The sequence below is a fragment of the Pantoea sp. IMH genome (assembly GCF_000599885.1).
Lineage (GTDB): Bacteria > Pseudomonadota > Gammaproteobacteria > Enterobacterales > Enterobacteriaceae > Erwinia.
In genome coordinates this window covers 921,224-978,894 of record NZ_JFGT01000002.1, presented here as the reverse complement: position 1 = coordinate 978,894, position 57,671 = coordinate 921,224, and the positions used below count along the sequence as shown (strand labels likewise).

Here is a 57,671-nt window from a genome sequence, read left to right as displayed (position 1 = left end):
GGCAAGAAAGCGCTTATAGCGCTTAACCAGCGTCGCCGGGCGCAGTGCGGGGTAATAATCCATAAACGTCCTAAGTTAGCGCCCATCCGGCAATTTCATCGTAGCGGGTACGCCCTCGCGCGGTCACCGACTGGTAAAGCGCGAAGCGTTCGACGGGAAACTGCCAGCAAAAATTACGCGGCGGTAACGGGACCGGCTGCATAACATGGCGCAGTAATGTGACATGGGGATGAAAGGGGAGCGGGCTTTGATAACATCCGCTGCGGGCGGCCTGAGAGCGGAGCAGCTGCGCCAGCTGAAGCAGCCCCCGAGGTGCCTGCTTCGGCCCCAGCCAGACCACGCCCGAACGGGGCCAGTGACCCGCATCGTCCAGCGTCAGCGTAAAGGCAGGCTGTCGGATACGGGCGGCAAGCTGCTGCAGCGCAGCGGCTTTCTCCCCGCTGACATCCCCGAGAAAAGCCAGCGTCAGATGCAGATTCGCGGCGGCAACAGGACGACCGACATCCGCACTGAAGGTTTCGGCACGCCACTGAATCAGACTTTGCCGGCACGTTTCCGGCACGCTGATGCCAAAAAATAGCCTTTTACGATCGCGCATAGTGCTCCCCGGTATTCCAGAAACAGGGATGCTACAATGCCTGGCAAATTAAGACCATATTGTTATGGAGCAGAGACGTGAGTTCATTACCGGTCAGTGCCGTGTTACCCGAGCTGCTGCTGGCGTTGCGCAATCATTCCCAGGTGCTGCTGGCGGCACCGACAGGCGCAGGCAAATCCACCTGGCTGCCGCTGCAGTTGCTGACGCAGGCCGGTTTCAGCGGGCGCATTCTGCTGCTGGAGCCCCGGCGGCTGGCAGCGCGTAACGTGGCGCAGCGGCTGGCGGAGCAGCTGAATGAAGAACCGGGTGAAACTATCGGCTACCGGATGCGCTCAGAGCGCCGCACGGGCCCAAATACGCGCCTCGAAGTGGTTACCGAAGGCATTCTGACCCGCATGCTGCAGCAGGATCCGATGCTGGAAGGCGTTTCGTTAGTGATTCTGGATGAGTTTCACGAGCGCAGTCTGCAGGCGGATTTAGCGCTGGCGCTCTTGCTGGATGTCCAGCAGGGGCTGCGTGACGATCTGAAAATCCTGCTGATGTCTGCCACGCTCGACAACGCAAGTCTGCAGGCACTGCTGCCGGAAGCGCCGCTGCTCTGTTCGGAGGGGCGCGCCTTTCCGGTGGTGCGGCGCTATGCTTCCCTGGCTGCCGGTCTTCGTTTTGAAGAGGCTGTCGCGCGGCAGGTCAGCCAGTTACTGCGGGAGGAGAGCGGCTCGCTGCTGCTGTTCCTGCCCGGCGTGGGGGAGATCCAGCGTGTTCAGACGCAGCTTGCCTCAATGGTTGCCAGCGATGTCGATCTTTGCCCGCTCTACGGTGCGCTTCCGCTTGCCAGCCAGCGTAAAGCGATCCTTCCTGCCCAGCATGGACGGCGCAAAGTGGTGCTGGCGACCAATATTGCTGAAACCAGCCTGACTATTGAAGGTATCCGGCTGGTGGTGGACAGCGCGCTGGAGCGCACGGCGGTATTTGATACGCGTACCGGGTTGAGCCGCCTGCAAACGCAGCGCGTCAGCCAGGCCTCAATGACCCAGCGGGCCGGGCGCGCCGGACGCCTTGAGCCGGGCATCTGTCTGCATCTGATCGATCGCGAGCAGGCTGGCAGGGCGGCCAGCCACAGCGAGGCGGAAATAGTGCATGCGGATCTCGCGTCGCTCTGGCTCGATCTGTTGCAGTGGGGCTGCCGTGACGTTTCTCAGCTTACCTGGCTGGATACGCCGCCGGAAAACGGCATTTTGCAGGCCAGGAAACTGCTGCTGCAGCTTGGCGCTGTCGATGCTGCCGGCCAGCTCACGGCGAAAGGGCGCAGCATGGCCCGCCTCGGCAGTGAGCCCCGCTTTGCCGCCATGCTGACGGAAGCGGGTAACGATGCCGATCGCGTTGCCACAGCGTGCCGGCTGGTGGCGATGCTGGAGGAACCCTCCCGCGATACGCCCGATCTGCGCGACAGTTTTCACCGTACCCAGCCGAACTGGCAGAGCAGAGCCAGACAGTTGCAGTCACGCCTCAGGATCAACGGTGGCAGGGCGGACAGCGATCTGATCGCGCCGCTGCTGGCGACCGCCTTTCCCGACAGGATTGCGCGGCGGCGCGGCGGTGAAGGACGCTATCAGCTGGCTAACGGTAGCGGCGCTTCGCTTGAAAGCAGTGATGCGCTGAACCGCTATGAATGGCTGATTACGCCTGGCCTGCTGCAAAACAGCACGCAGCCCGATGCCCGTATATTGCAGGCGATGCCGCTGGATATTGAATCGCTTGTCGCGAGGATGCCTGCACTGGTTGAGGTGCGCACCGAGGTGGAGTGGGACGATGAACGGGGAACGCTGCGCGCCTGGCGCCGGGATCAGATTGGTGAACTGGTGCTGAAAGTCCAGCCGCTCAGCAAGCCCGATGAGGAGACGCTGCATCCGGCGATGCTGCGCTGGATCCAGCGTCGCGGTCTGTCAGTGCTTAACTGGACGCCGCAGGCTGAGCAGCTTCGCCTCCGTCTGGTCTGTGCGGCCCGCTGGCTACCCGAAGAGTCGTGGCCGGATGCCAGCGTAACAGGACTGCTCGCTTCCCTGGAACGCTGGCTGCTGCCGGTCATGAGCGGCGTCCGGGATGCGAAAGGGCTGAAGCAGATTGACGCGGCTGGGGCATTATTACAATTGCTCACATGGTCACAGCGCCAGCAACTGGATACTCTTCTGCCAACTCATTACACTGTGCCCACCGGAAGCCGGCTTCCCATTCGCTACGACGAAGAAAAGCCGCCTGCGCTGGCCGTTCGCCTGCAGGAAATGTTTGGCGAGGCGCAGAATCCCTGCGTGGCGGCAGGGCGGATCCCGCTGGTGCTGGAGCTGCTTTCTCCCGCGCAGCGTCCGCTGCAAATTACACGTGATTTAGCGGCCTTCTGGCAGGGCGCCTGGCGGGAAGTGCAGAAAGAGATGAAAGGGCGCTACCCCAAACACGTCTGGCCGGACGATCCGGCGAACGCACAGCCTACCCGGCGCACAAAAAAATATTCAGCGCCCTCCTGAACGGCGGCGCGGTGAAATGTATTTCGGAAGGTTCCCGTTCCGAAGCGGAATAAGTACGAACAGAGTAGTCGGCCCTGCCGACAGCTGGTGCTGGAGAAGAGAAACGCATGTCAGACGATCGCGAACCCATTGGGCGCAAAGGCAAACAGCCCAAACCCCCGCGTAAAACGGCGGGCCGGGGGCGCCGCAGGGAAGACAACGAAGATAATTTTCAGCCTGTTCAGGAAGATGAGCACGACAACGAGGAGATAACACCGGTGCCACGTAAAGGAAAAGGGCGTTCGCCACGTAAAAAAAGAGGCTGGCTGAGCCTGCTGCTCAAGCTATTGCTGATCTTCATCGTGGTGATGGCCGCGTACGGGGTTTACCTCGATTCACAGATCCGCAGCCGCATTGATGGCAAAGTCTGGCAGCTGCCAGCGACCGTTTATGGCCGTATGGTCAATCTTGAACCAGGAATGTCCTGGAACAAGAAAGAGATGATCGCGTTGCTGGAAGGGACGCAGTACCGTGAAGTTACGCGGATGACCCGCCCTGGCGAGTTCACCGTCAAGGGTAACAGCATCGAAATGATCCGCCGTCCGTTCGATTTCCCGGACAGCAAAGAAGGGCAGATTCGCGCCCGCCTGAGCTTCAGTAACGATACGCTCTCAGAGATCAAGAATCTGGATAGCGGCCGTGACTTTGGCTTCTTCCGTCTCGATCCGCGGCTGATCACCATGCTGCAATCGCCTAACGGCGAGCAGCGCCTGTTCGTGCCGCGCGCGGGCTTCCCGGACCTGCTGGTAGACACGCTCATTGCTACCGAGGATCGGCACTTTTACACCCACGATGGCGTCAGCCTTTACTCTATTGGCCGCGCTTTCCTCGCTAACATTACCGCAGGACGGGCGGTGCAGGGTGGCAGTACGCTGACGCAGCAGCTGGTAAAAAACCTGTTTCTGACCAACGAGCGTTCGCTGTGGCGTAAGGCCAATGAAGCCTATATGGCACTGATCATGGACGCCCGCTACAGCAAAGATCGCATTCTGGAGCTCTACCTGAACGAGGTTTATCTCGGCCAGGCGGGCAATGACCAGATCCGTGGTTTTCCGCTGGCAAGCCTCTACTACTTTGGTCGTCCGGTTGATGAGCTGAGTCTCGACCAACAGGCGCTGCTGGTAGGTATGGTAAAAGGCGCCTCGCTCTACAATCCGTGGCGTAATCCTAAGCTTGCGCTGGAGCGACGTAACCTGGTGTTACGCCTGCTGCAACAGCAGAAGGTTATCGATCAGGAGCTGTATGACATGCTCAGCGCCCGGCCACTGGGCGTGCAACCGAAAGGCGGCGTCATTACACCACAGCCTGCGTTTATGGATATGGTGCGCAACGAGCTTAAGACCAAGCTGGGAGACAAGGTTAAGGATCTCTCCGGCGTGAAGATCTTCACCACTCTGGATCCTGTCTCTCAGGATGCGGCGGAAAAATCCGTGATGGAAGGCATTCCGGCGCTGCGTAAACAGCGTGGCCTGAAAGATCTGGAAACCGCCATGGTGATCGTCGATCGCTTCAGCGGTGAAGTGCGGGCGATGGTCGGCGGCTCCGATCCCCAGTATGCAGGCTATAACCGTGCTCTGCAGGCGCGTCGCTCGATAGGTTCTCTTGCCAAACCGGCCACCTATCTGACCGCGCTCAGCCAGCCGGACACTTACCGCCTCAATAGCTGGATAGCGGATAAGCCGATTGCGCTGAAACAGCCAAACGGCCAGGTGTGGAAGCCGCAGAACGATGACCGTCGCTTTAGTGGTCAGGTCATGCTGGTGGATGCGCTGACGCATTCGATGAACGTCCCGACGGTGAATCTGGGCATGACGCTGGGTCTGCCGCAAATCGTGGATACCTGGAGCAAGCTTGGCGTGCCGAAAGCGCAGATCCAGCCGGTGCCCGCGATGCTGCTGGGTGCGCTGAACCTGACGCCGGTCGAAGTGGCGCAGGCTTTCCAGACCATTGCCAGCGGCGGTAACCGCGCCACGCTTTCCGCGCTGCGCTCGGTGATTGCTGAAGATGGCACCGTGCTCTACCAGAGCTTCCCTCAGGCTGAGCGTGCCGTACCGGCTCAGGCCGCCTATCTGACGCTCTACACCATGCAGCAGGTGGCGAAACAGGGCACGGCGCACTCGCTCGGTGCCCGTTTCCCTGCCGCGCATCTGGCAGGCAAAACCGGGACCACCAATAATCTGGTGGACAGCTGGTTTGCGGGGATCGACGGTAAAGAAGTGGCAATCACCTGGGTGGGCCGCGACAATAACCAGCCGAGCAAACTTTACGGCTCCAGCGGTGCGATGCAGCTTTATCGCCGCTATCTGGACACCCAGTCGCCGATGCCGCTGATGCCGACACCGCCGGAGGATATCGCCTCCATGAGCGTCGATTCCGCCGGGAATTTCGTCTGCGGTACGGACAGCAGCAGCTGGCGCACTTTGCCTGTCTGGACGCTGGATGCCAATGCGCTTTGCCAGCAGCAGGCTCAACAGCAGCAGCAACAACTGGATCAGCTGCTTGAACAGCAACAGCCGCAGAGCGAACAGCCGCAACAGCAGCAAGGTGAGCAGAAGGAGAGTGACGGCGTGGCGGGCTGGATTAAGGATATGTTCGGTAAATAAGTACGCTAAGTTTGAAAGCCGGCTCATTGCGAGCCGGTTTTTTTTTGCCCGCCCCAGACCGGATTAACGTCGCAAATTCCTGAAAAAAACCCCTTTAGTGCAACAAGCCGATCACCGGCCAATTTCTTTGCATTTACATCCGGTTATTCCAGCGTAAAAGCGGATGAATGCCCGGATTTCCGCTTGCGGAGCTTCCGCCGTTTCGCATATTATCGCTGCGTTATAATAATAATTCTCGTTTACATCTCATCAATTTTATTCAGAGAAATGCAAATGGCTACTGAGTCCCTGAACCGCTTCTCCTTACCAGTGAATACCGCCAGACGCCGGCTGGCCGTCCTTGTGGCAATGGCGTTTTCCACCTCTGCCTTCGCCGCCGAAGAGACCATTGTCGTTGATGCCAACGCCGTCGCACCTGCGCAGGAGAGCGCCTGGGGGCCTGCGCCGACCATCGCCGCTAAACAGAGCGCGACCGGGACCAAAACGGATACCCCAATCGAAAAGAATCCGCAGTCGGTATCGGTAGTGACCCAGGAAGAGATGGCGCTGCATCAGGTTAATTCAGTGAAAAGCGCCTTTAACTATACGCCTGGCGTGCTGACCGGAAACCGGGGCAGCTCAGACGTCATCGATGCGCTTTCTATTCGTGGCTTCAGTGAAACCAACACCAACCAGTACCTTGATGGCCTGAAACTGCAGGGGGATAACTACTCCGAATTCGCCATCGATCCTTATTTTCTGGAACGCGCTGAGCTGCTGCGCGGTCCGGCATCCGTCCTTTATGGCAAAAGCAACCCGGGCGGCGTGGTGTCGCTCGTCAGTAAGCGCCCAACAACCGAAACGCTACGCGAAGTCCAGTTCCAGATGGGAACGGACAACCTCTTTTCGACCGGTTTTGACTTTGGCGGCGCGCTGGATGATGACGGCGTTTACAGCTACCGGTTAACCGGTCAGGCGCGCAGTCAGGATGCGCAGCAGGCGATGAATAAAGAGAAGCGTTACACCATTGCACCGGCATTCAGCTGGCGCCCGGATGATCGCACCCGTATTGATCTGTTGACCTATTTCCAGAACGAACCTGAAACGGGCTATTACGGCTGGTTGCCGCGTCAGGGCACGGTGGTACCGATCACACGTGCCGACGGCAGCGAGTACAAATTGCCGACGAATTTTGATGAAGGCGAACAGAGCAATAAAATTTCGCGCAACACCAAAATGGTCGGCTACAGTGCCGAGCACAGCTTCAATGATACCTGGACGGTGCGCCAGAACCTACGCTATGCCGACCTGCGTACCGATTATCGCACTATTTATGGTAACGGTTTCCTGCCGGAGACCCAGCAAATCACGCGCGGTTCGGCGGTTTCAGATGAGCGGCTTAGCCAGTTTGCAGTCGATACCCAGGCGCAGGCGAAATTTGCCACCGGCCAGCTGGAACACACCCTGTTGCTGGGTGTCGATTTCCAGCGCACCCGTAACGATATTGATGCCCAGTTCGGGACGGCTTCCAGCCTGAATGCGGTCAATCCGCAATATGGCAACGACAGCGTGACGCCGTTTGCCGATCCCTATCAACACCTGAACAAGCAGCGTCAGACCGGCTTATATCTGCAGGATCAGATGGAGTGGGATCGCTGGGTGCTGACACTCGGTGGCCGCTACGACTACGCCATGAACTCCGTTTATGATCGGGTGGCGGATTCCGTTGATCGGCAAAACGACCAGGCCTTTACCTGGCGTGGCGGCCTGAACTATGTATTTGATAACGGCGTCGCACCCTATTTCAGCTACAGCGAAGCCTTTATTCCAAACGCCGGTGCGACCTTCACCGGCGAAGCTTTTGATCCGTCGCGCGCCAAACAGTATGAAGCTGGCGTGAAATATGTACCTCAAGATCGTCCGGTAGTGATCACTGCTGCGGTTTATCAGCTGACCAAAACCAAAAATCTGACCGCCGATCCTGACACGCAAAATCATCCGTTTGCCAGTGTACAGGGCGGTGAAATCCGCTCCCGAGGCGTGGAACTGGAAGCGAAGACGGCGCTGAATGCCAACGTTAACCTGACCGCGTCTTACACCTATACCGATGCGGAATATACCCAAGATACGCTGCTGAAAGACAAAACGCCGGTACAGGTGCCCAAACATATGGCTTCATTGTGGGGAGATTACACCTTCAATGAGACGGCGCTGTCTGGTCTGACGCTGGGAGCGGGTGTCCGCTATGTTGGCGAGAGCAAGGGCCTTTACAGCACCGGTGACGATAGTAATCAGAACTTTGACGTGGCTGGCTACACCACGGTCGATGCGCTGGTGAAATACGATCTGACCCGTTTTGGTCTGCCAGGCTCCTCTGTCGGGGTGAACGTCAATAACCTGCTTGACCGTGAGTATGTGGCCAGCTGCTACCGCGAGTATGCCTGCTACTGGGGGGCAGAACGTCAGGTTGTCGCCACCGCCACTTTCCGTTTCTAATCTTTACATCCGGGCGCGGTTCGCCGCGCCCACCAATCAGAAGACCGCTATGTCTCATCTGCACGCTACCGAAACGACTTTCACGCTCGATAAGACAGCTTTTACCGTTCCCGGCAGAACGCTTCTGCAACCGCTGTCGCTCACTTTTCCTGCCGGAAAAATTTGTGGGCTGATCGGGCATAACGGCTCGGGTAAATCAACGCTGCTTAAGCTGCTGGGACGGCACCAGCCCGCCTCGGCCGGACGGGTGTTGCTGAACGGGACGGAAGTCTCCGCCTGGAAAAGCAAAGCTTTTGCCCGCGAAGTTGCCTATCTGCCGCAGCAGCTGCCGCCCGCCGAAGGGATGACGGTACGCGAGCTGGTGGCGATGGGCCGCTATCCCTGGCATGGCGCGCTGGGCCGCTATGGCGTCGCCGATCGTGAGTTGGTAGAAGAAGCCATCGCGCTGGTCGGGCTCAAGTCTTTAGCGCGACGTCTGGTCGACAGCCTCTCCGGCGGCGAACGTCAGCGCGCCTGGATAGCGATGCTGGTGGCACAAGACAGCCGCTGCCTGCTGCTGGATGAACCGACCTCGGCGCTGGACATCGCCCATCAGGTTGAAGTGCTGGCACTGATCCAGCGACTCAGCCGCGAGCGTGGCCTGACGGTAATCGCCATTTTGCACGACATCAATATCGCTGCCCGCTACTGCGACAGCCTTGTGGCCCTTCGTGAAGGCGCCATGATCGCCCAGGGCGATGCGCAGGCCATCATGCAGCCTGACGTGCTCGATCGCATCTACGGTATCCCGATGGGGATTTTACCTCACCCTAACGGCGGTGCGCCGGTGAGCTTTGTTTACTGAAGGATTGACCTTTCCATGCCGGATTATCTCCGCCGCCGCCTGTTAATGGCAATGGCTCTCTCTCCGCTGCTGCCCGTGCTGCGCAGCCAGGCTGCCCAGAGCGTGGATATCAGCCGCATCATTACGCTGGAGTGGCTGCCTACCGAACTGCTGATGGCCCTAGGCGTTGCGCCGATGGGCGCTGCGGAACTCCATAACTATCAGTTGTGGGTCGGTGAGCCGAAGCTGCCCGCCTCGACGGTAGATGTCGGGCTGCGTACCGAACCTAATCTGGAGTTGATGATCCAGATGAAACCCTCGCTGATCCTTTACTCCTCAGGCTACGGTCCTTCCCGCGATAAAATTGCCAGTATCGCGCCGTCCCATGGCTTTCCTTTCAGCGATGAAAACGGCAAACCGCTAACAATGGCCCGCAAGTCGTTGATGCAGCTGGGAGAGCTGATTGGACGAGAGCCTCAGGCCGAAGCGCACCTTGCCGGTTATGATGCCTATGTGGCGGCAGCAAAGACGCGCCTGGCCTCGCGGGTTAACAGGCCGCTGCTGCTGATGACGCTCCTCGACACACGTCACGCCCTGGTATTTGGCAAGGGAAGTCTGTTTCTGGAAGTGATGGAAACGCTGGGGATTGAAAATGCCTGGCAGGGAGAAACTAACTTCTGGGGAAGCGCGGTGATTGGCATTGAACGGTTGATAACGATGGATGACGTGGATGTCCTTTGTTTCGATCACGGTGATTCAGGGATCACGCAGCAGGTAACGTCGTCGGCGCTCTGGCTGGCGATGCCCTTTGTGCGCAAAAACCGTTTTCAACGCGTTCCTCAGGTCTGGTTCTATGGGGGAACGCTGTCGGCGATGCGCTTCTGCCGCATGCTGGACAGCGCGCTGGGGGCAAAATGAAAACATCTTATCGCTTTTCAGCGGGCTTGCTGAGCCTGCTTTTTTTGCTGACGCTGAGCCTGACCTTCTGGAATTTCAGCCAGCATCTTCCGCGCGGTCAGTGGTTTTCATCGATGATGTCGCCAGACATCAATAATATCGATCAGATGGTTTTTCATTACAGCCTGCTGCCACGGCTGATGTTGTCTCTGCTTGTCGGGGCCGGACTGGGACTGGCCGGGCTGCTTTTTCAGCAGGTTCTGCGCAATCCGCTGGCGGAACCCTCCACGCTGGGCGTGGCGACCGGCGCACAGCTGGGGCTGACGGTAGTTACGCTCTGGAGCCTGCCGGGCGGCGTGATTACCCAGCAAATCGCGGCAATGAGTGGGGCGATGATCGTCGGCCTGATCGTCTTCGGCATCGCCTGGGGCAAGCGCCTTTCGCCGGTCACGCTGATTCTGGCAGGACTGGTACTGTCACTCTACTGCGGTGCGGTTAATCAGCTGCTGGGGCTGTTTAACCACGAACGGCTGCAAAGCATGTTCCTGTGGAGCACCGGCACCCTGAACCAGATGGACTGGAGCAACGTCAGTTTTCTCTGGCCGAAGCTTCTGCTCTGTCTGGCGCTGGCGCTGCTGCTGCTGCGTCCCATGACGCTGATGGGGCTGGACGACGGCGTGGCAAAAAACCTTGGGCTGGCGCTGTCGGTGGCGCGCCTGGGCGTGCTGGTACTGGCGATCTTTCTCAGCGCACAACTGGTTAACGCAGCGGGTATTATCGGTTTTATCGGCCTGTTTGCGCCGCTGCTGGCGAAAATGCTGGGCGCGCGAAGGCTGCTGAGCCGCCTGCTGCTGGCACCGTTTATCGGTATGCTGCTGCTCTGGCTGGCGGACCAGGTAGTGATCTGGCTGACGGACAACTGGCGTGAAATCTCCACCGGAACAGCGACGGCGATTATTGGCGCACCGCTGCTGCTCTGGCTGCTGCCGCGCCTGCGCACTGGCGGTACACCGCCTGCGATGAATGCCGGAGATAAGGTGCCCGCAGAGCGCCATCGCGTCCTGCTGTGGGGGATCACGGGCGGTGCGCTGTTGCTGATTCTGAGCGTTGTGGCGCTGAGCCTGGGGCGTGATGCGCAGGGCTGGCAGTGGGCGACCGGGGAAATGTGGCATCAGCTTCTGCCATGGCGCATGCCGCGCCTGGTGGCGGCGGTAATGACCGGCATGATGCTTGGCGTGGCGGGCTGTATTATTCAGCGCCTCACCGGCAACCCGATGGCCAGCCCGGAAGTGCTGGGTATCAGTTCCGGCGCGGCTTTTGGCATCGTGATCATGCTGTTTCTTGTGCCGGGCGACGCCTTTGGCTGGCTGCTGCCAGCCGGTAGCCTCGGCGCGGCAGTCACGCTGTTGATCATTACCGTGGTGGGAGGCCGGGGCGGCTTTTCACCGGAGCGGATGCTGCTGGCTGGGATGGCGCTGAGCACCGCCTTCACCACGCTGCTACTGCTTTTCCTCGCCAGTGGCGATCCGCGGATGGCGAATCTGATGACGTGGATTTCCGGCTCGACCTATAACGTTGATGCGGCGCAGGCCTGGCGCACAGTTATCATCGCGGCGGTGCTGATCGCGCTGGTGCCGTTCTGCCGCCGCTGGCTGACCGTGCTACCGCTCGGCGGTGAAACGGCCCGCTCGCTGGGGATGGCGCTGAAACCCTCCCGGATGACGCTGCTGCTGCTGGCCGCGACGCTGACGGCAGCCGCCACGCTGACAATTGGCCCGCTGAGCTTTATTGGTCTGATGGCACCGCATATTGCCCGGATGACCGGCTTTCGTCGCACCCTTCCTCAGTTGCTGATGGCGGCGCTGATGGGCGGCGGGTTGATGGCGGTGGCGGACTGGTGTGGCCGGATGGTGGTCTTCCCGAATCAGATCCCGGCAGGACTGCTGGCAACCTTTATCGGCGCGCCCTACTTCGTTTATTTACTACGCAAAGTGTGACCGATTAGGGAATTTCGTGGGAGAAGAGGGCAGGTCTGAAAAGACCTGCCCTCATTGCTTCAGGCCAGTTTCGCGAAGCTGCGGCGTGCCGCATCAACGGTATGCTGAATATTTTCAGCAGTGTGCGCCAGTGACATAAAGCCCGCTTCAAAAGCGGAAGGCGCCAGGTAGACGCCTTCTTCCAGCATCAGATGGAAGAATTGACGGAAGCGTTCAACATCACACGCCTGCACGTCCTGATAGCTGGTAACCGTTTCAGCATCGGTAAAGAACAGGCCGAACATGCCGCCAACATGGTTCACCACCAGCGGAATATTTTCTTCTTTCGCCGCATGAAGCAGACCTTCAGCCAGCTGGTCCGTTAACGCTGTCAGGGTCGCATGCGTGCCGGGTTTGGCGATTTCGCTCAGGCAGGCAAAGCCCGCCGCCATCGCAATCGGGTTACCGGAAAGCGTCCCCGCCTGGTAGACAGGTCCGGTGGGCGCCAGCGCCTCCATCACCTCACGACGCCCGCCAAAGGCGCCGACTGGCATACCGCCGCCAATGATTTTACCCAGGCAGGTCAGGTCAGGCACCACGCCGTAGTGCGCCTGCGCACCGGCCAGCGCCACACGGAAACCGGTCATCACCTCATCAATAATGAACAGCGCGCCGAATTCATCGCACAGCGCCCGCAGGCCCGGCAGGAAATCGGGCTGAGGAGGGATGCAGTTCATGTTCCCGGCAACGGGTTCAACGATAATGCAGGCGATTTCATGCGGATACTGTTCAAAAGCGGCACGGACGGAAGCAAGATCGTTATAGGTACAGGTCAGCGTATGTTTGGCGAAGTCCGCCGGTACGCCCGGTGAATTTGGCTGGCCGAGCGTAAGCGCGCCCGAGCCCGCTTTTACCAGCAGACAGTCGGCGTGACCGTGATAGCAGCCTTCAAACTTGATGATTTTATCCCGTCCGGTAAAACCACGCGCCAGACGGATAGCGCTCATGGTCGCTTCGGTGCCGGAATTCACCATGCGCACCATATCCATCGTTGGCACCAGTTCGGTAACCAGTTCCGCCATCTTCACTTCCATTTCGGTTGGCGCGCCAAAGCTCAGGCCGCGCTCAACGGCCTCAATCACCGCATTACGAATGGCAGGATGGTTATGACCCAGCACCATCGGGCCCCAGGATCCGACATAATCGACATAAGCTTTGCCATCAGCGTCATACAGCCAGGCGCCGTTCGCCCGTTCAATAAAGAGCGGCACACCGCCAACGCCGGTAAAAGCGCGTACCGGCGAGTTCACGCCACCGGGAATTAGTTGTTGCGCCTGAGTGTAGAGATTTTCAGACTTGCTCATGGTTCCGCTCCTGAGGATGCATTAAAAAATCCTCACTATTCTATGTGAACATGCCGTCCGGTTGAAAGGTAAGTCGCGCCTTTGGCGCAGGGACGGGTGATTTTTAACAAGACATGAGTGACGTTGAGAGTAATATACGGGCCTGACTTTTTTCTGATGCTGAAAGAACTATGAGCGGAAACGAGGCTTCTTCGGAACAATTAAAGGTTGTGCCAGCGCGGCGTGGGGATTTCCTTCGCCTGCTCTTACGGCGCGATAAAACGCCGGTTGCGGTATTGGTCATGGCAGGGATCGTCGGTGCCCTGGCCGGGCTGGTCGGCGTGGCGTTTGAGAAGGCCGTGAATCTGATCGGTAGCCAGCGGCTGACGATACTCTCTGCGGTTGACGATTACTGGATCCTGGCCTTTCCTCTGGCTTTTCTCCTCTCCGCCATGCTGGCGGTGGTGGGCTATTATCTGGTTCAGCGCTTTGCGCCTGAGGCTTCAGGGTCGGGCATACCTGAAATCGAAGGTGCGCTGGAGGAGCTGCGGCCGGTACGCTGGTGGCGGGTGATCCCGGTGAAATTTATCGGCGGAATGGGCACGCTGGGGGCAGGGATGGTGCTGGGGCGTGAAGGGCCTACGGTACAGCTCGGTGGGAACATTGGCCGGATGGTGCTGGATATCTTCCGCATGAAAAGCGCGGAAGCCCGCCATTCACTGCTGGCAACCGGCGCTGCCGCAGGTCTTTCTGCCGCCTTTAACGCGCCGCTTGCCGGCATTCTGTTTATTATTGAAGAGATGCGGTTACAGTTTCGCTATACCGTTATCTCCATTAAAGCCGTATTTATCGGCGTTATCATGTCGAGTATCGTCTTTCGTATCTTTAATGGTGAAGGCGCGGTCATTAACGTTGGTAAGCTGGCCAATGCGCCCGTTGAAACGCTCTGGCTTTACCTGCTGTTGGGAATGCTATTTGGCGTCGTCGGCGTGCTGTTTAACTCGCTGATCTTCAAAACGCAGGATCTTTTTCAGCGTCTTCACGGCGGCCAGATGAAAAAAATCCTTATCACCGGCGCCGTGTTAGGCGGCGTATGTGGCGTTCTGGGACTGATTGAACCTGAGGCGGCAGGCGGCGGTTTCAGCCTGATCCCTATCGCGGCGGCGGGCCACTATACGGTCGGGATGCTGCTGTTTATCTTTATCACCCGCATCATTACCACGCTGCTCTGTTTTGCCTCAGGCGCACCGGGCGGCATTTTTGCGCCTATGCTGGCGCTCGGGACGCTGTTAGGCACCGCGTTTGGCATGGCCAGCGCCTCATTTTTTCCGGAATATCATCTCCAGGCCGGCACCTTTGCTATCGCAGGGATGGGGGCGCTTTTTGCCGCGTCGGTCAGGGCGCCGCTGACGGGCATCGTACTGGTGCTGGAGATGACCGATAATTATCAGCTGATTTTGCCGATGATCATTACCTGCCTGGGCGCAACGCTGCTGGCCCAGTTTCTGGGCGGAACGCCGCTCTACTCAACGCTGCTTTCCCGCGTGCTGGCGAAGCAGCAAAAGCAGGAAGATGAGGCGCTGGCCGCACAGAGTGCCACGCAGGCTGCAGCAAAACCGACGGATACTTGATTGCTATACTGGTGTATTGGATAATGGTGCAAATGATGGTCGAATTATGACCTGTATGGCGATCGGCCTGAATGCATACTGAGGTGTTAAATGAGTGACGATATAGCTCTGCCCCTGCAATTTACTGAAGCAGCGGCCAGTAAAGTCAAAAATCTGATTTCCGACGAGGAAAATCCAGACCTGAAACTGCGCGTTTATATCACTGGCGGCGGCTGTAGCGGCTTCCAGTACGGCTTTACCTTTGATGATAAGATAAACGACGGCGATATGACGATTGAGAAAGCGGGCGTGGCGCTGGTCGTGGACCCGATGAGCCTGCAATATCTGGTGGGCGGTTCGGTGGACTACACTGAAGGGCTGGAGGGATCGCGCTTTATTGTGACGAACCCGAATGCGAAAACTACCTGCGGTTGCGGCTCGTCTTTCAGCATCTGAGTAGTTGCCCCGGCGCGTTCGCTGCCGGGGTTTCTTTTACCACTCGACCGTCACTAATTTTATCCCCTTCCTTAAGCCCTCAGCGGGCGAGACAAGCGTACGTGTTATTCGGGGCTGGGCGGCGCGCTGTTTGCCGCAGTCAGCGGTGGGTAACGATGCTGGTGTGGTACTTTGCCCGTCAATATGACATTGCGAGTAAATGGTCAGTTTGACCCTGATGCTGCCCGTTGTGGTAGCGGCACAGGCATGACCTGCCATCACCAGGCCCATGGCCAGATAAACGGCTTTCATTCTTAATCTTCCCGGTATGCAAAAGGGTTGCCCCAAAGCGGGCAGCGTGAGTAACTGAATCGCTGCCTCGTTATTTTATTAACGTCATTTTCCGCCGAAACTTTAACCGTATTATCGGGCTTCTTGCCTTAGCGTTAGCGGTCAGGATGAAGTTCACGGCATAGCTGCTCTGCAGCCAGAATAATCCGCGGACCCGCACGGCTCAGCCAGTCCTCATTAAGGGCGATAACCGGAATTTTCAGCTGGGGCTGCCAGAAGGCCTTCACCGCAGAAATTCGTGCCGCATCGCCACCCGTGACTATAATCGCCGGATGACGCAGCAAAACCTGTTCGCGGCTTACCTGCGGCCAGGGCACCCGGCTGTCGGAAAAGATATTTTCACCGCCACACAGACGGAGGATTTGATCCTGTAACGTGTTACCTGATGTGGTGAACAGAGGGCGCTGGCCAAACTGCAGGAAAACGGCCTTGTGCGGCGCGCCATCATAGCGCTTATGCAGAGCGGCCAGCTGCTGCTCAAGTCTGGTTGCGGCCCGTTCGGCCTGCAAGGGGGCTGGGCTCCAGGCTTTCAGCTGGCGTAATGCGGCAATTACCTGCTCCACGGTGGTAGGATCTATCCAGACTATCTGGATACCGAAAGCCCGCAGCTGTTCGACCTGACGCTGCGGGTTGCCATCGCGCCAGGCGAGCACGAGGTCAGGTTTCAGCGCGATGATGCGTTCAACATTGATGCCCTGCCAGTTTGCCACCTGCTCAATAGCGACGGCAGCGGGAGGATAATCAGAGTAAGCGCTGACGCCAACCGGCGTGATGCCGGCCGCAAACGCCAGTTCAGTCAGGCCCGGCGCCAGGGCAACCACCCGTGGCGCGCTAAAAGCGGCTGTGCCGATGCACAGCAGCAGCAGGAATAAAAAACGTTTAGCCACGCTTTGCAAGCTGTGCCAGCAGTGCTTCCACCATCAGCGAGGACTGAGTTGCCGCAACGGTAAGAAATTCATCAAAGCTCAGATGAGATTCCCGATCGGCCACGTCTGAAATCGCGCGAACAACCACAAATGGCGTGCCGAACTGATGACAGACGTGAGCGATGGCGGTGGCTTCCATCTCCACACCGATAGCCTGTGGGAACGTTGAGCGAATGCGGGCCAGCGGTTCTGCACCATTAATAAAAGCATCCCCGCTGACTACCAGTCCACGCACCGCGTTCAGGCCCAGCTGGCTGATGCAGTTTTCCGCCGCGTCGATAAGCGCCGCGTCCGCGGTGAAAGCAGCCGGGCAGCCCGCCATCTGTCCAGGTTCATAGCCGAATGCGGTAACGTCGGCGTCGTGATAACGAACTTCATCCGAAACGACGATATCGCCCACGTTCAGGGTCGGTGCCAGACCACCCGCTGAGCCGGTATTGATGATAAAATCAGGTTTGCACAACTCAAGCAGCAGCGTGGTCCCCATCGCCGCAGAAACTTTACCGATCCCGGATTTCAGCAGCGCAACCTCCACGCCGTTCAGGGTGCCGGTATAGATTTCGCAGCCCGCCAGCGTCAGTGTCTGGCGGTTTTCAATTTTGTCACGCAGCAGTGTGACTTCCTGTTCCATCGCCCCAATAATGCCTGCTTTCATAGAGATACTCGCTAATGTTGTGGAATTTATCTGGCCTTCTGGCGCATAGTCTAGCATGGCAGCATCAGGGACATAATCGGCAAAACGAGCAGGGACGGCAATCTGGCCGGAAAATGGGAATCAGGCATGAACGACATCGACTTCAGGAAAAAGATCAATTATCAGCGCCGTTTTAACCCGCAGCAGGGGCAGAAAGACGAGCATGAAATTCTGCGCATCTTTGAAAGCGATCGCGGGCGCATTATCAATTCAGCGGCGATAAGGCGACTGCAGCAAAAAACGCAGGTTTTCCCGCTTGAACGCAACGCCGCAGTGCGTTCCCGCCTGACGCACTCTCTGGAAGTGCAGCAGGTTGGGCGTTATATCGCCAAGGAAGTGCTAACCAGGCTCAAAGAGCAGGGATTGCTGGAGGCTTATGGACTGACGCAGCTGACCGGCCCGTTCGAGAGTATCGTTGAAATGGCCTGCCTGATGCACGATATCGGTAATCCTCCCTTCGGGCATTTCGGCGAGTCGGCGATTAACGACTGGTTTACGCAGCGGCTGGATGCCAGCCACACACCTTCGTCCACGCGCGCCGACCGCTGCCAGCCGCCAGCGCTGCAGTATCAGGAAGATGGTCTCGATCCGCTACGCGAAAAAATCCGTCAGGATCTCTCTCACTTCGAAGGCAATGCTCAGGCGATCCGCATGGTGCACAGCCTGTTGAAAATGAACCTGACCTGGGCGCAGGTTGGCTGCATCCTGAAATATACCCGTCCGGCCTGGTTTAGCGGAAAGATTCCGGAAACGCACAATTATCTGATGAAAAAGCCAGGCTATTATCTCGCGGAAGAAGAGTATGTAGGGCGCCTGCGTAAAGCGTTAGATCTCCAGCCCCACTGTCGTTTTCCGCTCACCTATATTATGGAAGCGGCAGATGATATTTCTTATTGCGTGGCGGATTTAGAAGATGCCGTCGAGAAAAAGATATTCAGCGTCGAACAGTTGTACGAGCATTTATATACGTTTTGGGCTGATCACCGTCCTGGTGATTTATTTAGCCTCGTTGTTACCAATGCGTTAGAGAAGTCCCGCAGTCAGCAATTAAGCCGCAGCAGTGAAGACCAGTTCTTTATGTATCTGCGTGTTAATACGGTTGCCAGACTGGTGCCTCATGCGGCGGCCCGCTTTATTGATAATCTGCCTGTGGTGTATTGTGGGGAATTCAATGAGGCGCTGCTGGAGGATGGCAGTCCGCAAAACAAGTTGCTGGAAGTCTTCAAAAAAGTGGCGTTCAGCCATGTTTTTAATCATCCCGATGTTGAGCAGCTGGAGCTGCAGGGATACCGGGTTATCAGCGGGCTGCTCGATATTTATCAGCCGCTACTGGCGCTGACCCGGCAGGAATTTAGCGAGCTGTCAGAAAAGGATTATTTGAAAGGCTATCCTATTGAAACGCGGCTTTTTCATAAACTTTCCACGCGCTTTCGTCTGGCTTATAGTGAAGCCGTGGGACGACTGGATGGTCGTTCCGCAGATGTCTCAGTCTGGGAGTATTATTATCGGGCCCGTATGTTACAGGATTATGTGAGCGGTATGACCGACCTGTACGCATGGGATGAGTACCGGCGTCTGATGGCAGTGGAATAACGCGTTAGGGAAATTGGTTTTGTAAAGGCAGCCAATAATTTTTTACCTTTAACTGAAACTATTTCATGAACTTCGCGATAAAACACCACTCTCACCATCACGACCACAGCAATGGTTGCATACTTGGATAAATAGAGAAACAGACGCATGAAAAAAACACTTTTAGCAAGCGCGTTGGCTCTGGGCCTGGGAATGGCTATGAACCCGCTTATCGCCACCGCCGCAGAAACGGCTTCTTCTTCCACTCAGCAGCTGCCAAGCCTGGCACCTATGCTGGAAAAAGTGATGCCTTCGGTCGTCAGTATTAACGTTGAAGGAAGCACCACGGTGAGCACGCCGCGCTTACCGCAGCAGTTCCAGCAGTTTTTTGGCGATAATTCCCCTTTCTGCCAAGAGGGATCGCCTTTCCTTAATTCGCCAATGTGCTCCGCCATTCCTGGCGACGGCAAGGGCGGCCAGCAGGAAAAATTCCGTGCGCTGGGCTCGGGCGTGGTGATTGACGCCGCTAAAGGCTACGTTGTGACCAATAATCATGTGGTCGATAACGCCACCAAAATTCAGGTCCAGCTGAGCGATGGCCGTAAATATGAGGCGAAGGTGATTGGCAAAGATCCGCGCTCTGATATCGCCCTTATTCAGTTGAATGACGCGAAAAACCTGACGGCGATTAAAATGGCTGATTCTGATGAAATCAGGGTAGGGGATTATACCGTTGCCATTGGTAACCCATATGGCCTTGGCGAGACGGTGACCTCCGGCATCGTTTCCGCGCTGGGACGCAGCGGGCTGAACGTGGAAAATTACGAAAACTTTATCCAGACCGATGCCGCCATTAACCGGGGCAACTCGGGCGGGGCGCTGGTAAATCTGAACGGTGAGCTTATCGGGATTAATACCGCGATCCTGGCGCCGGATGGGGGGAATATCGGTATCGGCTTTGCTATTCCGGCCAATATGGTCAAAAACCTGACCGCCCAGATGGTGGAGTTTGGCCAGGTGAAACGCGGTGAGCTGGGTATCATGGGCACCGAGCTTAACTCGGAACTGGCGAAGGCGATGAAGGTGGATGCCCAGCGTGGTGCCTTTGTCAGCCAGGTACTGCCTAAGTCATCCGCAGCGAAAGCGGGCGTGAAAGCAGGGGACGTTGTGGTTTCCATCAATGGTAAAGCCATCTCCAGCTTCGCCGCGCTGCGCGCTCAGGTCGGCTCTCTGCCGGTGGGCACCAAGATGACGCTGGGGCTGATCCGCGATGGCAAGCCGCTGACGGTCAATATTGAGCTGCAGCAGAGCAGCCAGAGTAAAGTTGACTCCGGTACGATTTATACCGGCATCGAAGGCGCTGACCTGAGCAACTACGCCGCGAAAGAGGTTAAAGGTGTGAAGGTTGACAACATTAAGCCGGGTTCCGCCGCGGCAAGAATAGGGCTGAAAAAGGATGACGTTATCCTTGGCGTGAACCAGCAACCGGTGGCGAACCTGGGTGAGTTACGCAAAATACTTGATGGGAAACCGTCAGTGCTGGCGCTGAATATCCTGCGCGGTGACACCACAATTTATCTGTTGATGCAATAAGCCTGAGGGAAGCCGGTCACCGCCGGCTTCCTCTTCCCCTTCAGTACCGCACGTTTTTCCTTACTCCCTGTTTTATTGACTGACGCTTCCTGATCTCGTAAGAAGGCCAGCCTGGCGGTTTCAGCTTCTCTTTCCGCTACAGCGCTGACTGGCTAAACCTGCACCAAAACAGGGAGATAGTTTGCGCTTTATGAAACACAATCTCTTCAGACCCGTCCCGGGGTGACGGAGAGAAGGTTTGTGAACCTTCCCGCAAATTTCATACTTCAGCTCCGCCTTAGGGCAAATGCACAATGTCACACCCTCCTCTGCACGATATGCTGGCCCGATACCGTTTTTCAGGAGTTGTGCATGGCCAGTTATCATCTTGAAGCCCATCTGGCGCAGGAAATTGTCGCCCGCACCATGCAAATTATTGACAGCAATGTCAACGTGATGGACGCGCGGGGCCGGATTATCGGTAGCGGCGATCGTGAACGTATTGGTGAATTGCACGAGGGCGCTCTGCTGGCGCTGTCACAGGCCCGCGTGGTCGATATTGATGAAGCGGTAGCGAAGCATCTGCACGGCGTGCGGCCCGGTATTAATCTCCCGATGCGTATTGATGGGAATATCGTTGGCGTCATCGGTCTGACCGGAGAACCTGAGGCCCTGCGCCAGTACGGGGAGCTGGTCTGTATGACCGCGGAAATGATGCTGGAACAGGCGCGGTTACTGAATATGCTGGCGCAGGATAGCCGCCTTCGCGAAGAACTGGTGCTGAACCTGATCCGCAGCGATACCCTCTCTCCGGCGCTGATTGAATGGGCGCAGCGTCTGCGCATCGATCTCAATCAGCCACGCGTTGTGGCGGTCGTGGAGGTGGACAGCGGTCAGTTGGGCGTGGAGAGCGCGATGTCAGAACTGCAACAGCTGCAAACTCTGCTGCTGACCCCCGACAGGGATAACCTGATCGCGATTGTCTCGCTGACTGAAATGGTGGTGCTGAAACCGGCGTTGAATGCCCAGGGACGGTTTGACGCGGAAGATCACCGCAAGCGGGTCGATCTGCTGCAGTCCAGAATGAAAGAGAGCGGCCATCTGCGTATGCGCATCGCCCTCGGCAACTATTTTACCGGGCCGGGCAGCATTGCGCGCTCTTACCGGACGGCCCGCACCACGATGGATGTGGGCAAACAGCGTATGCCGGAGCAGCGCAGCTATTTTTATCAGGATCTGGTCCTTCCGGTGCTGCTGGACAGCTTACGGGGAGGCTGGCAGGCAAATGAGCTGGCGAGGCCGCTGCTGAAGCTGAGGGCCATGGACAGCAATGGTCTGCTGCGGCGTACACTGATCGCCTGGTTCAGCCACAATGTGCAGCCTTCCGCTACCGCCAAAGCGCTCTATATTCATCGCAACACGCTGGAGTATCGGCTGAACCGCATTTCCGAACTGACCGGGTTAAATTTGAGTAACTTCGACGATCGGCTGCTGCTTTACGTCGCGCTGCAGCTGGATGAAGAGCCATAACGGACCGGCGCCACACTGGCGGGCTGATGATGAGGTTTCATGAGGTCAGCGTCTCAACGGCCCCAGAGAACCGTTGAGACGAGAAGAAAAGAGGATTAGCGGCTGTTGCGGGTCAGTTTTTCCAGATCGGACTCGATCTCGGTAATTTTGTTCGATACCACGCTTTCCAGATGACGCAGATCTTCCAGAATCTTACGCTTAAGATCGACTTCCACCCGATCGCGCTGGCAGATTTGATCAAGCTCGTCGATCACATAGCGCAGGTTGGGGCTGATTTCCTGAATTTCTTTATAGCCCTGGCCGATATTATCGGCGACCACGGTTTTCCGCTGACGGGGATATTTAAACTTCACGCTCTTGGCGAAGAACTCGCCTTTATCTTTGCGGAAGTAAATTTTCAGAATGTCATTATTGGCTTCCTGACGCAGGCTGTAACGGTCGATATCGTCGGGATTACTGATGCCAAGGCCTTTCAGATTGTCATACATAGCGCGTGTTCCTGATTGAAGTTAAAAAACGCTCCGGCTGCGCGTCGTGAATACTGCGTTGTGCAGTGCCAGCATGTTAACAGAGGAGTTCTGTTACGCAGGCTGCGCGCTTACGCCTTATCTTCACTCGGCTCGCTTGTATCGGGCTCCTGCGCTAAATGTAGACGCAAAAGCCACAGCGCGGATTGGTTAGGAGGAATTGCTTAAATTGATGGCGCGGATTATCGCCTGGTTAATAGGCAATAGCATCTGTTATTTCGCGTCGTAAAACAGGATGGGCAGGACTGCTTTGTAAAGGAAACTTTACGGGCCACGCAGGGGTGGCCCGCTGGGATTAGTCGATGGTGCGCAGCAGTTCGTTAATGCCCACTTTGCCACGCGTTTTGGCGTCGACTTTTTTCACGATAACTGCACAGTAGAGGCTGTAGCTGCCATCTTTAGAAGGCAGGTTGCCTGAAACCACTACAGATCCGGCGGGAACCCGTCCGTAATGGACTTCACCCGTTTCACGATCGTAGATCTTGGTGCTCTGACCGATGTAAACGCCCATAGAGATAACCGCGCCTTCTTCCACGATCACGCCTTCAACGATCTCGGAACGTGCGCCGATAAAGCAGTTATCTTCAATGATGGTCGGATTGGCCTGCAGCGGTTCCAGCACGCCGCCGATGCCCACGCCGCCGGACAGGTGAACGTTTTTGCCGATTTGAGCACAAGAGCCAACAGTAGCCCAGGTATCGACCATAGAACCTTCATCCACATAGGCACCGATGTTGACATAAGAAGGCATCAGCACGGTATTACGCGCAATATAAGCGCCCTGACGGACGGCGGCAGGCGGCACAACGCGGAAGCCTTCCTGCTTAAAACGGGCCTCGTCATAGTCGGCAAATTTCATTGGCACTTTGTCGTAGAAGCGGCTTTCAGCCCCCTCAATTACCTGATTGTCATTGATGCGGAAAGAGAGCAGCACTGCCTTTTTCAGCCACTGATGGGTGACCCACTGACCATCGACCTTTTCCGACACGCGCAGGGCGCCGCTGTCGAGCAGGGCAATAACCTGACTGACGGCTTCCCGCGTGATGGTGTCAGCGTTAGCCGGAGTGATCTCGGCGCGGCGCTCGAAGGCGCTCTCAATAACATTCTGTAATTGTTGCATTAATTAAGCTTTCCTGTATTCAGTCATCGTTCAGGAGCGGACGCCGTGAGCGCCCGTTCGTGCCAGCGGGGATCCTGTCAGGCTCCCCGACGGGCGTGGCAAAAATTCTATCCGGGTCACACTTTATCGTTTGGATTAAGGGCTTCTGTCAACCGTTGTTGTAACTGTTGACGCAATTCCGGACTCAATGCCCGGCGGTCACTGTCGGCGAGAATAAACAAATCTTCGACCCGTTCCCCGATCGTACTGATCCGTGCGCCATGCAGGGAGATACTCAGATCGGCAAAAACTTCGCCCACTCTGGCCAGCAGGCCAGGCTGATCCAGCGCGATAAGTTCCATGTAGGTGCGGCGATCAGTGTGGGTTGGGAGAAATTTCGCCTCCGTCTCCACGCTGAAGTGCTTAAGCCGGGCAGAGGCACGACGCATTCGCGGCGGTTGCCAGGTTGTCTGGCCAATCGCCTGCTCCAGCGCCTGTCTGATCATCTCATGACGGTCTGCCGCCAGCGGACTGCCATCGGGTTCCAGGACGATAAAAGTATCCATCGCCATTCCGTCCCGGCTGGTAAAAATCTGCGCATCATGCACGCTGAGGTTTCGTCGATCCAGTTCACCTGCGACAGTGGCAAAAAGATAGGGGCGATCCGGGCTCCAGATAAAGATTTCTGTCCCGCCGCGGGTCGCCTGTGGGCTGACCAGTACCAGCGGCTGGCGCAGGTCGTGGTTCATCAGATGGCGGGCATGCCAGGCCAGCTGGTTCGGGGTGTGCCGCAGGAAGTAATCTGCGCGGCAGCGTCCCCAGATATTATGCAGCGCCTGTTCATCAATGTTATCCATCCGCAGCAGCGCCAGCGCCTGGAGACGATGATGACGCACCCGTTCTCTCAGATCCGGGCTGTTCTCCATGCCCCGGCGCAGCTGCTTCTCTGTGGCAAAAAAGAGTTCGCGCAGCAGGCTCTGTTTCCAGCTGTTCCAGAGGTTTTCATTGGTGGCGCAGATATCCGCGACCGTCAGGCAGACCAGATAGCGCAACCGGTTTTCATTCTGCATAACTTCAGAAAAGTGTTGTATCTCCGCCGGATCCTGAATATCGCGGCGCTGAGCGGTGACCGACATCAGCAGGTGATGGCGGACCAGCCAGGTAATTAACTGGGTTTCGCGTGAGTTCAGACCGTGCAGTTCAGCAAATGCCTGCGCATCCTGAGCGCCCAGTATCGAATGGTCGCCGCCACGCCCTTTGGCAATATCGTGGAATAATGCCGCAATCAGCAGCAGTTCCCGCTGAGGCAGACGGGGCCAGATTTCCACGCAGAGCGGATGCCGCGGACGGGTTGTTTCATCCGCGAAGCTCTCCAGTTTTTGCAGGACGCGGATAGTGTGCTCATCCACGGTGTAAGCATGGAACAGGTCAAACTGCATCTGCCCGACGATATTTCCCCACTGCGGCATATAGGCCCAGAGCACGCTGTGGCGGTGCATTGGGACCAGCGCGCGGCTGACCGCGCCAGGATGGCGCAGAATAGAGAGAAACAGGGCGCGGGCTTCCGGTATCTGACACAACGGCTGTTTGAGGCGACGGCGTGCATGCCGCAGCTGGCGAAGCGTGGTGGAATAGATGCCGGTAATTTTTGGCGTACGCACCATGGTGTAAAACAGACGCATAATCGCTTCAGGCTGACGGGTAAACAGCTCTTCATCAATCAGATCGATCAGCGTCCCACGCAGTTGGAACTCATGGTCGATCGGCCGCGGTTTCTCATCCTCACCCAGCGCCAGAATCGCTTCATCGAAAAGCTGTAGCAGCATCTGATTGAGTTCGCTGATGCGCCGGGTTACGCGATAAAAATCCTTCATCATGCGTTCGACCGGTTCGTTACCTTCCCCTTCGTAGTCCAGTCGCTGTGCCACATTAAGCTGGCGATCAAACAGCAGACGATTATCGTAGCGTGGCAGGGAAAGATGCAGCGCGAACCGGATGCGCCAGAGAAAGCTCTGGCACTCATTCAGTTCATTGCGCTCCGCCTGAGTCAGGAAGCCAAAGCCGACCATTTCATCCAGTGAGGTGGCACCGAAATGCCGTCGCGCCACCCACAGCAGCGTATGAATGTCGCGCAGCCCGCCCGGGCTGCTTTTAATATCCGGCTCCAGGTTGTAGCTGGTGCCATGATAGCGCTGATGACGGGCCTGTTGTTCCTCGATCTTTGCCGCGAAGAAACGGTCTGATGGCCAGAATCCATCACTGAAAATATTCTTTTGCAGTTCCAGAAACAGCGCCACGTCACCGGTCAGCATGCGTGATTCAATCAAATTGGTGGCGATCGTCAGATCGGAAAGGCCCTCCAGCAGACACTCCTCCAACGTTCTGACGCTGTGACCTACCTCCAGCTTCAGATCCCACATCAGGGTCAGTAATTCACTGGTTCGCTGGGCGTTTTCTTCTGAAAGCGGGGTGCGGCTGAGGATCAGAACATCAATGTCAGAGAGGGGATGCAGTTCGCCGCGGCCATAGCCGCCGACGGCGACCAGCGCGATGTCCTGCTGGCGGGGGAAACCGAAAAATCGCCAGAGGCGGCGCAGGAGACGGTCGATAAACAGTGTTCTGGCGTCAATCAGCGACTCGGCGTCCACGCCTTCATCAAATGCGGCTGCCATGCCCTGCTGGAACTGCTCCAGATGCTGTTTCAGCACGTCGCGCGTCAGCTCATCGTTACCCCAGCCAGCGGGCGAATTTGCCAGCCCATACTCCTTCAGTGATTTGGTCACGCAGTGCTCCCGGTTCTCTCCACAAAGGGACAAAATAGCAATCGACTGCTGCGACAATAGCGCTCTCAGGCCTCTGAGATCAAAAAAAACCGGCCTGAGCCGGTTTTTTCGTTTCTTCCGTACTTATGATTCGTGCGCCAGGATGGCCGGAATGGTGTCATCTTTACGCAGCGTCATAATTTCGCAGCCGTTTTCAGTGACGACGATGGTGTGTTCGTACTGCGCAGAAAGGCTGCGATCCTTGGTTTTTACCGTCCAGCCATCTTTCATACTGCGAATACGATAATCACCGGCATTGACCATAGGTTCGATAGTAAACGCCATACCGGCCTGAAGAACCACACCGCCGTCGTCGGCGTCGTAGTGCAGTACCTGAGGTTCCTCATGGAATCCTTTGCCGATGCCGTGGCCGCAGTATTCACGTACAACGGAGAAATCCTGCGCTTCCACGAATTTCTGGATCTCGCGGCCAATAGTCCGCAGGCGGATACCCGGTTTTACCATCCGCAACGCCAGGTAGAGGCTCTCCTGAGTAATACGGCACAGGCGCTCGCCCAGAATAGTCGGCTTGCCGGCAATGAACATTTTTGAGGTGTCGCCATGGTATTCATCTTTGATAACCGTGACGTCAATATTGACGATATCGCCATCCTTGAGGATCTTATCGTCGCTCGGAATCCCGTGGCAGACGACTTCATTGACTGAAATACAGACTGACTTCGGAAAGCCGTGGTAGCCGAGGCTGGCGGAAATCGCCTGCTGGGTATTCACGATATAGTCGTGGCACAGGCGGTCAAGCTCACCCGTGCTGACGCCCGGCTTAACGTGCTCTTCGATCATTTCAAGCACTTCTGCTGCGAGGCGACCGGCCACGCGCATCTTTTCAATTTCTTCGGGGGTTTTGATTGTAATTGCCATTAATTTTGTCCGCAGGTGCCGATAATTTCGGCAATAATAGAGGAAGTGCAGCAATGTTAGCAGCCCGCCCTGGCTCTGCCAATTGCAGTTTGTCCTTCGCGGCCGTCAGGCAACAAACATTGGCTTCGCCGGGCGCTTTGTGATATAAAGCGCGCCGACGATTCTCTGTGAGCAGGTTTACAGGGAAACGCATAAATCTCACTATGTGTAAATAACACACATGTATCGACACGTACTCCGGGGTGCCTTCACGCCTGCGTAAGCAGCGAAGAGGTCGGTGGTATGGGATACATGGAGGCTTAACCCCAAACATTTTATAGAGGTAATCATGGCAACTGTTTCCATGCGCGACATGCTCAAGGCCGGTGTACACTTCGGTCACCAGACCCGTTACTGGAACCCGAAAATGAAGCCATTCATCTTCGGCGCACGTAACAAAGTTCACATCATCAACCTTGAAAAAACCGTACCAATGTTCAACGACGCCCTGGCTGAGCTGAGCAAAATCTCTTCCCGTAAAGGTAAGATCCTGTTCGTTGGTACCAAGCGCGCTGCAAGCGAAGCGGTAAAAGAGTCTGCGCTGAGCTGTGACCAGTTCTTCGTAAACCATCGCTGGTTGGGTGGTATGCTGACTAACTGGAAAACCGTTCGTCAGTCCATCAAACGTCTGAAAGATCTGGAAACTCAGTCTCAGGACGGCACCTTCGATAAGCTGACCAAAAAAGAAGCGCTGATGCGCAATCGTGAACTGGCCAAGCTGGAAAACAGCCTGGGCGGGATCAAGGACATGGGCGGTCTGCCAGACGCACTGTTTGTTGTTGACGCCGATCACGAACACATCGCAATCAAAGAAGCAAACAACCTGGGCATCCCGGTATTTGCTATCGTTGATACCAACTCTGATCCAGACGGCGTTGATTACATCATCCCAGGTAACGATGATGCAATCCGTGCTGTAAGCCTGTACCTGACCGCCGTAGCAACTACCGTACGCGAAGGTCGCTCTCAGGATCTGGCTCAGCAGGCTGAAGAAAACCTCGCCGAAGCTGAGTAATAAGGATTGCTCTGAACCGGAGCCCTTATATCCGACACGCTTTCCATAACGGAAAGAAGGTGAAGGATAAAATCAGATATTAATCTGTAAGGGGCCTTTGTTGGCCCCTTTATTTTTTTCGAATTCGCTTTGCCGGCTGTCACAATCGGCGGGGCAGAATGTTTCTCCCGAGAACAGGCACAGGTGAGGGGGCGTGTTAATGCGACCTGCCGCCGTGCTGAGCTAACCGAGGATTAGAGAATGGCTGATATTACTGCTGCTCTGGTAAAAGAACTGCGCGAGCGCACTGGCGCTGGCATGATGGATTGTAAAAAAGCGCTGACCGAAGCCAACGGCGACATCGAGCTGGCAATCGAGAACATGCGTAAATCTGGCGCGATCAAAGCGGCCAAAAAAGCAGGTAACGTAGCTGCTGACGGCGTGATCAAAACCAAAATCGACGGCAACTACGGTGTGATTCTGGAAGTCAACTGCCAGACTGACTTCGTTGCTAAAGACAGCGGTTTCCAGGCCTTCGCTGACAAAGTACTGGAAGCGGCCGTTACCGGCAAAATCTCCGACGTTGAAGTGCTGAAAGCACAGTTCGAAGATGAGCGCGTTGCGCTGGTTGCCAAAATTGGTGAGAACATCAACATCCGTCGCATCGCCATTCTGGAAGGCGACGTGCTGGGCAGCTACCTGCACGGCGCGCGTATCGGCGTGCTGATTGCCGCTAAAAGCGCTGACGAAGAGCTGGTTAAGCAGCTGGCGATGCACGTCGCAGCAAGCAAGCCAGAATTCGTTAAGCCTGAAGATGTTTCTGCCGACGTGGTAGAGAAAGAGTACCAGGTTCAGCTGGACATCGCGATGCAGTCCGGCAAGCCGAAAGAGATCGCTGAGAAAATGGTTGAAGGCCGCATGAAGAAATTCACCGGCGAAGTTTCTCTGACCGGTCAGCCTTTCGTCATCGACCCAAGCAAAACCGTTGGTCAGCTGCTGAAAGAGAAAAATGCAGACGTGACTAACTTCATCCGCTTCGAAGTGGGTGAAGGCATCGAGAAAGCGACCACCGATTTCGCAGCCGAAGTGGCGGCGATGTCCAAGCAGTCTTAATGCTTGATAAGAACCGCCAATCGGCGGTTCTTTTTTGTCTGCGCTTTGCGCCCGCGATTTTCAGTCTCATCCCAATAGCATTTTACTGACGCTAAGAGGATGATAGATCAGATTTAACTCCTCATATCGTATCAACCATCCAGGAAAAAACACCATGGCGACCAATGCAAAACCTGTTTATCAACGTATCCTGCTGAAACTGAGCGGCGAAGCTCTGCAAGGTGCCGAAGGCTTCGGTATCGATGCAAGCGTGCTGGATCGTATGGCACAGGAGATCAAGGAGCTGGTAGAGCTGGGCATTCAGGTGGGGGTGGTTATCGGTGGTGGTAATCTGTTCCGTGGTGCCGGTCTGGCGCAGGCTGGCATGAATCGCGTCGTTGGCGACCATATGGGCATGCTGGCGACCGTGATGAACGGTCTGGCGATGCGCGATGCGCTGCACCGTGCCTATGTGAACGCCCGCCTGATGTCTGCGATCCCGCTTAACGGTGTCTGTGACAACTACAGCTGGGCAGAGGCGATCAGCCTGCTGCGTAATAACCGCGTGGTGATTTTCTCTGCCGGTACCGGTAACCCGTTCTTTACGACCGATTCAGCTGCCTGCCTGCGCGGGATCGAAATTGAAGCGGATGTGGTGCTGAAAGCCACCAAGGTTGACGGCGTCTACTCAGCGGATCCAGTGAAAAATCCCGACGCCACGCTTTACGATCAGATCAGCTACACAGACGTGCTGGATAAAGAGCTGAAGGTGATGGATCTTGCCGCGTTCACGCTGGCCCGTGACCATAAACTGCCTATCCGCGTGTTTAATATGAATAAGCCAGGCGCGTTGCGCCGCGTGGTAATGGGCGAAAAAGAAGGCACTCTGATTACGCAATAATATCTGTTGCGGCGTAAAATAGAGTATATTCTGCCTTCGCAGCGCATTAACGCGCTACACTCAGAAACAACGACGATTATTTGAAACCGGCCCTGCTGCACAGGGCTGGCTATTTCAATCAGAATCCAAGGGTTCCAACGTGATTAACGAAATCAGAAAAGATGCTGAAACGCGCATGGAAAAATGCGTGGAAGCATTCAAAAACCACATCAGCAAAATCCGTACCGGTCGCGCTTCGCCGAGCATTCTTGACGGGATCATGGTTGAGTATTACGGTTCTGCGACGCCGCTGCGTCAGCTGGCCAGCGTGACGGTAGAAGATTCGCGTACGCTGAAAATCAACGTGTTTGACCGCTCCATCAGCGCTGCGGTGGAAAAAGCGATCATGTCTTCCGACCTGGGTCTCAACCCAAGCTCAGCGGGTAGCGATATTCGCGTTCCTCTTCCTGCCCTGACGGAAGAGCGCCGTAAAGATCTGATCAAAGTGGTGCGTGGTGAAGCAGAGCAGGGACGTGTTTCCGTACGTAACGTCCGTCGTGATGCCAACGACAAGGTCAAAGCGCTGCTGAAAGACAAAGAGATCAGTGAAGACGAAGAGCGTCGTTCACAGGAAGATATTCAGAAAATGACCGACGTGTTCATCAAAAAAGTGGATGTCGCGCTGGCAGAAAAAGAAGCGGAGCTGATGGACTTCTGAGTTCACTGCCCTTCAATGAAACGCCGTACAGATTACCGTTCACTTGAGTGGTCAGTCTTACGGCGTTTTGCATTTACTTTCCTCTCTGATGAATCCGGCAAGCAGGCCCGTTTCTCAGTTCACTCTACAGAGCACACGCATGAAGCAATTGACGATCCTCGGTTCAACCGGCTCTATCGGCACCAGTACGCTGGCGGTTGTACGCGCTAACCCTCATCTGTTTGCCGTTAAGGCGCTGGTCGCCGGACGCAACGTTGAGCGAATGGCGGAACAGTGTCTGACTTTCCGTCCTGAGTGGGCGGCTATGTCAGACGAGCAGTCGGCCAGTGCGCTGAGAATTCGTCTGAAAAATATGAACGTGGCAACCGAAGTGTTGAGCGGTGAACAGGCTGCCTGCGACCTCGCCTCACTGGCTGAGGTCGATCAGGTTATGGCGGCGATCGTCGGTGCGGCAGGATTAATGCCTACCCTGGCCGCAATTCGGGCCGGGAAACAGGTGCTTCTCGCTAATAAAGAGTCTCTGGTCACCTGCGGCCAACTTTTTCTGGAGGCGGTCAGCGCCTCAAAAGCCCAGCTATTGCCCGTGGACAGCGAGCATAACGCCATTTTTCAGAGTTTGCCTTCTTCCCTCCAGCAACAGTTAGGGTACGCTTCTCTGGAAGATAATGGCATTGACAGCATTATTCTCACGGGGTCAGGTGGTCCGTTTCGGGAAACGCCGCTTGCTGACCTGGCGTATATGACGCCGGATCAGGCTTGCGCGCATCCAAACTGGTCAATGGGGCGAAAGATCTCCGTTGATTCGGCCACCATGATGAACAAAGGTTTAGAATATATCGAAGCCCGCTGGCTGTTTAACGCGACCGATGCCCAAATGGAAGTGATCCTGCATCCGCAGTCGGTTATCCATTCGATGGTGCGTTATCGTGATGGCAGCGTACTGGCCCAGCTGGGGTCACCGGATATGCGTACGCCGATTGCTCATGTGATGGCGTGGCCTGACCGGGTACAGTCAGGCGCCACGCCGCTGGATTTCGCCCGCATGGGGGCGATGACCTTTGCTGAGCCGGATTACGCGCGCTACCCCTGCCTGAAACTGGCCATTGACGCCTGTAAAGCAGGGCAGTCAGCCACCACCGCGCTGAACGCCGCTAATGAAATCGCCGTTGCGGCATTTCTGGATGCGCAAATTCGCTTTACCGATATTGCGGCGGTCAATATGACCGTGCTGGAAACGCTCTCCTGCGCAGAACCGACCAGCGTTGAAGCTGTGCTGGAGATCGACCGTCAGGCGCGCGCTGTTGCGGCCGCCTGTTTAGCGCGTTTCAGCAGTGTCCGCTAATTCCGTGAATTCGCGGTCGCGATTTGTGAGGTGGGGGAGGAGATGATATAGTCTCCGGCCGCTCATTAAGATTTCAGATGCGATGAAGCGGTAATGCAGGCCGTGTGAAACACGGCTTTTTTGCGTCGGGCGGGTGAGATATTTCAGAAACTTGTTTATTTCTGAGCAAAGGAAATTATTACGCGTTATGTCGTCCGAAAATCAAAACAATACCGATGACCTGCAAGGGGAAAACCCCCGTCACGTGGCCATCATTATGGATGGCAATGGCCGCTGGGCTAAGAACCAGGGGAAACTGCGCATTTCGGGCCACAAAGCCGGCGTGAAATCTGTCCGCCGTGCAGTCAGTTTTGCCGTCAGCAATAAGCTGGACGCGCTGACCCTTTACGCCTTCAGCAGCGAAAACTGGAACCGCCCGCCTCAGGAAGTGATGGCGCTGATGGAGCTCTTTGTCTGGGCGCTCGACAGCGAAGTGAAAAGTCTGCACAAACACAATGTTCGCCTGCGGATAATTGGTGACACCAGTCGCTTTAATTCGCGCCTGCAGGAACGAATTCGTCGTGCCGAGGAACTGACTCAACAAAATAATGGCCTCACGCTTAACATTGCCGCGAATTATGGCGGACGTTGGGATATTATTCAGGGTGTCAGAAAAATCGCTGAGCAGGTGCAGGAAGGGTTGATTCGTCCGGATCAGATTGAGGAAGATACCCTCTGCACTCACCTTTGCCTCCATGAGCTGGCGCCGGTGGATTTGGTAATAAGGACGGGAGGAGAGCATCGAATCAGTAACTTTTTGCTGTGGCAGGTCGCCTATGCGGAGTTCTTTTTTACCGATGTTCTCTGGCCTGATTTTGATGAACAAGTTTTTGAAGGTGCACTGAATGCATTTGCACAACGAGAACGCCGTTTTGGCGGCGCAGCACCCGGCGGTACCTGACCGCACAGGGGGTAATCTTTGCTGAAGTCACGCCTGATTACCGCGTTTATACTTATCCCGATTGTGATTGCAGCGCTTTTCCTGCTGCCGCCGCCAGGATTCGCCATTGTTATCCTGGCCGTCTGCATGCTGGCCGCCTGGGAGTGGGGCCAGTTTGCTGGCCTCGCTTCACGGTCACAGCGTATCTGGCTGGCCGTGCTTTGTGGGCTGCTGCTTGTCTTCATGATGTTCACGCTGCCTGCTTACCAGCATGCGCTCCATCTTCCGCAAATTGCTGGAACGCTTTGGGCCGCGCTGGCATGGTGGCTGGTCGCGCTGCTGCTGGTGCTCTTCTATCCTGCTTCCGCTTCGCTGTGGCGACATTCCCGTCCGCTCCGCTTGCTCTGTGGCGCGCTGACCATTATTCCGTTTTTCTGGGGCATGCTGACGCTGCGCCAGTATCACTACGAATCCGATCATTTCGCAGGCGCCTGGTGGCTTCTCTATGTGATGCTGCTCGTCTGGGGAGCGGACTCTGGCGCTTATATGTTTGGCCGGCTTTTCGGCAAGCATAAACTGGCACCGAAGGTTTCACCGGGAAAAACCTGGGAAGGCTTTTTTGGTGGTTTGCTGACTTCCGCGGTGATCGCCTGGCTGTTTGGCCTCTGGGCGCCGCTGAGTATCCCGGTACTGACGCTGTTGGTCTGTTCTGTTGTGGCCGCGCTGGCCTCGGTGCTTGGCGATCTGACTGAAAGTATGTTCAAGCGTGAAGCCGGCATTAAAGATAGTGGAAATCTGATCCCTGGCCATGGCGGCATTCTCGATCGTATTGACAGCCTGACGGCTGCGGTTCCGGTGTTTGCCTGCCTGCTTCTGTTGGTCTTTGGGACGATATAAGGGACCTTATGCTGAGCATTCTCTGGAGCCTGGGCGCTTTTATCATTGCGCTGGGCGTGTTAATCACGGTACATGAGTTTGGCCACTTCTGGGTGGCCCGTCGCTGTGGTGTTAAGGTTGAACGTTTTTCGATCGGTTTTGGCAAGGCGCTCTGGCGTCGCACCGATCGCCAGGGAACGGAATATGTTATCGCGCTGATTCCTCTCGGCGGCTACGTGAAGATGCTTGATGAGCGTGTTGACACTGTCCCTCCTGAGCTTCGTCATCAGTCATTCAATAATAAAACCGTCATGCAACGCGCCGCAATAATCGGCGCGGGTCCTCTCGCCAATTTCCTGTTTGCTATTTTCGCCTGGTGGCTGGTGTTCATTATCGGCGTACCGGGCGTCAGGCCCGTTATTGGTGAAATAGTAAGCGGATCGCCGGCGGCAACGGCGCAAATTTCGCCGGGTATGGAACTTAAAGCCGTTGATGGTATCGAAACGCCTGACTGGGATGCTGTGCGCATGGCGTTGGTGGCGAAAATTGGCGATCCGGAAACCCGCCTCAGCGTAGCGCCTTTTGGCACTTCTCTGGTCACGGAAAAACGGGTCGATCTGCGTAACTGGCACTTCGAACCGGACCGGCAGGATCCGGTCACCTCGCTGGGTATCCAGCCTCGTGGCCCACGGGTTGAAACCGTGCTGGAAGAAGTGCAGGCGAAATCCGCAGCAGAAAAAGCAGGTTTGCAAGCGGGCGACAGGATCGTTAAAGTCGATGGTCAGCCACTCGAACGCTGGCAGCAATTTGCCGCGCTGGTACGGGATAATCCCGGCACCGCGATCAACGTCGAAGTGTTACGTCAGGCAAAAACCGTTGAGCTGACGCTGACGCCTGATGTGAAGCCGGGCAATAAAGCAGAAGGGTTTGCCGGGGTAATCCCGCGCATTGTGCCTCTGCCGGATGAATATAAAACGGTGCGTCAGTATGGGCCGTTTGCCGCAGTCGGCGAGGCCACCGCCAAGACCTGGCAGCTGATGAAGCTGACGGTAACCATGCTGGGCAAACTGATTGTTGGCGAAGTAAAGTTGAACAATCTCAGCGGGCCGATTTCAATCGCCCAGGGGGCTGGGATGTCGGCGGAGTATGGGTTGATTTACTACCTGATGTTTCTTGCGTTAATCAGCGTGAATCTCGGTATTATCAACCTGTTTCCACTGCCGGTATTAGATGGTGGACATTTGCTGTTTCTGGCGATCGAAAAGATCAAAGGTGGGCCGGTGTCTGAGCGAGTTCAGGACTTCAGTTATCGCATTGGCTCGGTTTTGCTGGTGCTGTTAATGGGGCTTGCACTATTCAATGATTTCTCGCGGTTGTAGGAACAAGAAAGAAGCGGGCTAAGGCCAGTCAGCGCGAAACCTTATCAGGAAGTGCAGCTTACCACGGTAAGCCTGCTCAACCGGACAGGGTTTCAACCCGGCACGATCGCCGCAGCACTCCTTTCTCCTGTACCACTGAGAACCAGTTAGGAAGAATGCATAACAACGATGGCGATGAAAAAGTTGCTCATAGCGTCGCTGCTGTTTAGCAGCGCTACCGTATACGCGGCAGACGGCTTCGTAGTGAAGGATATTCATTTCGAAGGCCTACAGCGAGTCGCCGTCGGGGCGGCCTTGCTCAGCATGCCGGTTCGCGTTGGAGATACCATCTCCGATGAGGATATCGGTAATACGATCCGCGCCCTCTTTGCGACAGGGAACTTCGAGGATGTGCAGGTACTGCGCGATGGCACCACGCTTATCGTGCAGGTAAAGGAACGCCCTACCATCGCCAGCATTACCTTCTCGGGTAACAAAGCGGTGAAAGACGATATGCTGAAGCAGAACCTTGAAGCTTCCAGCGTACGCGTAGGTGAGGCCCTTGACCGCACGACCATCTCATCCATTGAAAAAGGTCTGGAAGACTTTTACTACAGCGTCGGTAAATACAGCGCGAGTGTGAAAGCTGTGGTCACGCCACTGCCGCGTAACCGCGTTGACCTGAAGCTGGTGTTCACCGAAGGTGTGTCTGCCAAAATCCAACAGATTAACGTGGTGGGAAATAAAGATTTCAGTTCAGAAGAGCTGATTTCCCGCTTCCAGCTGCGTGATGAAGTGCCATGGTGGAACGTCGTTGGCGATCGCAAATATCAGAAACAGAAACTGGCGGGCGATCTGGAAACCCTGCGCAGCTTCTATCTCGACCGTGGCTATGCCCGTTTCAATATCGACTCCACGCAGGTCAGCCTGACGCCGGATAAAAAAGGCATTTACATCACCATCAACATCAACGAAGGCGATCAATATAAGCTTTCCGGCGTGGTGGTGAACGGCAGCATGGCGGGGCACTCTGCTGAAGTTGAAGCGCTGACCAAAATCAAGCCGGGCGAGCTCTATAACGGCGCCAAAGTTACCCGCATGGAAGATGATATTAAAAAGATGCTGGGTCGCTATGGCTATGCTTACCCACGCGTGGTGACGCAGCCAGAAATCAACGACGCGGATAAAACCGTGAAGCTGCGCGTTAACGTTGATGCCGGCAACCGCTATTACGTACGTAAAGTCCGCTTTGAAGGTAACGACACCTCGAAAGATGCTGTTCTGCGCCGTGAAATGCGTCAGATGGAAGGCGCATGGCTGGGCAGCGACCTGGTTGAGCAGGGCAAAGAGCGCCTTAACCGTACCGGCTACTTTGAGACGGTGGATACCGAGACGCAGCGCGTGTCCGGCTCGCCCGATCAGGTTGACGTGGTTTACAAGGTTAAAGAGCGCAACACCGGTACCTTTAACTTCGGCATCGGTTACGGCACGGAAAGTGGCGTAAGCTTCCAGGTTGGCGTGACGCAGGAAAACTGGCTGGGTACCGGGAATACCGTTGGCATCAGCGGTACCAAAAACGACTACCAGACCTATGCTGAATTCTCTCTGACCGATCCTTACTTCACGGTGGATGGCGTCAGCCTGGGTGGACGCGTATTCTATAACGACTTTAAAGCTGACGATGCAGACCTGTCAGACTATACCAACAAGAGCTACGGCTTAGACGGTACGCTCGGCTTCCCGATCAACGAAAACAATACGCTGCGCGTGGGGCTGGGGTATGTGCATAACGACCTCTCCAACATGCAGCCGCAGGTGGCGATGTACCGCTACCTCGAATCCGTGGGCCAGAATCCCGATCGCTCCGGCAGGGAAACCTATTCCGCCGATGACTTCACCTTCAACTACGGCTGGACGTACAATAATCTCGACCGGGGCTTCTTCCCGACCTCGGGTAACCGTACCAACCTGAACGGTAAAGTCACTATTCCAGGCTCGGATAACGCCTTCTATAAAGCGACGCTGGATACCCAACAGTATCTGCCGTTGAACGAGGACCGTACCTGGGTTCTGTTAGGACGCGGACGTGTTGGCTACGGTGATGGTCTGGATGGCAAAGAACTGCCGTTCTATGAAAACTTCTATGCGGGTGGCTCAAGCACCGTACGCGGTTTCCGCTCGAATACCATCGGTCCGAAAGCGGCTTACTACAACAACAATTCGAACAACTGTTCAGGTACAGCGCTGCTGTGTAGTTCGAACGATGCGGTTGGCGGTAACGCGATGGCCACGGCCAGTGCAGAACTGATTACGCCAACGCCGTTCCTGAGCGAGAAGTACGCGAATTCGGTACGGACCTCTCTGTTCGTGGACGCAGGTACTACCTGGGACACCAACTGGGAAAACACTACGGAAACACGCGCAGCGGGTATTCCTGACTACAGCGAACCGGGTAATATCCGTATGTCAGCGGGTCTCGCGCTGCAGTGGATGTCGCCACTTGGCCCGCTGGTGTTCTCTTACGCCCAGCCGTTCAAAAAGTATGATGGAGATAAGGCCGAACAGTTCCAGTTTAATATTGGTAAAACCTGGTAACGCGGTTAACAGGGAAGTCATGTAAGTGAGTATCGCGCCGTTGACTGGCAATCCTGCGGGATTGCCTTAACGCGCAACACCTGTGTCGAAGACACAAACGTTGAAGGTAAGGAGTTTATAGTGAAAAAGTTGTTGTGTGCCGCAGGCCTTTCTATCGCTCTGGCGGTTTCCGCCGGTGCTCAGGCTGCTGACAAGATTGCAGTGGTGAACGTTTCCAGCATTTTCCAACAGTTACCTGCGCGAGCAACGGTTGCGAAACAGCTTGAGAATGAATTTAAAGGCCGTGCAACTGAGTTGCAGAAAATGGAGCGCGATCTGCAGAGCAAGATGCAGCGTTTACAGCGTGACGGCTCAACCATGAAGGCCAGCGAACGCAGCCGCATGGAAAAAGACGTGATGGCGCAGCGTGAAACCTTTTCGACTAAAGCGCAGGCTTTTGAGCAGGATAACCGCCGTCGCCAGGCTGAAGAACGTAACAAAATCCTGAGCCGTATCCAGGATGCCGTTAAAAAAGTGGCTGATGACGAAGGCTATGATGTGGTCATCGATGCTAACGCTGTGGCCTACGCAGGTAAATCCAAAGACATCACTTCTGATGTTCTGAAACAGGTTAAATAATCGATGTCTTCTATTCGACTGGCTGATTTAGCCCAGCAGTTGGATGCAGATTTGCACGGAGATGGCGAACTCGTCATCTCCGGCATTGCTTCTATGCAATCCGCCCAATCCGGTCAAATCACTTTTCTCTCTAACAGTCGCTATCGTGAACAGCTCGCAGCCTGCCAGGCTTCTGCCGTGGTGTTGACGGAAGCGGATCTGGACTATTTCAACGGCGCAGCTCTGGTGGTGAAAGATCCCTATCTGACCTATGCCCGCATGGCGCAGATCCTGGATAGCACGCCACAGCCAGCGCAGAATATCGCGGCCAGCGCGGTGATCGATCCCAGTGCAAAACTTGGCAATAATGTCTCTGTCGGTGCGAATGCTGTCATCGAATCGGAGGTTGAGCTGGGTGATAACGTGGTGATTGGCGCGGGCTGCTTTGTCGGCAAGCGTGCCCGTATCGGTGCCGGTAGCCGCTTGTGGGCTAACGTTTCGGTTTATCACGAAGTTCAGATTGGTGAACGCTGCCTGATCCAGTCAGGTACGGTGATTGGCGCTGATGGCTTTGGCTATGCCAACGATCGCGGCAACTGGGTGAAAATCCCTCAGCTTGGCACGGTTATCATCGGTGATCGCGTCGAGATTGGTGCCTGTACCACTATCGATCGTGGCGCGTTGGATAACACTCAGATCGGGAATGGTGTTATCATAGACAACCAGTGTCAGATTGCGCATAACGTTGTGATTGGCGACAACACCGCGGTAGCGGGTGGCGTCATCATGGCCGGCAGCCTGAAAATTGGCCGCTATTGTATGATAGGCGGTGCTAGCGTGATTAATGGTCACATGGAAATTTGTGACAAAGTTACGGTAACCGGAATGGGAATGGTGATGCGACCTATCACCGAACCTGGGGTATACTCTTCCGGCATTCCGCTACAACCCAATAAAACCTGGCGCAAAACCGCCGCTCTGGTCATGAACATCGATGAATTAAGCAAACGCTTAAAAGCCATCGAGCGTAAGGTCGATAAGGACTAAACGCCAGAGCAGCCTGTTACACGCTTTCAGTATCTGTCATCGCCGTAACGACGCGGCAGTGAGACGTTCATTAGGAGTTTTACCGCTCCGGCAACGTTTTCATTGTGCATCTGTTGTAGTAACAGGCAGGGCAGATAGAAATATAATGCCAAGCATCGAAAGCTTTGCGTACGGGACTAATTTGCGGCCTGCGGACGATCTGACGATCTTTGCAGGCCGTGTTATTGATGCCATCAGAAATTTTTAGGACAGGAAGAGTATTTTGACTACTGAAACTCATACTCTGAAGATTGAAGAGATTATTGAACTGCTGCCGCACCGCTATCCGTTTCTGCTGGTCGATCGCGTGCTGGAATTTGAAGAACATAAATTTCTGCGTGCGGTGAAGAACGTATCGGTTAACGAACCGTTTTTCCAGGGCCACTTCCCTGGTAAACCGATTTTTCCAGGCGTACTGATTCTGGAAGCCATGGCGCAGGCGACCGGTATTCTGGCGTTTAAAAGCGTAGGGAAACTTGAGCCAGGCGAACTGTACTATTTCGCCGGTATCGACGAAGCGCGCTTCAAGCGCCCGGTGGTGCCAGGCGACCAGATGATCATGGAAGTCACCTTCGAGAAAACCCGCCGTGGTCTGACGCGCTTTAAGGGCGTGGCGACCGTTGACGGTAAAATTGTCTGCGAAGCAACGATGATGTGTGCCCGCAGCCGGGAGGCATGATTTGTGATTGATGATACCGCTGTTATCCATCCGAGTTCCGTCATTGAAGAGGGCGCCGTCATCGGCGCTCGCGTGCATATTGGCCCTTTCTGCTTTATCGGCGCGAACGTTGAGATCGGCGAAGGCACCGTACTGAAGTCTCATGTGGTGGTAAACGGACACACTCGTATTGGTAAAGACAATACGATTTATCAGTTTGCCACTATTGGTGAAGCGAACCAGGATCTCAAATACGCAGGTGAACCCACCCGCGTTGAGGTTGGCGATCGTAACAGCATCCGTGAAAGCGTGACGATCCATCGGGGCACGGCGCAGGCTGAAGGTCTCACGAAAGTGGGCAGCGATAACCTGCTGATGGTGAATGCTCACATTGCTCACGACTGCGTGATTGGCGACCGCTGTATTCTGGCCAATAATGCCACGCTGGGTGGCCATGTTACGGTTGATGACTTTGCCATTATCGGCGGGATGACCGCGGTTCATCAGTTCTGCATTATTGGTGCACATGTGATGGTGGGCGGTTGCTCCGGCGTTGCTCAGGATGTGCCACCTTTCGTGATTGCCCAGGGCAACCACGCCACGCCATTCGGTATCAACCTGGTGGGGCTGGGTCGTCGCGGCTTCAGTAAAGAAGCGCTGCATGCAATCCGCAACGCTTATAAAATTCTTTACCGCAGTGGTAAAACGCTGGAAGAAGCGAAGCCTGAAATTGAAGAGATCGCACGCAAGCATCCTGAAGTGCAGCCCTTTTATGATTTCTTCGCCCGCTCTACGCGTGGCCTGATCCGTTAACCTATGCGGTCTTTAACCATTGCCCTTGTCGCCGGAGAAACCTCCGGCGATATTCTTGGTGCGGGTCTGATCCGTGCCCTGAAAGAAAAACACCCGAATGCGCGTTTTGTTGGCGTAGCGGGACCGCTGATGCAGGCCGAAGGTTGTGAAGCCTGGTATGAGATGGAAGAGCTGGCGGTCATGGGCATCGTGGAGGTGCTGGAACGGCTGCCAAGGTTGCTCTCTATCCGGCGCGATTTGACCCATCGTTTCACCGAGCTGCGGCCCGATGTTTTTGTCGGTATCGATGCGCCAGACTTCAATATCACCCTTGAAGGGCGCCTCAAGCAGCGCGGTATCCGTACGATACATTACGTCAGTCCTTCCGTCTGGGCATGGCGTCAGAAACGCGTTTTCAAAATTGGTCGTTCGACCGATTTGGTGCTGGCATTTCTCCCTTTTGAAAAGGCGTTCTACGATCGCTACAAGGTTCCCTGCCGTTTTATTGGCCATACAATGGCTGATGCGATGCCGATCGAACCTGATAAGCTGGCCGCCAGGCGCGAGCTGGGTATTGCTGAGGGCACGCCTTGCCTGGCGCTGCTGCCTGGTAGCCGCAGCGCTGAAGTAGAGATGCTCAGCGGCGACTTTCTGCGAACGGCCGCGCTGCTGCGCCAGAAATGGCCCGATCTGGAAATTGTGGTGCCGCTGGTGAACCCGCGCCGTCGCGAACAGTTTGAAAAAATCAAAGCCGAAGTGGCTCCCGATCTGCCAATGCATTTGCTCGACGGAAAAGGGCGTGCCGCTATGGTTGCGAGCGACGCTGCGCTGCTGGCCTCCGGCACCGCGGCGCTGGAGTGCATGCTGGCTAAATGCCCGATGGTGGTGGGTTACCGGATGAAGCCTTTCACTTTCTGGCTGGCGAAACGGCTGGTTAAAACCGATTACGTTTCCCTGCCTAACTTGCTGGCGGGCCGCGAGCTGGTGAAAGAGCTGCTTCAGGAAGAGTGTCGCCCCGACTTACTGGCTGCGGCACTTGAACCGCTGCTGGCCGACGGGGAGCCGCGTCAGCGTCTGCTGGCCACCTTTGCGGAACTGCACCATCAGATCCGCTGGAACGCCGACGAGCAGGCTGCTGCGGCCGTACTGGAGCTGTGTTCATGAGTGAATTTATCTATCCTTCAGCCTCCCGCATCGCCGGTGTGGATGAAGTTGGCCGTGGCCCGCTGGTTGGCGCCGTGGTGACTGCCGCCGTGATCCTCGATCCGGCTAAGCCTGTTGCCGGACTGGCGGATTCCAAGAAGCTGTCGGAAAAGCGTCGCCTGGCGCTTTATGATGAAATCTGCGAAAAGGCGTTAAGCTGGAGCCTGGGTCGGGCAGAGCCGGAAGAAATTGACCAGCTTAATATTTTGCACGCCACCATGCTGGCGATGCAGCGCGCCGTAGCGGGTTTACATATCGCGCCAGATTTTGTATTAATCGATGGCAATCGCTGCCCTGCGCTGCCTGTGCCCGCGCAGGCGGTGGTCAAAGGCGACAGTCTGGTGGCTGAAATCAGCGCCGCGTCGATTGTGGCTAAAGTGACGCGCGATCGTGAAATGGCGGCGCTGGATCTGCTGTTTCCGGATTACGGATTTGCTCAGCATAAAGGCTACCCGACCGCGCTACATCTTGAAAAACTGAGCCTGTTTGGCGCCACGCCGCATCACCGCCGCAGCTTTGCGCCGGTGCGCAATGCGCTGCTGGATGCTGAGGTGGCCACGGCCGCCCGCATCGCCGTTTAATTTCTCTTCAGCCTTTAGCAGGATCCATTATGGCCGAACCTCGTTTTATTCATCTCCGCGTTCACAGCGACTACTCCATGATCGATGGGCTAGCCAAAACGGGCCCGTTGGTGAAGCGAGCGGCGGAACTCGGTATGCCCGCGATCGCCATTACTGACTTCACCAACCTTTGCGGGCTGGTAAAGTTTTACGGTACGGCACACGCACAGGGAATGAAGCCGATCATCGGGGCCGACGTCAACGTCGCCAGCGAAGCGATGGGCGAGGAGCTTTCGCAACTGACGATCCTCGCCGCAACCAATGACGGCTATCAGAATCTGACCCTGCTGATATCCCGCGCCTACCAGCGTGGTTATGGTGCCGCCGGACCGGTGATCGATCGTGACTGGCTTATTGAACTCAATGAAGGATTGATTCTGCTTTCAGGCGGACGCCGTGGCGACGTCGGACAGATGCTGCTGCGCGGCAATGATGCGATGGTGACGGAGTGCCTCTCTTTTTATCAGACCCATTTTTCTGACCGCTATTACCTTGAGCTGATCCGCACCGGTCGCCCTGATGAAGAAACCTGGGTGCATGCAGCAGTCGCACTCGCTACCCGTGAAGGTATCCCCGTCGTCGCCACCAATGAGGTCTGTTTTCTTAAGGAAGACGATTTTGACGCGCATGAAATCCGCGTAGCGATCCACGACGGCTTTACCCTGGACGATCCCAAACGACCCCGCAACTACAGCGCTCAGCAATATCTGCGCACCAGCGATGAAATGTGTGAGCTTTTCTCAGACATCCCTGAAGCGCTGGCAAACAGCGTGGAAATCGCTAAACGCTGTAACGTCACCATTCGCCTCGGTGAATATTTTCTTCCCCAGTTCCCGACGGGCAATATGACCACGGAAGATTTCCTGGTTATGAAGTCAAAAGAGGGGCTGGAAGAGCGTCTGGAATTCCTGTTTCCCGACCCGGAAGTGCGTGCCCAGAAACGGCCTGAATATGATGAGCGTCTCGAGATCGAGCTGAACGTTATCAATCAGATGGGGTTTCCAGGCTACTTCCTGATCGTGATGGAGTTCATCCAGTGGTCGAAAGATAACGATGTGCCGGTCGGGCCGGGGCGCGGCTCTGGCGCGGGCTCACTGGTCGCCTATGCACTGAAAATTACCGATCTTGATCCGCTTGAATTCGATCTGCTGTTCGAACGTTTCCTTAACCCGGAACGTGTCTCCATGCCCGATTTTGACGTCGACTTCTGCATGGAAAAGCGTGACCTGGTGATTGAGCACGTCGCTGAAATGTATGGCCGCAAGGCGGTATCACAGATCATCACTTTCGGTACGATGGCGGCAAAAGCGGTTATCCGCGACGTGGGGCGCGTACTGGGTCATCCTTACGGTTTTGTTGACCGCATCTCCAAGCTGGTGCCGCCCGATCCCGGGATGACGCTGGAAAAAGCGTTTGCCGCTGAACCGCAGCTGCCTGAGATTTATGAGGCGGATGAGGAAGTAAAGGCGCTGATCGACATGGCGCGCAAACTGGAAGGGGTGACGCGAAACGCCGGTAAACACGCCGGTGGCGTGGTGATAGCGCCCACACAGATCACCGACTTCGCCCCGCTTTACTGCGATGAAAACGGTAATCACCCGGTTACCCAGTTTGATAAAAACGATGTGGAATATGCCGGGCTGGTGAAGTTTGACTTCCTCGGCCTGCGCACGCTGACCATCATCGACTGGGCGCTGAAGATGATCAACGCCCGCCGGGCAAAGCAGGGCGAGCCGCCAATCGATATTGCCGCGATTCCGCTTGAAGATAAAAAAAGTTTCGATATGCTGCAACGCTCGGAAACCACGGCGGTATTCCAGCTTGAATCACGCGGCATGAAGGATCTGATTAAGCGCCTGAAGCCCGACTGCTTTGAAGATATGATCGCCCTGGTGGCGCTGTTCCGTCCGGGACCGCTACAGTCAGGCATGGTGGATAACTTTATTGACCGTAAGCACGGTCGTGAAGCGATCTCCTACCCCGATATTCAGTGGCAGCATGAGTCACTGAAGCCGGTGCTGGAGCCGACCTATGGCATTATCCTGTATCAGGAACAGGTAATGCAGATCGCTCAGGTGCTGGCGGGCTACAGCCTTGGCGGTGCCGACATGCTGCGACGCGCAATGGGGAAAAAGAACCCGGTCGAAATGGCCAAGCAGCGCGGCGGCTTTGAGGATGGCGCAAAATCACGCGGCATTGATGGTGAACTGGCGGTTAAGATCTTCGATCTGGTGGAAAAGTTCGCAGGTTATGGCTTCAATAAATCGCACTCTGCCGCTTATGCGCTGGTCTCTTACCAGACGCTGTGGCTGAAGGCGCACTATCCCGCAGAATTTATGGCAGCGGTCATGACGGCTGATATGGATAACACCGAAAAGGTGGTTGGCCTGGTCGATGAGTGCTGGCGTATGGGACTCAAGGTATTGCCGCCGGATATCAACTCCGGCCTCTACCAGTTCCACGTTAATGACGACGGTGAGATCGTTTACGGTATCGGGGCGATCAAAGGCGTGGGTGAAGGCCCGATCGAAGCCATACTGGAGGCGCGTAATAAAGATGGTTACTTCCGGGAACTGTTCGATCTTTGCGCCCGCACTGATACCAAAAAGCTTAACCGACGCGTGCTGGAAAAGCTGATTATGTCCGGCGCCTTCGATCGCCTGGGGCCCCATCGCGCGGCGCTGATGAGCGCGCTGGGCGATGCGCTGAAGGCCGCCGATCAGCATGCGAAGGCGGAAGCTATCGGCCAGGCGGATATGTTTGGCGTACTGGCCGATGAACCGGAGCAGATCGAACAGTCCTATGCGGACGTGACGCCGTGGCCGGAACAGGTCAGACTTGATGGCGAAAGAGAGACACTGGGCCTTTACCTCACCGGGCACCCGATCAATCAGTATCTGAAAGAGATCGAGCGCTACGTGGGGGGAGTACGCCTGAAAGACATGCACCCGACCGAACGAGGCAAAATGACGATGGCTGTCGGTCTGGTGGTGGCGGCCCGCGTGATGGTAACAAAACGTGGTAACCGGATTGGCATCTGTACACTTGACGACCGTTCAGGCCGGCTGGAAGTGATGTTGTTTACAGATGCGCTAGACAAGTTCCAGCATTTGCTGGAAAAAGACCGTATTCTGATCGTCAGCGGACAGGTCAGCTTCGATGACTTCAGCGGAGGGCTTAAAATGACCGCCCGCGATGTGATGGACATTGATGAAGCCCGTGAAAAATATGCACGCGGGCTTGCTATCTCGCTGACGGACAGGCAAATTGATGACCAGCTTTTGAACCGTCTCCGTCAATCCCTGGAACCCCATCGTTCGGGGACTATTCCGGTACATCTCTACTATCAGAGAGAGGATGCACGGGCGAAGCTGCGCTTTGGCGCAGCCTGGCGCGTTTCGCCCAGCGATCGTTTGTTAAACGAACTGAGGTCGCTGATAGGGTCGGAGCAGGTGGAACTGGAGTTTGACTAAAACAGGAACATTATGAGTCTTAATTACCTGGATTTCGAACAGCCAATTGCGGAACTTGAAGCGAAAATTGATTCGCTGAAGTCGGTTGGCCGTCAGGATGAAAAACTGGATATTAATCTGGATGAAGAAGTGCAGCGTCTGCGTGAGAAAAGCGTTGAGCTGACGCGGAAAATCTTCGCCGATTTAGGGGCATGGCAGATCGCGCAGCTGGCGCGTCACCCTTTACGCCCTTACACGCTGGACTATGTCCGCAACGTTTTCACTGACTTTGACGAACTGGCTGGCGATCGCGCTTACGCGGATGACAAGGCTATCGTGGGCGGCATCGCCCGTCTTGAAGGCCGTCCGGTGATGATTATTGGTCATCAGAAAGGGCGTGAAACCAAAGAGAAAATCCGTCGTAACTTCGGTATGCCAGCACCGGAAGGCTATCGCAAAGCGCTGCGTCTGATGGAGATGGCCGAGCGTTTTAATATGCCGATCGTCACCTTTATCGATACGCCAGGCGCCTATCCGGGCGTGGGGGCGGAAGAGCGCGGACAGAGCGAGGCCATCGCCCGTAACCTGCGTGAAATGTCCGGGCTTAAGGTGCCGGTCATCTGTACCGTTATCGGTGAAGGTGGTTCCGGCGGCGCGCTGGCCATCGGCGTGGGCGATAAAGTGAACATGCTTCAGTACAGCACCTATTCGGTGATTTCACCGGAAGGCTGTGCGTCCATTCTGTGGAAAAGCGCGGATAAAGCGCCGCTGGCTGCTGAAGCGATGGGTATAATTGCCCCACGTCTGAAAGAGCTGAAGCTGATCGACACCGTCATTCCTGAACCGCTGGGCGGCGCGCACCGCAATCCGCTGGCGATCGGCGAATCCCTCAAGGCGCAGCTGCTGGCCGATCTGGCCGATCTGGATGTGCTGAGCAAGGATGAACTGCTGGATCGTCGCTATCAGCGTCTGATGAACTACGGCTACGCCTGATAAGCTCTGCCCGCCTAAACCACGGTGTGCCACTGCCGCCGTGGTTTTTTTATGTTCTTTTTCTTAGCCTCCCGCCTTTGCTACTTTATTGCTAACCAAAGGCCGCCAACAAGCCTTAGTGAACCGTCAATTTTATTGTGCTTCCTGTTCGCTGTTGCCAACCGTAACCCTTTTATTCTGCTTCTCTATTTCATCTTCGCTATGCTTACACCTTGCCGTTGCATTAACTCAGAGGTGAGCATTGAATATTATTGCGATAGTGGGTCCGCATAACGCCTTCTATAAAGATGAACCTATCCGGGAACTGGATGCCGCGCTGAATGTACTGGGTTTCAGAACGATCTACCCCAAAGACGCCAATGACCTGCTAAAGCTCATCGAGCACAATCCCCGCATCTGCGGCGTAATCTTTGACTGGGACGAATACAGCCTCGATCTCTGCAGTGAAATCAACGAGCTGAACGAATATCTCCCGCTCTACGCGTTCATCAGTACCCATTCCACGCTCGACGTGAGCGTCAATGAGATGCGGATGGCGATCTGGTTCTTCGAATATGGGCTTGGTGCGGCGGATGAGATCGCCCAGCGCATCCGGCAGTACACTGACGAATATATCGATACGATTACGCCGCCATTAACCAAAGCGCTGTTCAACTATGTGAAGGAAGGGAAATACACCTTTTGTACGCCGGGCCATATGGCCGGTACGGCGTTTCAGAAAAGCCCGGTGGGCAGCCTTTTCTATGATTTCTACGGCGCGAACACGCTGAAAGCGGATATCTCTATTTCGGTGACAGAACTGGGATCCCTGCTCGATCATACCGGTCCCCATCTGGAGGCCGAAGAGTATGTGGCAAGAACCTTTGGTGCCGAGCAGAGCTATATGGTCACTAACGGAACCTCAACATCAAATAAAATTGTTGGCATGTACGCCGCGCCCGCGGGAAGTACGGTGCTGATCGATCGTAACTGCCATAAGTCACTGACGCATCTGCTGATGATGAGCGACATTATTCCGGTCTGGCTGAAACCGACGCGCAATGCACTGGGAATTCTGGGGGGCATCCCTAAGCGGGAATTTACGCGTGAGAGTATTGCGCTAAAGATTGCGCAGATCCCCCGCGCCACCTGGCCAGTCCATGCGGTGATTACCAATTCGACCTACGACGGTCTGCTCTACAGCACGCAGTATATTAAGGAGACGCTGGACGTCCCTTCCATTCATTTCGATTCGGCATGGGTGCCCTATACCAATTTTCATCCGATCTACAGCGGCCTGAGCGGGATGAGCGGCGAACGAACGCCGGGGAAAGTCATCTACGAGACGCAATCGACGCATAAACTCCTGGCGGCATTCTCTCAGGCTTCCCTGATTCATATTAAAGGCGAGTATGACGAGCATACCTTTAATGAAGCCTACATGATGCACACGACAACCTCGCCGAACTATTCCATTGTCGCCTCCATAGAAACGGCTGCAGCGATGCTGCGGGGTAATCCGGGCCGTCGGCTGATTAACCGTTCCGTCGAACGTGCGCTGCACTTCCGCCGGGAAGTTCAGCGGCTGCGTGAAGAATCAGAAGGCTGGTTTTTTGATATCTGGCAGCCGGAAGGCGTCGGGGAACCGCAATGCTGGCCAATTCAGCCGGGCGATGAAGCGTGGCACGGTTTTATGGAGGCTGACGCAGATCATATGTATCTCGATCCGATCAAAGTCACGATCCTGACGCCGGGAATGAGCGAGCAGGGCGAGATGGCCGATGAAGGGATCCCCGCCGCGCTGGTCGCGAAGTTTCTGGATGAGCGCGGCGTGGTTGTTGAAAAAACCGGGCCCTATAACCTGCTGTTTCTTTTCAGCATCGGCATCGATAAAACCAAAGCGATGAGCGTACTTCGCGGACTGACTGAGTTTAAGCGCGCCTATGATCTTAATCTCAGGGTGAAAAATATGCTGCCGGATCTCTATGCAGAAGATCCTGACTTTTACCGCAATATGCGCATCCAGACCCTGGCGCAGGGTATTCATATGCTGATTCGCCAGCATGATTTGCCCCGGCTGATGCTTCAGGCTTTCGCCACGTTGCCAGAAATGCGGCTGACGCCACATCAGATGTTCCAGCAGCAGGTGAAAGGCAACGTTGAGACGGTGGAGATTGATAAGCTGGTTGGGCGGATCTCGGCCAATATGATCCTGCCGTATCCGCCAGGTGTGCCGGTGGTAATGCCGGGAGAGATGATTACGGAAGAGAGCCGTGCCGTGCTCGATTTTCTGCTGATGCTTTGCACGATAGGTCGTCATTATCCCGGTTTTGAAACGGATATTCATGGCGCAACGCTGACGGAAGCGGGGGAATATCTAGTTCGCGTACTGAAAGAGTGAATCCAGAATTGTGCCATTGTTGCCACTGACGAGCCTGCGTAAAGTACTGGCAGAAATTGATCAAGGAGTCATTATGTTAGGTATTAAGCAGGTTCATCACATTGCTATTATCGCCAGCCATTACGAAACCAGCAAAGCATTCTATTGCGATGTGCTCGGCTTTACCCTGATGGGTGAGGTTTACCGCGAAGCCCGCGATTCATGGAAAGGCGATCTGGCACTGAATGGAGAGTACGCCATTGAGCTGTTTTCATTTCCTTTCCCGCCCGCCCGGCCAACCCAGCCGGAAGCCTGTGGCCTGCGGCACCTGGCTTTCAGCGTCGGGGATATCGATCGGGCCAGCCAGTATCTCGAAGAGAAGGGCGTTAAATGTGAAGCGATCCGCGTTGATCCCGTTACCGGCAAACGCTTCACCTTCTTTTCCGATCCGGACGGTTTGCCGCTGGAGCTCTATCAGGCGTAAGATAGCGCCTGACTGACCCGGCCTGCGGTGGCCGGGTTTTCTCCATTGGTTGCGGAATCTTCATGTCAGTCTTGCTCTCTCTTCAACAATATCTTGCCGGACATCAGCATCTGCTGGTGGCTTACAGCGGCGGCCTCGACTCCAGCGTGCTGCTTCATCAACTGGTGTTATTGCGTCAGCAATTGCCCTCACTGCACCTGCGGGCGATACATATTCACCATGGACTGAGTGAGTCTGCCGATGTGTGGGTAAGTCACTGCGAAGCGGAGTGTCTCCGTTGGCAGGTTCCGCTGGAAGTGGTCCGGGTCACCGTCGATGGACGCAAAGAGGGCATTGAGGCTGCTGCGCGGCAGGCACGCTATAGCGCTTTTCGCCACGCGCTCCTGCCCGGCGAGTGCCTGGTGACCGCGCAGCATCAGGACGATCAGTGTGAAACTCTGCTGCTTGCGCTCAAGCGGGGCAGCGGCCCGGCCGGCCTGTCCGCCATGCCGCTAAAAGGATCGCTTGCGGGAGGGGATCATCTTCGTCCACTGCTTACCCAGACGCGACAACAGCTGGAAGCCTGGGCGCAGTCGCACCATCTGCGCTGGATCGAAGATGAGAGTAACCAGGACAGGCGCTATGACCGTAATTTTCTGCGGCAGGAAATCATGCCTGTGCTGACGGCCCGCTGGCCCCATTTTCCACAGGCGGTGGCCCGCAGCGCCAGCCTTTGTGCCGAACAGGAGCAGCTGCTGGATGAACTTCTCTCCGCCTCGCTCTCGGCACTGATTGACGAGAAAGGTGCACTCGACATCGCTCCGCTACATAGGATGAGCGATATCCATCGTGCCGCCTTGCTTCGACGCTGGATTGCGCGTCAGCGTGGCAAGATGCCATCAAAAGAAGCGCTGAGCCGTCTCTGGCATGAAGTTGCCTGTAGCCGGGAAGATGCCACGCCATGCCTTGTTTTGGGAGAGGCGGAAGTGCGCCGCTTTCGCCACCGGCTTTACTGGCTCACGCGGATGCCCGATCTGAAAAGTGTCATTATCCCGTGGCACTCTCCCCGGACGGCCCTGTTATTGCCAGCGGGGTTGGGGAAGCTTGTCAGAGGAGAGAGAGGAACGGCGGTGCGCTTACCCGGCGGGCAGGAAATCATCAGCGTGCGCTTTCAGGGCCGCGGGCAGTATAATATCACTGGCCGTGCCGGCAGCCGGCCGCTCAAAAAACTCTGGCAGGAGCTGGGCGTTCCTCCCTGGGAGCGGGAGCGCACGCCGCTGATTTACTATAACGATACCCTGATTGCCGCCGCCGGTCTGTTTGTGACCCGTGAAGGCGATCCGGCTGGCGGTCAGGCCATGAAAATTCACTGGGAGAAAGAAGCGTCATGATAGTCACAAGAATGCTGGTGTTCCTGATGCTGACAGTGGCAGCCCTTCCGGCCCTCGCGGAGGGAGATGCGCAGGCTGGTCAGCAAAAAGCCGCGCGCTGTCAAGGCTGTCACGGCGCGCAGGGTATAGCGCCCGTTCCGGACTATCCCAATCTTGCCGGTCAGCATGCCGGCTATCTCGCCAGCGCATTACGTGCTTATCAGGCGGGGACGCGCAGCGGTGGCGAGGCGGAAGTGATGCAAGCGTTTGTGGCGGGAATGAGCGAACAAGATATTGAGGATATTGCAGCCTGGTATGCCGGACTCAGGCCCTGAGGTCGTGCTGGGGCGGCAGTGGCGCCGCCCCGGAAGAAGGTTAATCAGTCTCGCTGACGACAACAACGGTGCCAAGCGTGGGATGGGTAAAGCTGGCAATATGGTCCAGCCGGAGCTCCCGGACTTCACCCGAAAGATCGATCGCCAGATATTCCACATTTTTTCGGGAAACCATATCTGTCGCTTTCGCCTTCAGCTTTTCGCCGTTTTTCAGCTCAAGCTGCAGCATCCAGTTATTCTGGCAGGCGAGTTCCAGGTTGTCGTAGTCATCGCAGTTGATCGGTTTGTAGGCTTCATTCGTCAACATAATCGCTCACCAATAAGTTAGCAGCAGCAAAGGCTGCTTGTTCCCTGATGGAAGAGGGTAGCGCCGGATTAGCCGCCACCTCATCGAGTGCTTTCAACACGCAAGCTAATGCGTCCGGCACGTATCCCAGATCGCCGCTGCCGATTTCAGCGTATTTACGGCGAACTAATTCACAATACTTTTGCACATGCACCTCTCTCAGAGTTTTCTCTGGCTATCAGGAAACTATAACACAGCCTTTTACGCGAAATCAGCCCACAGGCAAGTGATTTGGCCCGTCATCGGGTTACAATGGCAGTCAAAGACGATAAGGAAACCTATGGCACTCAAAGCGACCATTTACAAAGCAACGGTTAACGTAGCGGATATGGACCGAAATGTTTTTATCGACAGCGCCCTGACGCTGGCACGGCACCCTTCTGAAACCGAGGAGCGGCTGATGCTGCGCCTGCTGGCCTGGCTGGTGAATGCCCATGAGCGGCTGACGTTCACGCGCGGACTGAGTGCTGAAGATGAGCCAGAAATCTGGCTGATGAATGATCATAATGGCATTGAACTCTGGATCGATCTGGGACTGCCGGATGAGCGCAGAATTAAAAAAGCCTGTAATCGCGCAGGCCGGGTAATCCTCTATACTTACAACGCCCGGGCGGCACAAATCTGGTGGCAGCAGAATCAGAGCAAACTGGCGCAGCAGCCAGCCCTGACCGTACGCTTTCTGGATGACGCGCAGCTTGCATCACTTTGTCAGCTGGCGAGCCGCTCCATGACGCTACAGGCAACGGTTCAGGATGGCACGATCTGGTTATCTGCTGAAGCTAACCATCTTGAGTTGCACTTTACCGACTGGCTGATTGACGGCAAGCTGGCATGATTATTCTTTCGCGTAACGTGGTAATCCCTGACAGCGAGCTGGAAATTACGGCCATACGGGCGCAGGGCGCGGGCGGACAACACGTCAATAAAAGCTCTACCGCCATACATCTGCGTTTTGATATCCGCGCCTCCAGCCTGCCGCCGTTTTATAAAGAACGCATGCTGGCGGCGAGCCATCATTTGATCACGCCGGAGGGTGTCGTGATCGTCAAGGCGCAGGAGTATCGCAGCCAGGAAATGAATCGCGAGGCTGCCCTTAAGCGGCTGCAAAACCTGATCCAGGAGCTGACCGTGGTGGAAAAAACGCGCCGTGCGACGCGTCCCACTCTGGCATCAAAAAAGCGCCGGCTGGAGAGCAAGTCCCGCAAAGCCAGTACCAAATCCCTGCGCGGTAAAATGCGCCGCGCACCGGAGTAAACCTCACTCAGAAAATCAGGAGGAGCAGAGTGAAAAAAAGTGCCGTGGTTTTGCTGGCTACATTGCTGGCAGGCATGCTGACAGGCTGTCAGGGGCGTGAAACCGTTGTTGCCGCACAGGCGCCGCAAGCGATCGCGCAAACCTACCGGGGCGTTATTCCCTGTGCTGATTGCGAAGGGATCGAAGTGACGCTGCTGTTGCAACAGGGAGGCGAATACCGCCTGAACGAGCGTTATCTCGGTACGGATGTTACGGGTGACCCGCAGCAGGGGCGCTGGACAAGAACGGCTGAAATGCTGGTGCTGGTATCAGATAAGGGCGAGAAGCGCTATTTCCGGCCCCGCGATAGCGGGCTGGAAATGATGGATACGCAGGGGAATCCCATTCAGTCGACCAACAGTTACCGGCTGCAGCTGGTTAACTGATGGCAGGGCGGCGGCAGGTGATGCTCTGCCGCCGTCCTGATTTTAGCCGTTAATTTCGGCGAGCAGGAAATCTATAATGTCGTGGGTTTTGATCATGCGTTTTTCCCCTTCACGACGAGATTTGTATTCGATCTCTTCGCTGTCCAGGTTCCGGTCGCCAATCACGATAGTGTGCGGTACGCCAATCAGCTCCATATCCGCAAACATCACGCCAGGACGCTCTTTACGATCGTCGAGGATGACATCAATGCCTTTGGCGCGCAGCTCCGCATACAGCGTTTCCGCCAGTTCCTTCACGCGGAAGGACTTATGCATATTCATCGGCAGGATCGCGACCTGGAAAGGTGCCAGCGCCGCAGGCCAGATGATGCCGCGATCGTCATGGTTTTGCTCAATGGCGGCAGCCACGATACGGGAAATACCAATACCGTAGCAGCCCATGCTCAGCACCTGATTACGTCCATCTTCGCCCTGCACAGAGGCTTTCATCGCCTCGGAATATTTGGTGCCAAGCTGGAAGATATGCCCCACTTCAATACCGCGTTTGATCAGCAGCGTACCTTTACCGTCCGGGCTGGCGTCGCCTTCGACCACATTGCGGATATCCGCCACGCGTGGCAGAGGTAAATCGCGTTCCCAGTTGATGCCTGTAAAGTGTTTACCATCCACATTTGCACCCGCGCAGAAGTCGCTCATGGCGGCAACGGTGCGGTCAACAATCACCGGCAGTGAAAGACCCACAGGGCCGAGTGAGCCTGGACCCGCGCCAACGGCAGCGCGAATTTCATCTTCGCTGGCGAAGGTAAGCGGCGTGGCGACGATATCAATTTTCTCCGCCTTGATCTCATTCAGTTCATGATCGCCGCGAACCAGCAAAGCAACCAGGCTATGGCCGCTTTCCGCTGAGGCTTTGACCATCAGTGTCTTCACGGTTTTTTCGATCGGCACGCCGAACTGTTCGACCAGTGCGGCAATCGTCTTCGCGTCTGGCGTGGCAATCTCATTCAGCGCTTCCGTGGCGTCCGCACGGCCACCGGCAGGCGCAACGGCTTCAGCCAGTTCAATATTAGCGGCATAGTCAGAATCGGTTGAGAAGACGATGTCATCTTCGCCACTCTGTGCCAGTACCTGGAACTCATGCGAAGCACTGCCGCCTATTGAACCGGTATCGGCCTGCACGGCGCGGAAATCCAGCCCCATACGGCTGAAGCACTGGCTATAGGCGCGATACATATCGTCGTAAGTTGCCTGAAGCGATTCCTGCGTTGTGTGAAAGGAGTAAGCATCTTTCATGATGAATTCGCGCGAGCGCATCACGCCAAAGCGCGGGCGAACTTCATCACGGAATTTGGTCTGGATCTGAAACACGTTAAGCGGCAGCTGCTTATAAGAACTCAGCTCGTTACGGATCAGATCGGTCACCACTTCTTCATGCGTCGGGCCAAGCACAAAAGGGCGCTCTCCACGATCGACAAAGCGCAGCAGCTCAGGGCCATACTGTTCCCAGCGTCCGCTCTCCTGCCACAGATCGGCGGGCTGTACGACCGGCATAGAGATTTCAATCGCACCGGCGTTGTTCATCTCTTCACGCACGATGTTTTCAACTTTTTTCAGTACGCGCAGGCCGGTCGGCAGCCAGGTATAAAGACCGGAAGCCAGTTTGCGGATCATGCCCGCACGCAGCATCAGCTGATGGCTGATGACTTCAGCGTCGGCAGGCGTCTCCTTCTGAGTGGAGAGCAGATATTGAGTAGTACGCATGAGTTACGATTCCAGTTAACCAATCCGCTTAGAAATTAAGCAAAGCATTGAAAATGCAAATAAGGTGGCCGGGTCCGGTAGATAAGTGCCGCAAAACGGTCACTTATGCCCATGGCCGGCGTCGACGTAGTGTAACAGTGTGTCCGTAGACTCAAAAGATGCGGGGAAATAAATTAGCGTGGATCGACGCCCGTCACGAGCGTGCCCGCTTCATTAACCTGCCAGCGGACGTTGAAATCGAATAGCCATGCGGCATATTCACGGCCGGGCGCTTCTCCCTTGCGATAGGCCGGACGAGGATCCTGCGCCAGCACCTGAGTGATAAAGCGTGCCAGGTGCGGATATTTTTGCTGCTGGTGGGCGATCTGCGCCAGCGCCTGAGGCGAGAAGCTCACCGGCATGGCGGCCTCGGGTGCCTGCTGGGCAAAACCTGCGCGGGCTTCGGGTAAGGCTTCGGCAAACGGCAGGTAAGGTTTGATATCCACCACAGGTGTGCCATCGACCAGGTCAAGGCTGCCCAGCTCCAGCACCACGCTGCCCTTATCCGTTCTGATGCCGGTCAGCTCAACCAGCGACATGCCGACGGGATTAGGCCGGAAGGTTGAGCGGGTGGCAAAGACGCCCATACGGGCATTGCCGCCCAGGCGGGGAGGGCGGACAGTGGGTCGCCAGCCGCCTTCCATCGTCTGATGGAAAACAAACAGCAGCCACAGATGGCTGAAGGCTTCGAGTCCGCGCACGGCTTCGGGCTGATTATAAGGTGGATGAAGATGCAGTTCGCCGCCGCCGTCCTGAATAAGGCCAGGCTGCCGCGGTACGGCAAACTTTTCCTTCCAGGGAGAATGGATGGTGCCGATTTGCTGGAAGGAGAATGTCTGCATTATTTCGACACTTTCAGCGCAGAGCCCTGGCATACGGCCTGGCGATAGCAGCCCTGGGAATGGCTGATGATTTCACATTTGTGCAGCAGCACCGCGTTGGCTTTCAGCGCCGAAGCGCGGATCTGCATCCGTTTGCGGGCAGTATTGATATTCGGCGGTGAGCTTTGGCTGGTGGCCTGGCAGTCGTTACCGTAAACCTCACCCAAATCGCGGAAAGGCTTGCTGACCAGATCGCCAGCGTCGGTATAGATTTTCACCGGCGCAGGACGTGGTGCGGGTTTCGAACGTGCTGGCTCAGTTTGCGTAGTCTGCTTAAAAGGCTCGACGGGTTTGTAAGGTTTATGCAGCAACGAACACCCTGTCAGCGAAAGGGCTAACAAACAGAGCGGTAAAACACGCATGGGAAATCCTCATGTTCGGTAAGGGAGGCGCTATTGAAACAACCCAGAGGAAAAATAACAAGCGGAGGAAGAATAAAGCGGGCATTAGCCCGCTTTCATAAGGTTGACGCCAGCGATAGGGCGCTAACGTCATATCCTGTTTACCAGCCTTTCACCGCACCGCCGTTGAAAATTTTATTCGCGGCGTCGTTCACTTCGTCAGACTGATAGGCCTGAACAAATTTTTTCACGTTTTCAGCATCTTTATTATCTTCACGTGAGACAAGCAGGTTCACATAGGGTGACTCTTTATCTTCCACGAAGATGCCATCTTTCGCTGGCGTCAGATCGATCTGGCTGGCGTAGGTAGTGTTGATGACCGCCAGAGCGATTTGATTATCGTCCAGCGAGCGCGGCAGCTGGGGTGCTTCAAGCTCAACCAGCTTAATGTTTTTAGGGTTCTCAACCACGTCCAGCGAGGTAGGCAGCAGGCCAACGCCATCCTTCAGCTTAATCAGCCCCACTTTCTCCAGCAGCAACAGTGAACGCCCCAGGTTTGTTGGATCGTTAGGAATCGCGACCTGGGCGCCAGC

General features: G+C 55.8%; 51 protein-coding genes (2 of these 51 running past the window's edge). 35 read left to right on the top strand and 16 right to left on the bottom strand.

Annotation, left to right across the window (positions count from 1 at the left end):
- Together sfsA and thpR are read right to left on the bottom strand one after the other, a co-directional pair.
- On the bottom strand, window positions 1-63 hold the start of the coding sequence (gene sfsA / locus EA20_RS0104510) for a DNA/RNA nuclease SfsA (protein ID WP_024965697.1). The gene continues 642 nt to the left of window position 1, outside the view; the window shows 63 of its 705 coding nt (coding positions 1-63); the start codon lies at window positions 61-63; the stop codon falls past the left edge of the window.
- 7 nt (window positions 64-70) lie between these two features.
- Window positions 71-598 (bottom strand): RNA 2',3'-cyclic phosphodiesterase, encoded by a 528-nt coding sequence (gene thpR, locus EA20_RS0104505; RefSeq protein ID WP_024965696.1) that lies wholly within the window; start codon window positions 596-598, stop codon window positions 71-73.
- 77 nt (window positions 599-675) lie between these two features.
- Here thpR and hrpB point away from each other — a divergent pair, with 77 nt between their 5' ends.
- The 6 genes from hrpB (at window position 676) to fhuB (ending at window position 11,951) form a co-directional block, all read left to right on the top strand.
- On the top strand, window positions 676-3,117 hold the full coding sequence (gene hrpB, locus EA20_RS0104500) for an ATP-dependent helicase HrpB (RefSeq protein ID WP_024965695.1): 2,442 nt from the start codon (window positions 676-678) through the stop codon (window positions 3,115-3,117).
- Window positions 3,118-3,224: 107 nt separating this feature from the next.
- Window positions 3,225-5,759 (top strand): bifunctional glycosyl transferase/transpeptidase, encoded by a 2,535-nt coding sequence (gene mrcB, locus EA20_RS0104495; protein ID WP_024965694.1) that lies wholly within the window; start codon window positions 3,225-3,227, stop codon window positions 5,757-5,759.
- 273 nt (window positions 5,760-6,032) lie between these two features.
- Window positions 6,033-8,234: a ferrichrome porin FhuA gene (fhuA, locus tag EA20_RS0104490; protein ID WP_024965693.1), complete on the top strand. Its 2,202-nt coding sequence runs from the start codon at window positions 6,033-6,035 to the stop codon at window positions 8,232-8,234.
- Between the two features lie 49 nt (window positions 8,235-8,283).
- Window positions 8,284-9,078 (top strand): Fe3+-hydroxamate ABC transporter ATP-binding protein FhuC, encoded by a 795-nt coding sequence (gene fhuC / locus EA20_RS0104485; RefSeq protein ID WP_024965692.1) that lies wholly within the window; start codon window positions 8,284-8,286, stop codon window positions 9,076-9,078.
- 15 nt (window positions 9,079-9,093) lie between these two features.
- Window positions 9,094-9,975 (top strand): Fe(3+)-hydroxamate ABC transporter substrate-binding protein FhuD, encoded by an 882-nt coding sequence (gene fhuD / locus EA20_RS0104480; protein ID WP_024965691.1) that lies wholly within the window; start codon window positions 9,094-9,096, stop codon window positions 9,973-9,975.
- Window positions 9,972-11,951, top strand: coding sequence for a Fe(3+)-hydroxamate ABC transporter permease FhuB (gene fhuB / locus EA20_RS0104475; protein WP_024965690.1), 1,980 nt, complete (start codon window positions 9,972-9,974; stop codon window positions 11,949-11,951). The genes fhuD and fhuB overlap by 4 nt, the downstream gene beginning before the upstream one ends.
- A 59-nt stretch (window positions 11,952-12,010) precedes the next feature.
- On the opposite strand, the gene hemL is transcribed toward fhuB, so the two are convergent.
- Window positions 12,011-13,294, bottom strand: a complete 1,284-nt coding sequence (hemL, locus tag EA20_RS0104470) for a glutamate-1-semialdehyde 2,1-aminomutase (RefSeq protein WP_024965689.1) — start codon at window positions 13,292-13,294, stop codon at window positions 12,011-12,013.
- 170 nt (window positions 13,295-13,464) lie between these two features.
- Here hemL and clcA point away from each other — a divergent pair, with 170 nt between their 5' ends.
- Together clcA and erpA are read left to right on the top strand one after the other, a co-directional pair.
- Window positions 13,465-14,904 (top strand): H(+)/Cl(-) exchange transporter ClcA, encoded by a 1,440-nt coding sequence (gene clcA, locus EA20_RS0104465; RefSeq protein WP_024965688.1) that lies wholly within the window; start codon window positions 13,465-13,467, stop codon window positions 14,902-14,904.
- A 90-nt stretch (window positions 14,905-14,994) separates the two neighbouring features.
- The gene (gene erpA / locus EA20_RS0104460; RefSeq protein ID WP_024965687.1) at window positions 14,995-15,339 is read left to right on the top strand and encodes an iron-sulfur cluster insertion protein ErpA; all 345 of its coding nucleotides are present in this window, start codon (window positions 14,995-14,997) and stop codon (window positions 15,337-15,339) included.
- A 36-nt stretch (window positions 15,340-15,375) separates the two neighbouring features.
- Here erpA and EA20_RS0104455 read toward each other — a convergent pair whose 3' ends face one another.
- From EA20_RS0104455 to mtnN, 3 genes are all read right to left on the bottom strand, one after another.
- Window positions 15,376-15,630, bottom strand: a complete 255-nt coding sequence (locus tag EA20_RS0104455; RefSeq protein ID WP_024965686.1) for a hypothetical protein — start codon at window positions 15,628-15,630, stop codon at window positions 15,376-15,378.
- Window positions 15,631-15,764: 134 nt separating this feature from the next.
- Window positions 15,765-16,556, bottom strand: a complete 792-nt coding sequence (btuF, locus tag EA20_RS0104450) for a vitamin B12 ABC transporter substrate-binding protein BtuF (protein WP_024965685.1) — start codon at window positions 16,554-16,556, stop codon at window positions 15,765-15,767.
- Window positions 16,549-17,250, bottom strand: a complete 702-nt coding sequence (gene mtnN, locus EA20_RS0104445; RefSeq protein WP_024965684.1) for a 5'-methylthioadenosine/S-adenosylhomocysteine nucleosidase — start codon at window positions 17,248-17,250, stop codon at window positions 16,549-16,551. Before mtnN ends, btuF begins: the two co-directional genes overlap by 8 nt.
- Window positions 17,251-17,376: 126 nt before the next feature.
- On the opposite strand from mtnN, the gene dgt reads away from it, so the two are divergent.
- From dgt to EA20_RS0104430, 3 genes are all read left to right on the top strand, one after another.
- Window positions 17,377-18,882: a dGTPase gene (gene dgt / locus EA20_RS0104440; protein WP_024965683.1), complete on the top strand. Its 1,506-nt coding sequence runs from the start codon at window positions 17,377-17,379 to the stop codon at window positions 18,880-18,882.
- Between the two features lie 147 nt (window positions 18,883-19,029).
- On the top strand, window positions 19,030-20,454 hold the full coding sequence (gene degP, locus EA20_RS0104435; RefSeq protein WP_024965682.1) for a serine endoprotease DegP: 1,425 nt from the start codon (window positions 19,030-19,032) through the stop codon (window positions 20,452-20,454).
- A 351-nt stretch (window positions 20,455-20,805) separates the two neighbouring features.
- Window positions 20,806-21,963 carry a CdaR family transcriptional regulator gene (locus EA20_RS0104430; protein ID WP_024965681.1) on the top strand — a complete coding sequence of 386 codons (1,158 nt, stop codon included), beginning with the start codon at window positions 20,806-20,808 and terminating at the stop codon, window positions 21,961-21,963.
- 95 nt (window positions 21,964-22,058) lie between these two features.
- Here the strand turns inward: EA20_RS0104430 and EA20_RS0104425 are convergent, their stop codons facing one another.
- From EA20_RS0104425 to map, 4 genes are all read right to left on the bottom strand, one after another.
- Window positions 22,059-22,451 carry a DUF3461 family protein gene (locus EA20_RS0104425; RefSeq protein WP_024965680.1) on the bottom strand — a complete coding sequence of 131 codons (393 nt, stop codon included), beginning with the start codon at window positions 22,449-22,451 and terminating at the stop codon, window positions 22,059-22,061.
- Window positions 22,452-22,785: 334 nt separating this feature from the next.
- Window positions 22,786-23,610 carry a 2,3,4,5-tetrahydropyridine-2,6-dicarboxylate N-succinyltransferase gene (dapD, locus tag EA20_RS0104420; RefSeq protein WP_024965679.1) on the bottom strand — a complete coding sequence of 275 codons (825 nt, stop codon included), beginning with the start codon at window positions 23,608-23,610 and terminating at the stop codon, window positions 22,786-22,788.
- Window positions 23,611-23,726: 116 nt separating this feature from the next.
- Window positions 23,727-26,372, bottom strand: coding sequence for a bifunctional uridylyltransferase/uridylyl-removing protein GlnD (gene glnD, locus EA20_RS0104415; RefSeq protein WP_024965678.1), 2,646 nt, complete (start codon window positions 26,370-26,372; stop codon window positions 23,727-23,729).
- A gap of 123 nt (window positions 26,373-26,495) precedes the next feature.
- Window positions 26,496-27,290: a type I methionyl aminopeptidase gene (gene map / locus EA20_RS0104410; protein ID WP_024965677.1), complete on the bottom strand. Its 795-nt coding sequence runs from the start codon at window positions 27,288-27,290 to the stop codon at window positions 26,496-26,498.
- Window positions 27,291-27,618: 328 nt separating this feature from the next.
- On the opposite strand from map, the gene rpsB reads away from it, so the two are divergent.
- From rpsB to EA20_RS0104305, 21 genes are all read left to right on the top strand, one after another.
- Entirely contained in the window at window positions 27,619-28,344 is a 726-nt protein-coding gene (gene rpsB / locus EA20_RS0104405; RefSeq protein WP_024965676.1) for a 30S ribosomal protein S2, read from the top strand.
- Window positions 28,345-28,584: 240 nt separating this feature from the next.
- Window positions 28,585-29,436 carry a translation elongation factor Ts gene (gene tsf, locus EA20_RS0104400; protein WP_024965675.1) on the top strand — a complete coding sequence of 284 codons (852 nt, stop codon included), beginning with the start codon at window positions 28,585-28,587 and terminating at the stop codon, window positions 29,434-29,436.
- A gap of 154 nt (window positions 29,437-29,590) precedes the next feature.
- Window positions 29,591-30,316 (top strand): UMP kinase, encoded by a 726-nt coding sequence (pyrH, locus tag EA20_RS0104395; RefSeq protein WP_024965674.1) that lies wholly within the window; start codon window positions 29,591-29,593, stop codon window positions 30,314-30,316.
- A gap of 139 nt (window positions 30,317-30,455) precedes the next feature.
- Window positions 30,456-31,013 carry a ribosome recycling factor gene (frr, locus tag EA20_RS0104390; protein WP_024965673.1) on the top strand — a complete coding sequence of 186 codons (558 nt, stop codon included), beginning with the start codon at window positions 30,456-30,458 and terminating at the stop codon, window positions 31,011-31,013.
- 139 nt (window positions 31,014-31,152) lie between these two features.
- Window positions 31,153-32,355: a 1-deoxy-D-xylulose-5-phosphate reductoisomerase gene (ispC, locus tag EA20_RS0104385; protein ID WP_024965672.1), complete on the top strand. Its 1,203-nt coding sequence runs from the start codon at window positions 31,153-31,155 to the stop codon at window positions 32,353-32,355.
- Window positions 32,356-32,542: 187 nt separating this feature from the next.
- Complete coding sequence (gene ispU, locus EA20_RS0104380) at window positions 32,543-33,295, top strand: (2E,6E)-farnesyl-diphosphate-specific ditrans,polycis-undecaprenyl-diphosphate synthase (RefSeq protein WP_024965671.1); 753 nt, start codon at window positions 32,543-32,545, stop codon at window positions 33,293-33,295.
- Window positions 33,296-33,313: 18 nt separating this feature from the next.
- Window positions 33,314-34,171, top strand: a complete 858-nt coding sequence (gene cdsA, locus EA20_RS0104375) for a phosphatidate cytidylyltransferase (protein WP_024965670.1) — start codon at window positions 33,314-33,316, stop codon at window positions 34,169-34,171.
- Between the two features lie 8 nt (window positions 34,172-34,179).
- Window positions 34,180-35,529 carry a sigma E protease regulator RseP gene (rseP, locus tag EA20_RS0104370; protein ID WP_024965669.1) on the top strand — a complete coding sequence of 450 codons (1,350 nt, stop codon included), beginning with the start codon at window positions 34,180-34,182 and terminating at the stop codon, window positions 35,527-35,529.
- Between the two features lie 168 nt (window positions 35,530-35,697).
- Entirely contained in the window at window positions 35,698-38,103 is a 2,406-nt protein-coding gene (gene bamA / locus EA20_RS0104365) for an outer membrane protein assembly factor BamA (protein ID WP_024965668.1), read from the top strand.
- Window positions 38,104-38,223: 120 nt separating this feature from the next.
- A complete protein-coding gene (skp, locus tag EA20_RS0104360) occupies window positions 38,224-38,721 on the top strand; it encodes a molecular chaperone Skp (protein WP_024965667.1) in 498 nt (165 codons plus the stop codon).
- A gap of 3 nt (window positions 38,722-38,724) precedes the next feature.
- A complete protein-coding gene (gene lpxD, locus EA20_RS0104355; protein WP_024965666.1) occupies window positions 38,725-39,747 on the top strand; it encodes a UDP-3-O-(3-hydroxymyristoyl)glucosamine N-acyltransferase in 1,023 nt (340 codons plus the stop codon).
- A gap of 262 nt (window positions 39,748-40,009) precedes the next feature.
- A complete protein-coding gene (fabZ, locus tag EA20_RS0104350) occupies window positions 40,010-40,465 on the top strand; it encodes a 3-hydroxyacyl-ACP dehydratase FabZ (RefSeq protein WP_024965665.1) in 456 nt (151 codons plus the stop codon).
- Between the two features lie 3 nt (window positions 40,466-40,468).
- On the top strand, window positions 40,469-41,257 hold the full coding sequence (lpxA, locus tag EA20_RS0104345) for an acyl-ACP--UDP-N-acetylglucosamine O-acyltransferase (protein WP_024965664.1): 789 nt from the start codon (window positions 40,469-40,471) through the stop codon (window positions 41,255-41,257).
- A 3-nt stretch (window positions 41,258-41,260) separates the two neighbouring features.
- Window positions 41,261-42,400: a lipid-A-disaccharide synthase gene (lpxB, locus tag EA20_RS0104340; protein ID WP_024965663.1), complete on the top strand. Its 1,140-nt coding sequence runs from the start codon at window positions 41,261-41,263 to the stop codon at window positions 42,398-42,400.
- Window positions 42,397-43,020: a ribonuclease HII gene (rnhB, locus tag EA20_RS0104335; RefSeq protein WP_024965662.1), complete on the top strand. Its 624-nt coding sequence runs from the start codon at window positions 42,397-42,399 to the stop codon at window positions 43,018-43,020. The genes lpxB and rnhB overlap by 4 nt, the downstream gene beginning before the upstream one ends.
- Before the next feature lie 29 nt (window positions 43,021-43,049).
- Window positions 43,050-46,532 (top strand): DNA polymerase III subunit alpha, encoded by a 3,483-nt coding sequence (gene dnaE, locus EA20_RS0104330; RefSeq protein WP_024965661.1) that lies wholly within the window; start codon window positions 43,050-43,052, stop codon window positions 46,530-46,532.
- Between the two features lie 12 nt (window positions 46,533-46,544).
- Window positions 46,545-47,504: an acetyl-CoA carboxylase carboxyl transferase subunit alpha gene (gene accA, locus EA20_RS0104325; protein WP_024965660.1), complete on the top strand. Its 960-nt coding sequence runs from the start codon at window positions 46,545-46,547 to the stop codon at window positions 47,502-47,504.
- A gap of 241 nt (window positions 47,505-47,745) precedes the next feature.
- Entirely contained in the window at window positions 47,746-49,884 is a 2,139-nt protein-coding gene (locus tag EA20_RS19525) for a lysine decarboxylase LdcC (RefSeq protein WP_038381482.1), read from the top strand.
- A 73-nt stretch (window positions 49,885-49,957) separates the two neighbouring features.
- The gene (locus tag EA20_RS0104315; protein ID WP_024965659.1) at window positions 49,958-50,347 is read left to right on the top strand and encodes a VOC family protein; all 390 of its coding nucleotides are present in this window, start codon (window positions 49,958-49,960) and stop codon (window positions 50,345-50,347) included.
- Window positions 50,348-50,409: 62 nt separating this feature from the next.
- Window positions 50,410-51,717, top strand: a complete 1,308-nt coding sequence (tilS, locus tag EA20_RS0104310; protein ID WP_024965658.1) for a tRNA lysidine(34) synthetase TilS — start codon at window positions 50,410-50,412, stop codon at window positions 51,715-51,717.
- Window positions 51,714-52,031, top strand: a complete 318-nt coding sequence (locus tag EA20_RS0104305) for a cytochrome c (protein ID WP_038381481.1) — start codon at window positions 51,714-51,716, stop codon at window positions 52,029-52,031. Before tilS ends, EA20_RS0104305 begins: the two co-directional genes overlap by 4 nt.
- A 40-nt stretch (window positions 52,032-52,071) precedes the next feature.
- Here EA20_RS0104305 and rof read toward each other — a convergent pair whose 3' ends face one another.
- Both rof and EA20_RS20080 read right to left on the bottom strand, forming a co-directional pair.
- Entirely contained in the window at window positions 52,072-52,338 is a 267-nt protein-coding gene (gene rof / locus EA20_RS0104300) for a Rho-binding antiterminator (RefSeq protein ID WP_024965656.1), read from the bottom strand.
- On the bottom strand, window positions 52,325-52,525 hold the full coding sequence (locus EA20_RS20080; protein ID WP_071995378.1) for a YaeP family protein: 201 nt from the start codon (window positions 52,523-52,525) through the stop codon (window positions 52,325-52,327). The genes rof and EA20_RS20080 overlap by 14 nt, the downstream gene beginning before the upstream one ends.
- 132 nt (window positions 52,526-52,657) lie before the next feature.
- Between EA20_RS20080 and EA20_RS0104295 the strand changes: the two genes are divergently transcribed.
- Genes EA20_RS0104295 through EA20_RS0104285 form a run of 3 tightly spaced genes read left to right on the top strand, consistent with a single transcriptional unit; the run spans window position 52,658 to window position 54,056 of the window.
- Window positions 52,658-53,212 carry a YaeQ family protein gene (locus EA20_RS0104295; RefSeq protein ID WP_024965655.1) on the top strand — a complete coding sequence of 185 codons (555 nt, stop codon included), beginning with the start codon at window positions 52,658-52,660 and terminating at the stop codon, window positions 53,210-53,212.
- Window positions 53,209-53,631 (top strand): alternative ribosome rescue aminoacyl-tRNA hydrolase ArfB, encoded by a 423-nt coding sequence (arfB, locus tag EA20_RS0104290; protein WP_024965654.1) that lies wholly within the window; start codon window positions 53,209-53,211, stop codon window positions 53,629-53,631. The genes EA20_RS0104295 and arfB overlap by 4 nt, the downstream gene beginning before the upstream one ends.
- A gap of 29 nt (window positions 53,632-53,660) precedes the next feature.
- On the top strand, window positions 53,661-54,056 hold the full coding sequence (locus EA20_RS0104285) for a copper resistance protein NlpE N-terminal domain-containing protein (protein ID WP_024965653.1): 396 nt from the start codon (window positions 53,661-53,663) through the stop codon (window positions 54,054-54,056).
- 42 nt (window positions 54,057-54,098) lie between these two features.
- On the opposite strand, the gene proS is transcribed toward EA20_RS0104285, so the two are convergent.
- The 4 genes from proS to EA20_RS0104265 all read right to left on the bottom strand — a co-directional run.
- Window positions 54,099-55,817: a proline--tRNA ligase gene (gene proS, locus EA20_RS0104280; protein WP_024965652.1), complete on the bottom strand. Its 1,719-nt coding sequence runs from the start codon at window positions 55,815-55,817 to the stop codon at window positions 54,099-54,101.
- Window positions 55,818-55,990: 173 nt separating this feature from the next.
- Window positions 55,991-56,698, bottom strand: coding sequence for a tRNA (N6-threonylcarbamoyladenosine(37)-N6)-methyltransferase TrmO (gene tsaA, locus EA20_RS0104275; RefSeq protein ID WP_024965651.1), 708 nt, complete (start codon window positions 56,696-56,698; stop codon window positions 55,991-55,993).
- Entirely contained in the window at window positions 56,698-57,099 is a 402-nt protein-coding gene (rcsF, locus tag EA20_RS0104270) for an Rcs stress response system protein RcsF (RefSeq protein WP_038381480.1), read from the bottom strand. Before rcsF ends, tsaA begins: the two co-directional genes overlap by 1 nt.
- A gap of 140 nt (window positions 57,100-57,239) precedes the next feature.
- Window positions 57,240-57,671: the 3' portion of a MetQ/NlpA family lipoprotein gene (locus EA20_RS0104265; RefSeq protein ID WP_024965649.1), read on the bottom strand. The gene runs 384 nt beyond the window's last position; only the last 432 of its 816 coding nucleotides appear in the window; its start codon lies off the right edge, out of view — the gene reads right to left on this strand; its stop codon occupies window positions 57,240-57,242.

Coding starts and splice junctions, on each gene's coding strand:
- thpR (WP_024965696.1), bottom strand. CDS start 598: ATGCGCGATCGTAAAAGGCTATTTTTTGGCATCAGCGTGCCGGAAACG.
- mrcB (WP_024965694.1), top strand. CDS start 3,225: ATGTCAGACGATCGCGAACCCATTGGGCGCAAAGGCAAACAGCCCAAA.
- fhuA (WP_024965693.1), top strand. CDS start 6,033: ATGGCTACTGAGTCCCTGAACCGCTTCTCCTTACCAGTGAATACCGCC.
- fhuC (WP_024965692.1), top strand. CDS start 8,284: ATGTCTCATCTGCACGCTACCGAAACGACTTTCACGCTCGATAAGACA.
- fhuD (WP_024965691.1), top strand. CDS start 9,094: ATGCCGGATTATCTCCGCCGCCGCCTGTTAATGGCAATGGCTCTCTCT.
- fhuB (WP_024965690.1), top strand. CDS start 9,972: ATGAAAACATCTTATCGCTTTTCAGCGGGCTTGCTGAGCCTGCTTTTT.
- hemL (WP_024965689.1), bottom strand. CDS start 13,294: ATGAGCAAGTCTGAAAATCTCTACACTCAGGCGCAACAACTAATTCCC.
- clcA (WP_024965688.1), top strand. CDS start 13,465: ATGAGCGGAAACGAGGCTTCTTCGGAACAATTAAAGGTTGTGCCAGCG.
- erpA (WP_024965687.1), top strand. CDS start 14,995: ATGAGTGACGATATAGCTCTGCCCCTGCAATTTACTGAAGCAGCGGCC.
- EA20_RS0104455 (WP_024965686.1), bottom strand. CDS start 15,630: ATGAAAGCCGTTTATCTGGCCATGGGCCTGGTGATGGCAGGTCATGCC.
- mtnN (WP_024965684.1), bottom strand. CDS start 17,250: ATGAAAGCAGGCATTATTGGGGCGATGGAACAGGAAGTCACACTGCTG.
- dgt (WP_024965683.1), top strand. CDS start 17,377: ATGAACGACATCGACTTCAGGAAAAAGATCAATTATCAGCGCCGTTTT.
- degP (WP_024965682.1), top strand. CDS start 19,030: ATGAAAAAAACACTTTTAGCAAGCGCGTTGGCTCTGGGCCTGGGAATG.
- EA20_RS0104430 (WP_024965681.1), top strand. CDS start 20,806: ATGGCCAGTTATCATCTTGAAGCCCATCTGGCGCAGGAAATTGTCGCC.
- EA20_RS0104425 (WP_024965680.1), bottom strand. CDS start 22,451: ATGTATGACAATCTGAAAGGCCTTGGCATCAGTAATCCCGACGATATC.
- dapD (WP_024965679.1), bottom strand. CDS start 23,610: ATGCAACAATTACAGAATGTTATTGAGAGCGCCTTCGAGCGCCGCGCC.
- map (WP_024965677.1), bottom strand. CDS start 27,290: ATGGCAATTACAATCAAAACCCCCGAAGAAATTGAAAAGATGCGCGTG.
- rpsB (WP_024965676.1), top strand. CDS start 27,619: ATGGCAACTGTTTCCATGCGCGACATGCTCAAGGCCGGTGTACACTTC.
- tsf (WP_024965675.1), top strand. CDS start 28,585: ATGGCTGATATTACTGCTGCTCTGGTAAAAGAACTGCGCGAGCGCACT.
- pyrH (WP_024965674.1), top strand. CDS start 29,591: ATGGCGACCAATGCAAAACCTGTTTATCAACGTATCCTGCTGAAACTG.
- ispC (WP_024965672.1), top strand. CDS start 31,153: ATGAAGCAATTGACGATCCTCGGTTCAACCGGCTCTATCGGCACCAGT.
- ispU (WP_024965671.1), top strand. CDS start 32,543: ATGTCGTCCGAAAATCAAAACAATACCGATGACCTGCAAGGGGAAAAC.
- rseP (WP_024965669.1), top strand. CDS start 34,180: ATGCTGAGCATTCTCTGGAGCCTGGGCGCTTTTATCATTGCGCTGGGC.
- bamA (WP_024965668.1), top strand. CDS start 35,698: ATGGCGATGAAAAAGTTGCTCATAGCGTCGCTGCTGTTTAGCAGCGCT.
- lpxD (WP_024965666.1), top strand. CDS start 38,725: ATGTCTTCTATTCGACTGGCTGATTTAGCCCAGCAGTTGGATGCAGAT.
- lpxB (WP_024965663.1), top strand. CDS start 41,261: ATGCGGTCTTTAACCATTGCCCTTGTCGCCGGAGAAACCTCCGGCGAT.
- rnhB (WP_024965662.1), top strand. CDS start 42,397: ATGAGTGAATTTATCTATCCTTCAGCCTCCCGCATCGCCGGTGTGGAT.
- dnaE (WP_024965661.1), top strand. CDS start 43,050: ATGGCCGAACCTCGTTTTATTCATCTCCGCGTTCACAGCGACTACTCC.
- accA (WP_024965660.1), top strand. CDS start 46,545: ATGAGTCTTAATTACCTGGATTTCGAACAGCCAATTGCGGAACTTGAA.
- EA20_RS0104315 (WP_024965659.1), top strand. CDS start 49,958: ATGTTAGGTATTAAGCAGGTTCATCACATTGCTATTATCGCCAGCCAT.
- tilS (WP_024965658.1), top strand. CDS start 50,410: ATGTCAGTCTTGCTCTCTCTTCAACAATATCTTGCCGGACATCAGCAT.
- EA20_RS0104305 (WP_038381481.1), top strand. CDS start 51,714: ATGATAGTCACAAGAATGCTGGTGTTCCTGATGCTGACAGTGGCAGCC.
- rof (WP_024965656.1), bottom strand. CDS start 52,338: ATGTTGACGAATGAAGCCTACAAACCGATCAACTGCGATGACTACGAC.
- EA20_RS0104295 (WP_024965655.1), top strand. CDS start 52,658: ATGGCACTCAAAGCGACCATTTACAAAGCAACGGTTAACGTAGCGGAT.
- arfB (WP_024965654.1), top strand. CDS start 53,209: ATGATTATTCTTTCGCGTAACGTGGTAATCCCTGACAGCGAGCTGGAA.
- proS (WP_024965652.1), bottom strand. CDS start 55,817: ATGCGTACTACTCAATATCTGCTCTCCACTCAGAAGGAGACGCCTGCC.
- tsaA (WP_024965651.1), bottom strand. CDS start 56,698: ATGCAGACATTCTCCTTCCAGCAAATCGGCACCATCCATTCTCCCTGG.
- rcsF (WP_038381480.1), bottom strand. CDS start 57,099: ATGCGTGTTTTACCGCTCTGTTTGTTAGCCCTTTCGCTGACAGGGTGT.